Annotated in this window: 79 protein-coding genes (1 of these 79 only partly in view); 46 read left to right on the top strand and 33 right to left on the bottom strand. The window is 59.2% G+C overall.

All coding sequences use genetic code 11. The annotated features are described in order from the left end of the window. The 3 genes from M0814_RS25810 to M0814_RS25800 all read right to left on the bottom strand — a co-directional run. Nucleotides 1-2, bottom strand: partial view of a hypothetical protein gene (locus tag M0814_RS25810; RefSeq protein WP_177434778.1) — a 2-nt sliver only. 157 nt of this gene lie to the left of the window's left edge; only 2 of the gene's 159 nt are visible here; only part of the start codon is in view: it crosses the left edge, with 2 bases visible at nt 1-2; its stop codon lies off the left edge, out of view. A 394-nt stretch (nt 3-396) separates the two neighbouring features. Further along, entirely contained in the window at nt 397-1446 is a 1050-nt protein-coding gene (locus M0814_RS25805; protein ID WP_103486547.1) for a tyrosine-type recombinase/integrase, read from the bottom strand. Nucleotide 1447: 1 nt separating this feature from the next. Continuing rightward, nucleotides 1448-1690, bottom strand: a complete 243-nt coding sequence (locus tag M0814_RS25800; RefSeq protein WP_095135434.1) for a DUF4224 domain-containing protein — start codon at nt 1688-1690, stop codon at nt 1448-1450. 49 nt (nt 1691-1739) lie between these two features. On the opposite strand from M0814_RS25800, the gene M0814_RS25795 reads away from it, so the two are divergent. Next, nucleotides 1740-2159, top strand: a complete 420-nt coding sequence (locus M0814_RS25795) for a hypothetical protein (RefSeq protein ID WP_146774723.1) — start codon at nt 1740-1742, stop codon at nt 2157-2159. Between the two features lie 76 nt (nt 2160-2235). Here the strand turns inward: M0814_RS25795 and M0814_RS25790 are convergent, their stop codons facing one another. Both M0814_RS25790 and M0814_RS25785 read right to left on the bottom strand, forming a co-directional pair. Continuing rightward, nucleotides 2236-2856, bottom strand: coding sequence for a hypothetical protein (locus tag M0814_RS25790; RefSeq protein WP_112997860.1), 621 nt, complete (start codon nt 2854-2856; stop codon nt 2236-2238). Then, nucleotides 2853-3122, bottom strand: a complete 270-nt coding sequence (locus M0814_RS25785) for a hypothetical protein (protein ID WP_103486632.1) — start codon at nt 3120-3122, stop codon at nt 2853-2855. The genes M0814_RS25790 and M0814_RS25785 overlap by 4 nt, the downstream gene beginning before the upstream one ends. A gap of 437 nt (nt 3123-3559) precedes the next feature. Here M0814_RS25785 and M0814_RS25780 point away from each other — a divergent pair, with 437 nt between their 5' ends. Next, nucleotides 3560-3835, top strand: a complete 276-nt coding sequence (locus M0814_RS25780; RefSeq protein ID WP_103486630.1) for a hypothetical protein — start codon at nt 3560-3562, stop codon at nt 3833-3835. Nucleotides 3836-3889: 54 nt separating this feature from the next. Here the strand turns inward: M0814_RS25780 and M0814_RS25775 are convergent, their stop codons facing one another. The 10 genes from M0814_RS25775 to M0814_RS25730 form a co-directional block, all read right to left on the bottom strand. Beyond that, a complete protein-coding gene (locus tag M0814_RS25775; RefSeq protein WP_103486629.1) occupies nt 3890-4327 on the bottom strand; it encodes a hypothetical protein in 438 nt (145 codons plus the stop codon). Further along, a complete protein-coding gene (locus M0814_RS25770; RefSeq protein WP_247868533.1) occupies nt 4324-4824 on the bottom strand; it encodes a DUF4406 domain-containing protein in 501 nt (166 codons plus the stop codon). Before M0814_RS25770 ends, M0814_RS25775 begins: the two co-directional genes overlap by 4 nt. A 47-nt stretch (nt 4825-4871) precedes the next feature. Further along, nucleotides 4872-6080: a site-specific DNA-methyltransferase gene (locus M0814_RS25765; RefSeq protein WP_103486628.1), complete on the bottom strand. Its 1209-nt coding sequence runs from the start codon at nt 6078-6080 to the stop codon at nt 4872-4874. A gap of 64 nt (nt 6081-6144) precedes the next feature. Next, entirely contained in the window at nt 6145-6990 is an 846-nt protein-coding gene (locus M0814_RS25760; RefSeq protein WP_103486627.1) for a hypothetical protein, read from the bottom strand. Nucleotides 6991-7036: 46 nt separating this feature from the next. Next, nucleotides 7037-7687, bottom strand: coding sequence for a hypothetical protein (locus M0814_RS25755; protein WP_103486626.1), 651 nt, complete (start codon nt 7685-7687; stop codon nt 7037-7039). Next, the gene (locus M0814_RS25750) at nt 7684-7926 is read right to left on the bottom strand and encodes a hypothetical protein (protein WP_103486625.1); all 243 of its coding nucleotides are present in this window, start codon (nt 7924-7926) and stop codon (nt 7684-7686) included. Before M0814_RS25750 ends, M0814_RS25755 begins: the two co-directional genes overlap by 4 nt. Next, nucleotides 7919-8200, bottom strand: coding sequence for a hypothetical protein (locus M0814_RS25745; protein WP_103486624.1), 282 nt, complete (start codon nt 8198-8200; stop codon nt 7919-7921). The genes M0814_RS25750 and M0814_RS25745 overlap by 8 nt, the downstream gene beginning before the upstream one ends. Further along, nucleotides 8197-8511: a DUF4406 domain-containing protein gene (locus tag M0814_RS25740; RefSeq protein ID WP_103486623.1), complete on the bottom strand. Its 315-nt coding sequence runs from the start codon at nt 8509-8511 to the stop codon at nt 8197-8199. The genes M0814_RS25745 and M0814_RS25740 overlap by 4 nt, the downstream gene beginning before the upstream one ends. Continuing rightward, on the bottom strand, nt 8508-9107 hold the full coding sequence (locus tag M0814_RS25735) for a hypothetical protein (RefSeq protein WP_103486622.1): 600 nt from the start codon (nt 9105-9107) through the stop codon (nt 8508-8510). Before M0814_RS25735 ends, M0814_RS25740 begins: the two co-directional genes overlap by 4 nt. 213 nt (nt 9108-9320) lie before the next feature. Then, entirely contained in the window at nt 9321-10244 is a 924-nt protein-coding gene (locus M0814_RS25730; protein ID WP_112997861.1) for a DNA cytosine methyltransferase, read from the bottom strand. A gap of 91 nt (nt 10245-10335) precedes the next feature. Between M0814_RS25730 and M0814_RS25725 the strand changes: the two genes are divergently transcribed. Next, nucleotides 10336-11004, top strand: a complete 669-nt coding sequence (locus tag M0814_RS25725; protein ID WP_103486106.1) for a hypothetical protein — start codon at nt 10336-10338, stop codon at nt 11002-11004. Between the two features lie 10 nt (nt 11005-11014). Here the strand turns inward: M0814_RS25725 and M0814_RS25720 are convergent, their stop codons facing one another. The 17 genes from M0814_RS25720 to M0814_RS25645 form a co-directional block, all read right to left on the bottom strand. Further along, entirely contained in the window at nt 11015-11323 is a 309-nt protein-coding gene (locus M0814_RS25720) for a hypothetical protein (RefSeq protein WP_103486105.1), read from the bottom strand. 81 nt (nt 11324-11404) lie between these two features. Further along, on the bottom strand, nt 11405-11869 hold the full coding sequence (locus tag M0814_RS25715; RefSeq protein ID WP_112997862.1) for a hypothetical protein: 465 nt from the start codon (nt 11867-11869) through the stop codon (nt 11405-11407). Continuing rightward, complete coding sequence (locus M0814_RS25710) at nt 11866-12108, bottom strand: hypothetical protein (RefSeq protein ID WP_103486730.1); 243 nt, start codon at nt 12106-12108, stop codon at nt 11866-11868. Before M0814_RS25710 ends, M0814_RS25715 begins: the two co-directional genes overlap by 4 nt. A gap of 7 nt (nt 12109-12115) precedes the next feature. Further along, a complete protein-coding gene (locus M0814_RS25705; RefSeq protein ID WP_103486727.1) occupies nt 12116-12679 on the bottom strand; it encodes a siphovirus Gp157 family protein in 564 nt (187 codons plus the stop codon). Then, nucleotides 12676-13413 (bottom strand): hypothetical protein, encoded by a 738-nt coding sequence (locus tag M0814_RS25700; protein WP_103486726.1) that lies wholly within the window; start codon nt 13411-13413, stop codon nt 12676-12678. The genes M0814_RS25705 and M0814_RS25700 overlap by 4 nt, the downstream gene beginning before the upstream one ends. A 41-nt stretch (nt 13414-13454) precedes the next feature. Next, nucleotides 13455-13745: a hypothetical protein gene (locus tag M0814_RS25695; RefSeq protein WP_103486725.1), complete on the bottom strand. Its 291-nt coding sequence runs from the start codon at nt 13743-13745 to the stop codon at nt 13455-13457. 158 nt (nt 13746-13903) lie between these two features. Further along, nucleotides 13904-14029, bottom strand: a complete 126-nt coding sequence (locus M0814_RS29110; RefSeq protein WP_256617475.1) for a hypothetical protein — start codon at nt 14027-14029, stop codon at nt 13904-13906. Beyond that, on the bottom strand, nt 14026-14220 hold the full coding sequence (locus tag M0814_RS25690; protein ID WP_103486728.1) for a hypothetical protein: 195 nt from the start codon (nt 14218-14220) through the stop codon (nt 14026-14028). The genes M0814_RS29110 and M0814_RS25690 overlap by 4 nt, the downstream gene beginning before the upstream one ends. Continuing rightward, nucleotides 14217-14411 (bottom strand): hypothetical protein, encoded by a 195-nt coding sequence (locus tag M0814_RS25685; RefSeq protein ID WP_112997863.1) that lies wholly within the window; start codon nt 14409-14411, stop codon nt 14217-14219. Before M0814_RS25685 ends, M0814_RS25690 begins: the two co-directional genes overlap by 4 nt. Further along, a complete protein-coding gene (locus M0814_RS25680; protein ID WP_112997864.1) occupies nt 14408-14845 on the bottom strand; it encodes a hypothetical protein in 438 nt (145 codons plus the stop codon). The genes M0814_RS25685 and M0814_RS25680 overlap by 4 nt, the downstream gene beginning before the upstream one ends. Nucleotides 14846-14866: 21 nt before the next feature. After that, the gene (locus tag M0814_RS25675) at nt 14867-15088 is read right to left on the bottom strand and encodes a DUF551 domain-containing protein (RefSeq protein WP_103486608.1); all 222 of its coding nucleotides are present in this window, start codon (nt 15086-15088) and stop codon (nt 14867-14869) included. 21 nt (nt 15089-15109) lie between these two features. Continuing rightward, nucleotides 15110-15301 carry a hypothetical protein gene (locus M0814_RS25670; RefSeq protein WP_103486609.1) on the bottom strand — a complete coding sequence of 64 codons (192 nt, stop codon included), beginning with the start codon at nt 15299-15301 and terminating at the stop codon, nt 15110-15112. A gap of 548 nt (nt 15302-15849) precedes the next feature. Further along, nucleotides 15850-16203 (bottom strand): hypothetical protein, encoded by a 354-nt coding sequence (locus M0814_RS25665; protein ID WP_103486737.1) that lies wholly within the window; start codon nt 16201-16203, stop codon nt 15850-15852. Between the two features lie 80 nt (nt 16204-16283). Further along, nucleotides 16284-16538: a hypothetical protein gene (locus M0814_RS25660; RefSeq protein WP_103486736.1), complete on the bottom strand. Its 255-nt coding sequence runs from the start codon at nt 16536-16538 to the stop codon at nt 16284-16286. 443 nt (nt 16539-16981) lie between these two features. Next, complete coding sequence (locus M0814_RS25655; protein WP_247868532.1) at nt 16982-17392, bottom strand: superinfection immunity protein; 411 nt, start codon at nt 17390-17392, stop codon at nt 16982-16984. A 132-nt stretch (nt 17393-17524) separates the two neighbouring features. After that, nucleotides 17525-18001: a hemerythrin domain-containing protein gene (locus M0814_RS25650; RefSeq protein WP_103486535.1), complete on the bottom strand. Its 477-nt coding sequence runs from the start codon at nt 17999-18001 to the stop codon at nt 17525-17527. Nucleotides 18002-18298: 297 nt separating this feature from the next. Next, on the bottom strand, nt 18299-19030 hold the full coding sequence (locus M0814_RS25645) for a helix-turn-helix transcriptional regulator (protein WP_103486536.1): 732 nt from the start codon (nt 19028-19030) through the stop codon (nt 18299-18301). 87 nt (nt 19031-19117) lie between these two features. Here M0814_RS25645 and M0814_RS25640 point away from each other — a divergent pair, with 87 nt between their 5' ends. The 37 genes from M0814_RS25640 to M0814_RS25460 all read left to right on the top strand — a co-directional run bounded on the left by M0814_RS25640 (nt 19118) and on the right by M0814_RS25460 (nt 43877). Then, on the top strand, nt 19118-19333 hold the full coding sequence (locus M0814_RS25640) for a YdaS family helix-turn-helix protein (RefSeq protein WP_103486537.1): 216 nt from the start codon (nt 19118-19120) through the stop codon (nt 19331-19333). A gap of 54 nt (nt 19334-19387) precedes the next feature. Next, nucleotides 19388-20002 (top strand): hypothetical protein, encoded by a 615-nt coding sequence (locus tag M0814_RS25635; protein WP_103486538.1) that lies wholly within the window; start codon nt 19388-19390, stop codon nt 20000-20002. Between the two features lie 65 nt (nt 20003-20067). Continuing rightward, the gene (locus tag M0814_RS25630) at nt 20068-20871 is read left to right on the top strand and encodes a Rha family transcriptional regulator (RefSeq protein WP_247868531.1); all 804 of its coding nucleotides are present in this window, start codon (nt 20068-20070) and stop codon (nt 20869-20871) included. After that, nucleotides 20871-21653, top strand: coding sequence for a DNA replication domain protein (locus M0814_RS25625; RefSeq protein ID WP_112997867.1), 783 nt, complete (start codon nt 20871-20873; stop codon nt 21651-21653). Before M0814_RS25630 ends, M0814_RS25625 begins: the two co-directional genes overlap by 1 nt. After that, nucleotides 21643-22449: an ATP-binding protein gene (locus M0814_RS25620; RefSeq protein ID WP_112997868.1), complete on the top strand. Its 807-nt coding sequence runs from the start codon at nt 21643-21645 to the stop codon at nt 22447-22449. Before M0814_RS25625 ends, M0814_RS25620 begins: the two co-directional genes overlap by 11 nt. 1 nt (nt 22450) lies before the next feature. Next, nucleotides 22451-23464 (top strand): hypothetical protein, encoded by a 1014-nt coding sequence (locus M0814_RS25615; RefSeq protein WP_146774724.1) that lies wholly within the window; start codon nt 22451-22453, stop codon nt 23462-23464. Continuing rightward, nucleotides 23461-23859, top strand: a complete 399-nt coding sequence (locus M0814_RS25610) for a recombination protein NinB (protein ID WP_103486694.1) — start codon at nt 23461-23463, stop codon at nt 23857-23859. The genes M0814_RS25615 and M0814_RS25610 overlap by 4 nt, the downstream gene beginning before the upstream one ends. After that, entirely contained in the window at nt 23859-24470 is a 612-nt protein-coding gene (locus M0814_RS25605) for a recombination protein NinG (protein WP_097090024.1), read from the top strand. Before M0814_RS25610 ends, M0814_RS25605 begins: the two co-directional genes overlap by 1 nt. Next, complete coding sequence (locus M0814_RS25600) at nt 24467-25162, top strand: hypothetical protein (RefSeq protein ID WP_112997869.1); 696 nt, start codon at nt 24467-24469, stop codon at nt 25160-25162. The genes M0814_RS25605 and M0814_RS25600 overlap by 4 nt, the downstream gene beginning before the upstream one ends. Before the next feature lie 173 nt (nt 25163-25335). Beyond that, nucleotides 25336-25575: a hypothetical protein gene (locus M0814_RS25595; protein WP_103486202.1), complete on the top strand. Its 240-nt coding sequence runs from the start codon at nt 25336-25338 to the stop codon at nt 25573-25575. A 400-nt stretch (nt 25576-25975) separates the two neighbouring features. Continuing rightward, nucleotides 25976-26302 carry an MFS transporter gene (locus M0814_RS25590; RefSeq protein ID WP_112997870.1) on the top strand — a complete coding sequence of 109 codons (327 nt, stop codon included), beginning with the start codon at nt 25976-25978 and terminating at the stop codon, nt 26300-26302. Continuing rightward, the gene (locus M0814_RS25585; protein ID WP_112997871.1) at nt 26299-26646 is read left to right on the top strand and encodes a hypothetical protein; all 348 of its coding nucleotides are present in this window, start codon (nt 26299-26301) and stop codon (nt 26644-26646) included. Before M0814_RS25590 ends, M0814_RS25585 begins: the two co-directional genes overlap by 4 nt. 57 nt (nt 26647-26703) lie before the next feature. Beyond that, entirely contained in the window at nt 26704-27000 is a 297-nt protein-coding gene (locus M0814_RS25580; RefSeq protein ID WP_103485011.1) for a hypothetical protein, read from the top strand. Continuing rightward, nucleotides 27000-27191, top strand: a complete 192-nt coding sequence (locus M0814_RS25575) for a hypothetical protein (RefSeq protein ID WP_103485010.1) — start codon at nt 27000-27002, stop codon at nt 27189-27191. Before M0814_RS25580 ends, M0814_RS25575 begins: the two co-directional genes overlap by 1 nt. Continuing rightward, the gene (locus tag M0814_RS25570; RefSeq protein WP_103485009.1) at nt 27188-27376 is read left to right on the top strand and encodes a hypothetical protein; all 189 of its coding nucleotides are present in this window, start codon (nt 27188-27190) and stop codon (nt 27374-27376) included. Before M0814_RS25575 ends, M0814_RS25570 begins: the two co-directional genes overlap by 4 nt. After that, nucleotides 27373-27846 (top strand): proteasome subunit beta, encoded by a 474-nt coding sequence (locus tag M0814_RS25565; protein ID WP_103485008.1) that lies wholly within the window; start codon nt 27373-27375, stop codon nt 27844-27846. The genes M0814_RS25570 and M0814_RS25565 overlap by 4 nt, the downstream gene beginning before the upstream one ends. Then, on the top strand, nt 27812-28435 hold the full coding sequence (locus M0814_RS25560; protein WP_103485007.1) for a putative metallopeptidase: 624 nt from the start codon (nt 27812-27814) through the stop codon (nt 28433-28435). The genes M0814_RS25565 and M0814_RS25560 overlap by 35 nt, the downstream gene beginning before the upstream one ends. 31 nt (nt 28436-28466) lie before the next feature. After that, on the top strand, nt 28467-28982 hold the full coding sequence (locus M0814_RS25555) for a DUF2280 domain-containing protein (RefSeq protein ID WP_247868530.1): 516 nt from the start codon (nt 28467-28469) through the stop codon (nt 28980-28982). Continuing rightward, a complete protein-coding gene (locus M0814_RS25550) occupies nt 28979-30316 on the top strand; it encodes a terminase family protein (protein ID WP_103485006.1) in 1338 nt (445 codons plus the stop codon). Before M0814_RS25555 ends, M0814_RS25550 begins: the two co-directional genes overlap by 4 nt. Beyond that, a complete protein-coding gene (locus M0814_RS25545; RefSeq protein ID WP_103485005.1) occupies nt 30316-31776 on the top strand; it encodes a DUF4055 domain-containing protein in 1461 nt (486 codons plus the stop codon). The genes M0814_RS25550 and M0814_RS25545 overlap by 1 nt, the downstream gene beginning before the upstream one ends. After that, the gene (locus M0814_RS25540; protein ID WP_177434779.1) at nt 31694-32806 is read left to right on the top strand and encodes a minor capsid protein; all 1113 of its coding nucleotides are present in this window, start codon (nt 31694-31696) and stop codon (nt 32804-32806) included. The genes M0814_RS25545 and M0814_RS25540 overlap by 83 nt, the downstream gene beginning before the upstream one ends. An 8-nt stretch (nt 32807-32814) precedes the next feature. Further along, entirely contained in the window at nt 32815-33300 is a 486-nt protein-coding gene (locus M0814_RS25535; RefSeq protein WP_103485003.1) for a DnaT-like ssDNA-binding protein, read from the top strand. Nucleotides 33301-33382: 82 nt separating this feature from the next. Further along, nucleotides 33383-34156: a hypothetical protein gene (locus M0814_RS25530; protein ID WP_103485002.1), complete on the top strand. Its 774-nt coding sequence runs from the start codon at nt 33383-33385 to the stop codon at nt 34154-34156. 3 nt (nt 34157-34159) lie between these two features. Further along, nucleotides 34160-35137, top strand: a complete 978-nt coding sequence (locus tag M0814_RS25525; RefSeq protein WP_103485001.1) for a major capsid protein — start codon at nt 34160-34162, stop codon at nt 35135-35137. A gap of 55 nt (nt 35138-35192) precedes the next feature. Further along, nucleotides 35193-35498: a HeH/LEM domain-containing protein gene (locus M0814_RS25520; protein WP_103485000.1), complete on the top strand. Its 306-nt coding sequence runs from the start codon at nt 35193-35195 to the stop codon at nt 35496-35498. A gap of 10 nt (nt 35499-35508) precedes the next feature. After that, a complete protein-coding gene (locus tag M0814_RS25515; protein ID WP_103484999.1) occupies nt 35509-35886 on the top strand; it encodes a hypothetical protein in 378 nt (125 codons plus the stop codon). Between the two features lie 2 nt (nt 35887-35888). Beyond that, nucleotides 35889-36281 (top strand): hypothetical protein, encoded by a 393-nt coding sequence (locus tag M0814_RS25510; RefSeq protein WP_103484998.1) that lies wholly within the window; start codon nt 35889-35891, stop codon nt 36279-36281. Between the two features lies 1 nt (nt 36282). After that, on the top strand, nt 36283-36867 hold the full coding sequence (locus tag M0814_RS25505) for a hypothetical protein (protein WP_103484997.1): 585 nt from the start codon (nt 36283-36285) through the stop codon (nt 36865-36867). Further along, nucleotides 36864-37292, top strand: coding sequence for a phage tail terminator-like protein (locus M0814_RS25500; RefSeq protein ID WP_103484996.1), 429 nt, complete (start codon nt 36864-36866; stop codon nt 37290-37292). The genes M0814_RS25505 and M0814_RS25500 overlap by 4 nt, the downstream gene beginning before the upstream one ends. Nucleotides 37293-37331: 39 nt before the next feature. Continuing rightward, on the top strand, nt 37332-37991 hold the full coding sequence (locus tag M0814_RS25495) for a phage tail protein (RefSeq protein ID WP_103484995.1): 660 nt from the start codon (nt 37332-37334) through the stop codon (nt 37989-37991). 9 nt (nt 37992-38000) lie between these two features. After that, nucleotides 38001-38381: a phage tail assembly chaperone gene (locus tag M0814_RS25490; protein ID WP_103484994.1), complete on the top strand. Its 381-nt coding sequence runs from the start codon at nt 38001-38003 to the stop codon at nt 38379-38381. 53 nt (nt 38382-38434) lie between these two features. After that, complete coding sequence (locus tag M0814_RS25485; RefSeq protein ID WP_256617477.1) at nt 38435-38704, top strand: DUF1799 domain-containing protein; 270 nt, start codon at nt 38435-38437, stop codon at nt 38702-38704. Between the two features lie 27 nt (nt 38705-38731). Next, nucleotides 38732-41782: a phage tail tape measure protein gene (locus tag M0814_RS25480; RefSeq protein WP_103484992.1), complete on the top strand. Its 3051-nt coding sequence runs from the start codon at nt 38732-38734 to the stop codon at nt 41780-41782. Beyond that, nucleotides 41782-42120, top strand: coding sequence for a phage tail protein (locus M0814_RS25475; protein WP_103484991.1), 339 nt, complete (start codon nt 41782-41784; stop codon nt 42118-42120). Before M0814_RS25480 ends, M0814_RS25475 begins: the two co-directional genes overlap by 1 nt. Before the next feature lie 9 nt (nt 42121-42129). Then, nucleotides 42130-42879: a phage minor tail protein L gene (locus tag M0814_RS25470; RefSeq protein WP_103484990.1), complete on the top strand. Its 750-nt coding sequence runs from the start codon at nt 42130-42132 to the stop codon at nt 42877-42879. 1 nt (nt 42880) lies between these two features. Further along, nucleotides 42881-43645, top strand: a complete 765-nt coding sequence (locus M0814_RS25465) for a C40 family peptidase (protein ID WP_103484989.1) — start codon at nt 42881-42883, stop codon at nt 43643-43645. Between the two features lie 25 nt (nt 43646-43670). Beyond that, nucleotides 43671-43877, top strand: coding sequence for a hypothetical protein (locus M0814_RS25460; protein ID WP_103484988.1), 207 nt, complete (start codon nt 43671-43673; stop codon nt 43875-43877). A gap of 294 nt (nt 43878-44171) precedes the next feature. Here the strand turns inward: M0814_RS25460 and M0814_RS25455 are convergent, their stop codons facing one another. Next, the gene (locus M0814_RS25455; RefSeq protein WP_103484987.1) at nt 44172-44432 is read right to left on the bottom strand and encodes a protein L; all 261 of its coding nucleotides are present in this window, start codon (nt 44430-44432) and stop codon (nt 44172-44174) included. A 204-nt stretch (nt 44433-44636) separates the two neighbouring features. Between M0814_RS25455 and M0814_RS25450 the strand changes: the two genes are divergently transcribed. The 6 genes from M0814_RS25450 to M0814_RS25425 all read left to right on the top strand — a co-directional run bounded on the left by M0814_RS25450 (nt 44637) and on the right by M0814_RS25425 (nt 50380). Then, nucleotides 44637-44825 (top strand): hypothetical protein, encoded by a 189-nt coding sequence (locus tag M0814_RS25450; protein WP_177434780.1) that lies wholly within the window; start codon nt 44637-44639, stop codon nt 44823-44825. A 96-nt stretch (nt 44826-44921) separates the two neighbouring features. Next, on the top strand, nt 44922-45263 hold the full coding sequence (locus M0814_RS25445) for a hypothetical protein (RefSeq protein WP_103484986.1): 342 nt from the start codon (nt 44922-44924) through the stop codon (nt 45261-45263). Between the two features lie 57 nt (nt 45264-45320). Then, nucleotides 45321-45743, top strand: coding sequence for a hypothetical protein (locus tag M0814_RS25440; RefSeq protein WP_103484985.1), 423 nt, complete (start codon nt 45321-45323; stop codon nt 45741-45743). Nucleotides 45744-45796: 53 nt separating this feature from the next. After that, nucleotides 45797-46399, top strand: a complete 603-nt coding sequence (locus tag M0814_RS25435; protein WP_103484984.1) for a tail assembly protein — start codon at nt 45797-45799, stop codon at nt 46397-46399. A gap of 57 nt (nt 46400-46456) precedes the next feature. Further along, complete coding sequence (locus M0814_RS25430) at nt 46457-50020, top strand: phage tail protein (RefSeq protein ID WP_103484983.1); 3564 nt, start codon at nt 46457-46459, stop codon at nt 50018-50020. A gap of 3 nt (nt 50021-50023) precedes the next feature. Next, nucleotides 50024-50380, top strand: a complete 357-nt coding sequence (locus M0814_RS25425) for a hypothetical protein (RefSeq protein ID WP_103484982.1) — start codon at nt 50024-50026, stop codon at nt 50378-50380. The last annotated feature ends 155 nt before the right edge of the window (nt 50381-50535 follow it).

The following is a 50535-nucleotide window of genomic DNA, read 5'->3' as shown; positions in this document are numbered from 1 at the left end:
ATTTTGGTTTCCTTGGCGGCCAAGGAATGAGCGCAGCACCGTGTTACATGAAGAGTGTTTTAACGATTGGCACGGCGCCGGAGAGGGGAAAAATCGCTCGAGTTATGGAACGCGTCCACAAAAGATATGGAACACATACCGAAAGGCAGAAGTTTTCATAAACGCCAGAAACGACAAAGCCCTGAATAATCAGGGCTTTGTCGTATCAAATATGGCGGAGGCGATGGGATTCGAACTCATGGACCTGTTACAGTCGACGGTTTTCAAGACCGATATTCAAAGCCTCTAAATACGCGGATTCCAGAGAATTTTCGTTCCAATACTTTTATTTTTCGGCACCCCTGTAGACCGCATTCTACAAGGGGCGCGTTTTGAGTTTTGTAACGAGTTTTCGAGCTATTTCGAGGGCTTGGCAATAGCACCAATGCGGCGGTAGACACGCTCTGTAATGTCACCTTTGGTGTGACCCAGTAGCAGGCTCGCATCGGCCACGTCGATGATTTCCGATGCCGCTTTTGGCCGAATGTCGCGAAACTGGAAGCTCCCTATTTTCTCAGCCAGTAGCGTGTCACCCAATTCCTCAGCCTGCCTCTTGGCCTTCTCTCGGGCCTTGTCCCAGCGGTCGCGCAGCATCTTCGCGGTCATGCGCTTACCGCGCTCACTCACGATCAGATAACTGCAAATGTGCTGGGCATTGCGCTCAGCCATTGCTGTAATCAGCAGCCCCAAACTGTTCAACTCACCGCCGTCAGTCATCTGGATGCGCAGCTTCTTGTGCGTCTTGTTCTGCTGGACGGTGAGGTATCCGCCCTGGATATCATCGTCTCTCATGACCAGCACATCTGCCGGCCGCTGACCGGTCAGATAGGCCAAGTCCATCGCGTCTTTCAGCTCTTGAGCTGCCTTCCTGTAAACCGCCTCCCAAACCACGTCATTCGCGTAGTAATCCCTCGGTGTCTCTTTGTTTTTGCGTACGCCCTGACAAGGATTTTCCTTTGTCGTCAGGCCCCACTCCCGAGCAATGTTGAAAATATGGGAGAGGGTGGCTATTTCCCGGTTCGCCCGTACCTTTGCTGATCGGGCGTCGCGGTAACCAGCGATCGTCGCCGGCGTGATCGAGTCAATCGGTGCGCTATCGAACATCGTCCGTAGCTGCTTGATTTCCGCCAGGTTGTCCTTTTGCGTGCGCGGAGCTTTCTTCGGCACGATGTCGCGGATGTACCTATCGAAAATCCCCTTCATCGTGCGCAGGTCGAGTGGTTTTTCCTTGGCTTCCAGCTCTGCCCATTTGATTCTGGCCTGGTCCAGGTCTTTGCCCAGCGGTATCGCTTTTCCGGTGAGGTCCAGATAAAAATAGGAGATCCAGACCTTTCCGCTTTTCCGTGTTCGCGTCCACTGGTACATCCGGGGCGGCAAGTTGCGTGTGTCGGCCTTGCGAGGTCGCATATCAGTTCACTCGCGAATAATCAGGTGTCCATACCGGTGCAGCCGGCGGCGGGTTCGGATCGGCAATTGTCGGGCTGATCATGCCCAGCTTCATGCGGGCATACATCCGACCCACCAGTGGGCGCTTGCCGCGGCTTTCGACGAACACCCACTGGCGATCTATCAGCCAGCGGCGCTGGTAGGCCCGGGCCTTGTAGCCGGTGAGCTCGGCCAGCTCCTCGTCGGAGAGAATTTCAGTTTCCATTGTGATGCTCCATGCCGCGCGTGGCGGCAGAAGGTGTTAGGTGGTATTAATGGCAATCAGCTATCGGTCAATGCTGTTCACAAAAAATGAGTGTTCCCAAATGCAGGAGCGAAAAATGATCAGAATTAGCGGTGTGACTGGCCATAATATTGGTGGTGATGTGCTCAGAGTTGAGGCGCACAGTTCAACACCGCTAGACATTTCCAATATTCACGGCGAAAAAGTCGGGGGAAATGTCATAAACGTGATCTCTTCAAAAAAGCAAAAAATTGATACGTTAATCCGTGATCTGAAGCCTTTCTTGCTCACCCTATCGGAGGAACACAGGGTCTCTATGGAGTTGAGGCTTGACCGATTGGCTAGTGCTAAAGGTCCCAAGAGGCAAACGCGTCTTGATGAGCTTCAAGCGTTTGTCCTGTCTACGGGGAGCGCTGTTCTGGCAAACGTAATTTCGCCTTACTTTTCTTAATACGAAGCCCTTACAGCCGTGGCTCATCGCCACGGCCCCCTGTAGATCAGGTAGGCCATGTAGAGCGGGGCGAAGATCATGGCTGAACCCTCTTGAACTCGACGACCCAGACCCACGGGTTGGCGTCCCAGTCGCCGCCGGTGGAGTTCCACAACTTCTTCCACGCCGCCGGGTACCAGTCTCGGTAATTCGGTGAAACGTCATCGCTTGCCAGCTCCGGCGGACATTGCAGGCCTTCCGCCCGGATATCGGAGCGACTGATGTCCTGCAACCGCTCGACGCGGACGTCGGTGATCTCCAGCAGGATGCGGCTGGCTGCTCGCGGCATATGAATCGAAGGCTTCCATGATTCGGCATCGGTGAACTTCCCGCCGCCGATGCTGTTCGGGAACTCCCCGTCAGCGCGGTAGTAATAAACGCCTTCCGCGCCACCCGGGTTGGTGCGATTGAAAGTTTCACGGACGTACAGCCGGTCGCCTGGCTTGCCGTATGGGCACTTCGTGGAAAGGCTGTGACCCGAAATCACTGGGACGCTAGTCACTCCAGCACTCCAGCCTGCGCCGTAGACTTGCCACAGTTTTCCAGTCAGAACGGGCTGCACTTTCATTGCCCGCCGCGTGACCGTCTTCCGGCCTTCCAGAATGGCGCGCACCATCGGGGCCGAGAACAGGATCGGCCGTTCCTTGATTGCGGTCATGGTGTCACCTCACGGCATGCCCACCAGCAGACCGGTCCATCGTCGGTATCGTGGATTGCGAGGCAGAACCAGCCTTCGCCGTCGGGGCGGTCAGGCTCCCAGTAGCTGCAATTCGGATCGTGCGATTCGAAGTAGCGGTCGGCAATTGCTGGTTCAGCGGACTCCAGACTTACCATGGCCACGGTTAGGCCCTGCTCAGCGATCCAAGCTTTGCACTTGTCGCCGTCACCCTCGTCGAAGTTGGGCATATCGGGGTGCTGGAACATCCCGTTTTCATCCCGCTTTACCGGCCAGTGTTTGATCAGGCCTACGCGATCGACGCGCTCAATCTCTGCCAGCAGCAGTGCCGCCGCCTTCACAAGGTCGCGGCGCCGATCTGCACTCGGCTTGAACTCCCCAATCACACGGGGCCAGGCCGTACTCATGCTGCGCAGCTGCCCGGCGAGACTTGCATAGACGGATGCTGCTTCGGCAAGTTCGCCATTCACGTACTGGTCGTCGCGATACAGCGAGAAGCCCTCGTCAGATACTTGGCGCTGTCGCTCGGCGATGACATCGCGCGCCGCGCTGTTTAGGCGAATTTCATTTTCTTCAGGCATGACTTCGTCCTTGCCGCTATAGCGGCTGACTTTTAAGGGGAGGGAGTAGAGGTTTTGGCAGCTGCGGCTACTATCGATATGAATCGGTTATAGCGGTGGTCCAGATGCTCAACCAGACAGATAAGGTTGGACAGACGTTCAAGCGTGCGTTCTTCCGCGTCGACGGCGTGGCGATGTACTTCTTTTGGGCAGTTTGGATGGGGTTAGCAGTCTGGCAGCTATTTGATCCAAGTAAGCCAAAAGGCGTGTCTCTCATTTTTGTTGTGGGTGGCATGATGAACCCTTTTATTTTTCTCCTGTTCGGCGTGATGCGCACACCCGCTCCCTGGACTGCGTTACTTATCGTCGGGCTGAATGTTCGCTTCCTGATATTTGGCTGACTTTGAAGGGGGGGGGGAGTAATTTTTTGCGGGCGGAGTACAGATGTACTCTTGTCAGGCGGTGGCGGACTTTTCCGCTTTCTTCTGCTGACGAGCCCGGTGCCGCTCGTATGGCCCATCCGGCAGATCGGCGATTGCGTTGGCCGCCTTGATGAGCAGGTTGCCCAACTTCTCTTGCGCTTTCGGCACGAAGTGTTTGAAGCGTGAGCCGGCCGGGTAATAGGTGTCGTACGCCATGCGGCTGCACAGGGTCGAGGCCTCATCGAGGCCATTGCTGCGACCGTATGCGATCAGGCTCTCGCGCTCATTGGTCAGTTCATCAATTTGCTGATCCGCTGCGCTCAGGCGCTCCTGCAGGGCATCACGCTCGGCGGTGACCCGGTCGAAATCCGAGGCCATCACGTATACCGTCATCGACGGGTAAAGCTGCAAAATCTGGGGCGTGGCTTCCACCAGGTAACTGATGTGCCCGTAGCGCGTAACTTCGCTCATCCTGCAATCTCCATCGATACCAGATCATGAGCGTTCACGACCTTCATGCCGAGCTCGCGGGCAATGTGTACCTCAAGCCGGGCGCCTTTCGAGTTTTCCCAGCCAGGCAGCACCGCGACCTGACCGCACAGGCCGAGGCGAGTCAGGTCGTAGGCCATGTAGTCGGCCCAGTCCGCACCGTCGATGACGCCGTGCTCGGCGGGGTTCTCGACGACGTAGCCTCGGGCGCGCAGATCGGCGGCCATCTTGTTGAAAGCGGGGAAGTTGAAGTCTTCGAAGCCAGTCATCGGCCCGGCCAGGTAAAGGCGGTTGACGCGGGATGGTGCCAGAGTCACGCCCGGTGCAATCACTGCCCTGATCCGATCGACCGCACGATCAATTGGGGCCTGAATAAAGTCCGGGGGCGGCTCGTTCGCAGGGGGAACCAGCCGAGTGACGGATGCAATCATCCCGATCAGCGATTCGGTCACGATGGTGCGGAGGGTTTCTGTGAGCATGGGGCGTCCTATGCCGGGGCATGCCCGGGCGGTGGAGGGTGGTGAGGTCAGGCGGTGCCGAACAGCTCGAGCTGATCGGATTCTGCTTGCTGGTCTTGCTGGCGGTTCACTTCGTGGTCGATGCGTGCCCGGGCGATCGCCGCGTACTGCTCGTCGATCTCGCATCCGATGAACCGGAAGCCTTCGCGCATCGCGGCTTTGCCGGTGCTGCCGGAGCCCATGAACGGATCGAGCGCCAGGCCGCCAGCAGGGGTGACCAGGCGAAGGAGGTAGGCCATCAGGTCGGTGGGCTTGACCGTGGGGTGGTTGTTTCCCGTGGTCTCCGTGGTTTCCACCTTGCGCAGCGTGGTGCCTTGCTGGAACTGGGGGCCTGGGTTCAGCAGCCCTTCGTGGCGGTCCGTACGACTGGTCTTCGCACAGTAGAAGAAGCGGGCGGCGCTACCGCTGTCCAGCCGGCGTGCCCCAGGCTTCATCTGGAACCCAACGACACCCGAGTTCGCGCTGTCTGCGCTCGCCTCTGTGCCACGCCCGCGCTTCATGTTTCCGTAGCAGTTCTGACCGGCCCGCTGCGTATCGCTGGTACTGGCGGCTGCGAGTTGCCCAGGCGCATCTGGGAATGCGGCGATGACATCCGGGCTCCCGTCGTGAATCAGGTTTGCCGGCCACCGGCCGAGATCCGAAGCCTCGGCGGTCATCGGTAGTTTCCCCGACTTGCCCCCGACATAATTCCCGCCGCGCATATCAACCGTGGTCAGTCTGCTCCAGTTCTTTGCCAGGGCCTCTGCGTCGATGGCGCGCACGCGGCACCCGTCAATATTCAAAGCGCCAGTGCCGTGGGCCTGGACGTTTGCAGCAACCGTCCCGGGAAATGGTTTGCGCGCAACGGTGATTGGCTCCAGTGCAGGTTTCAGCGCTGTGCCCCAGCCTTCGTGCTCCCCCTCGAGATTGTGCGACTTCGGGAATCCGGAGCCGTACACCCAGGCGATCATGTCTCGGATTTCGAACCCGGCATCCTCGATGCGGACCGCCATGCGGTGCTGAGTGCGAGTGCCAGCGAAAGCCAGCAGGTGGCCGCCCGGCTTGAGTACTCGCAGGCATTCGGCCCAGACTTCAGTCGCCGGCACGTCGTAATCCCATTTCTTGCCCATAAAGGAAAGTCCGTACGGCGGGTCGGTGACCACGCTGTCGACGCTGCAGTCGGGCATCCGCCGCAGCAGCTCCAAGCAGTCGCCGATCAGGATCTGATAACTGTTCATCGCCACGGCCCCCTGTAGATCAGGTAGGCCATGTAGAGCGGGGCGGCTATCGGGATGAGAATGATCATGGCTGAACCCTCTTGAACTCGACGACCCAGACCCACGGGTTGGCATCCCAGTCGCCGCCTGTTGAGTTCCAAAGTTCTTTAAATGCGCTGGCTGCGGTAGTGCAGCCATTGCCGAAGAAACCCGCGGGATGACGCTCGATACCCTCGGCAATACACTGATCAGCGCTGATGTCCTTCAACCGCTCGACGCGGACTTCGGTGATCTCCAGCAGGATGCGGCATGCCCAGCGCGGCATGTGGATGGAAGGGCGTCCCCGGCCCTGTGTGGTCATGGAGCAGCCGGTTTGCCGAACTGAACCGTCTGCCGGGTAGAAGATCGGCTCGCCTTGGCTCAGGTCGCGCGGTGAAATCTCATCAACCTGAGCGTCTGCTGCCCAGGCCTCGCGCACCCATAGGCGATCGCCCTGCCGCCCATATGGGCAGCCGCCGTAAATGGCTAGCTCCGCTGCGCATTCCTCCTCAGTCGCGCCAAAGGCTGCGAAGCCCCAGTGCGGATGGTCTTGAACAACGGCCATCCATTGATGCTCGGGGAAATCGGACTTGCTCCGGCTGGGGATTTGATTCCCTTTGATCGGCCGGCGTGTGACCGTTTTTTGGTCGGACAAGATCGCGCGAACCATCGCGCCGCTGAAAAGGATGGGTCGCTCTTTGTGGAATGGTTCTGGTGCTGGTCGTGGCTTGTCCATTTTCGCCAGACACCGCTTGCAGCTGACAAAGTCTCGCTGGTGGGTGCCGTCCCACTCGACTTCGGATTCTTCATTCAGGCCGCAAGCCGAGAGCGCCCAGCGCTCGTTGTCCTGAGTGCACCCTGAGTCGATGATCTGGTGGTTTTTTCTGGGCATGAGTCGTCCTTGCCGCTATAGCGGCTGACTTTGAAGGGGGAGGGAGTTACTTGGTATTGAGGGCGGTTATTTCGTACATCAGGGCGCCAGCAGCTAACTCGGCGGCGGTGTGGTAATTCGCGCCGGCAATCAGATCCGTCTGTCGAGCTGCCTTCATTACGATCAAACTCAGAATCTTTTGGTCTGGCAGGGCCACCGCGACCGGCGCTGGCGGGGCGGTGAACAGCGCCTTGATTTCATGCTTGCCGCCGGAGTGATGCGCGGGCAATTCGCAGTCCATGTCGTGCGCAAGATCCTTGGCATCATCTTCAGTTGTTTGCAGATCGCTGAGGATTCCAAATTCAGGGCTTACAACGACCCACGCGAACGGCTCATCTCTTCCGCTCTCCAATTCTTCAACCCGCGCCTGTAGCTGGGCGATGGTGGATTGCAGGGCGGCGACTTCTGGCGGTGCGACGTAGAGCTTCGTACCCAAAGGGATCTCGAGCAAATCCGAGTTGTACCAATCGATAGTTTTTCCTGCTGGTTTGTCTTCATCAATCTCAATCCATGCCACCGGCTGGCGCTCGACGACAGGGGCATCCAGCAGGGCGCGCAGTTCTTGCGCTTCAGCATACCAATTGCCCTGTTTGAATCCTTCGAAAAGACGCTCAAGCAATTCCCGCGACACGCCGTCAATTGTTGGGTTATTGGTCATGGTCTTACCTCCGCAACAGCTTTCCCTAATTCGGTGATTACCCACTTTTCTTTTCGGTAGACACTTCCAGGAACCACCGACCATTCGATGTCCGCAAGCCCGCGATTCTTCAGCGCGTTCATTGTTTGGTTGGTGCAAGAGCCGAAGTAACCTAGCGGGCTTTTAATCAGGGTCTTCAGTTCAGATAGCTGTCGGTACGTCAGTTTCGATTGCGCCTTTAACAGATCGTCTTTATGCATGACTTTCCGCCCCGGGGTTGGGGTTGAGGGCGGCCGCCATGCGAGCGCGGTAGGCATCTGTAAATTTGAACGGGTTGTCAACCAAAGCCTGCATAAGGCTTGAGAGATCATCTACTCGTTGATCATTTGCGTTCAGGCGCTGCTGCAGGGCGTCACGCTCGGCGGTGACCCGGTCGAAGTCCATAGCCACAACCCATTCGCCGTCCGGTGCTTCGTACATCGACGACGTTTCGGCATGCGTCAGGGCTGCCGAGTACCGTTTTACTTCGCTCATCCTGCAATCTCCATCAATACCAGATCATGGGCATTCACAACCTTCATGCCGAGCTCCTTGCCGATGTGCACTTCCAGGCTGGCGCCGCGGGAATCCTGCCAGCCGGGCAGGGTGGCAACTGTGTCGCATTCCATCAGCGCGGTGATGTCACGGCGCATGCATTCGCTCCAGGTGCCTGGGTCAGGGTTGAGTTCGGCGGGGTTGATGACGCTGTGCCCAGCGGCGCGCAGGGTGGCGGCCGTGGAATGGAACAGCGGGAAATTCAGGTCCAGCATGTTGGTCATGGGACCGCTGAGGTAGATGCGCTTCATGCCGCGCGCTCCTGTTGGTAGAAGTCCCAAGCTGCCTTGTCGCCCTGGGCCACGTACCAGCTCAGGGTGCCGTCGCCTTCGTGATCACTTACCGATCCGCCATACTTGGAGCCAGGGAACTGAAATGTGGCCGACATTGAAATACGCGGCCACCCGATGCTCCACTCGGTAAATGTCAGATCAGGTCGCTCTGCCAGTACCTTTGCCTTGAAGGCCTCGCCCTTGGCGTTCGCGTCGGAGATCTTCTTGTCCCGCGCATCTTTGCAGCTCTGATCGCAGTAAGCGTGCCTGCCGTCGTAGACGATCGCGAGCGGATTGCCTTCGTCGTCTTCCTCGTCCTCGTAGAGCTGGTTTTCGCAGTTGTTGCAGTAAAACCACCAGCCCTGCTCGTGGTAGGCCTTGGCCGGGATGAACGGTTGGCCAGCGAACTGATCAGCCCACGGCGCGCGCCGACAGAACTCAACCTCTTCGAATGTCAGGTTCAACTCATTGCCACCTTCGCGCCGTGCCGTTGCGCTGTTGGTGGCGAAGGTGATCACGTGTTCACCTTCGGAGCCTTCACCGACGTGATAGGCCTTCATCTTTTCTGTGGGCATGGGGCGTCCTATGCCGGGGCATGCCCGGGCGGTGGAGGGGCGGGAGGTATACAAGCGATTTTGTCGTGACGGCAGGATGGGTCATCCAACGAGCCGGAGCACGACCGAATGAAACGACTGATCGCTGAAGTGATGTACCAGGTACTTATCGAGCTGCTGAGCCAGATCCTGATGCGCTTGGCGGACTGGCTAACGGCGTGGCCTTTGCTGTGACTACGCCGCGGCTTTCAGTGCCTCGATGATGCGCTGCCCGGCGAGTGGCGGTACCGCGTTGCCGGTCATGTGCATGGTCAACTTGTGGTTGTCCGGCCGGAGCGTGTCTTTCGGGAACGACTGCGCGGCCATGGCTTCGTCAGCGCTGATCATCCGCATCATGTCGCCGTCAACGACTGCCCAGCGATCCAGCGTGGTTATTGTGCCGATCGGGCGGTCAAGGCTGCGACCAGTGAGGCCCGAGCCTGAGCCGTAGTAGGGCATCACGAACCGATCACCGAAGCGCTCACGGCCATTCTTCACGCGAGTCAGCGTTGATGCTGCGCGGCCTGGCTTGTTGATCGGCGACCACTTGCCGGCATCGAAGTCGATAATGTCGCGGGCGGGCACGTGCTGATAGCGGGGGAGCTGCAGGTGCAAGGGTGCCTTGCTGCGCGAGCAGACCATGAACAGGCGAACGCGATGCTGCGGGACGCCGAGATCGGCGCAGTCCACGATGTGCGGGGCCAGTGCGTAGCCCAGTCTCTGCATTGCGTCAGCCCACGCCGGGTACAAAATCCAGTCCATGAATTCTGGTACGTTCTCGATCACCGCAAAGTCCGGCCGGTTTACCTCGGCGTTCTGTACCGGTGCCCAGGCCGTTGACCGCGAGTTGTCGTGCTGAGGGTTGCCGGCAGCCTTGCCGCGAGCCTTGGTGTGCCCTTGACAGCAGGGAGAGGCGAGCATCACGTCGTGCTTCGGCACGTCCGCCCAATTCGCCTGATGCAGATCCTGACAGGCGTGGATGGTATCCGGGTTGTTCCGCGTGTGCCATTCGACTGCCTCGGGCCAGTGGTTTGCTGCCCAGAGAACATTCAGACCGGCGTTGCGGCCGCCCCGGGTCCATCCGCCGAAGCCGGCGAACAAGTCGATTGCTGATTGCATAGGGGATCCTCGCCGGCTGGCGTGACTCGTAAAAGTGGGGTATTTGTGTTCGGCCCGGCGTGGGGCCGGCATTGAGGCTCGGGAGCTGCCTGTGAACAAATATCTCTATGGTAAAAAGCAGTATCTGAAGGATTGGATCGAAGGAAAGCAGGGCCTGCGACTGAGTGACATCGCTTACTACTCGATAATGGAAAACGATCAGATGCGAGACAATGAGCTCGCCAAGGAGTTTGTCTACGACAAGGAGCAAGTAACTTTCAGTGTTAACGGTCGCAAGCTAAATCCCCAAGATATGACCGCAAACCCGGTCATGACCCTAAGCCCGTCTCGCTGTTTTTGTGTTTGCCTTAGTGGCAAAAGAAATGACCCAGAGCTGTTTGAGCGATTCAAGGCTGATACCTGCATTGAGGTAGATGTGTTGCACCTTGTAGAAATACTGAAGGCTGCTTTTTCTATCCTTGAAGGAGTTGAAGTTATTCATCGAGACGTAAGCTACTACCCATCCATCATGGAAAGCCCTGTTCCAGATCTGATGTCTGTGCTGTTCTACAAGCGTGACATCTATAGCGTCGAAAATGAGTATCGAATTGCAGTAACAATTCCTGCTCACCGAAAGTATTTTCAAGACCAACACGGCGCGCGGATCGCAATATTCTCAGACGACCCGGGTGATATGAGGCATGTTTTTGTAAATGGCGTGACTGCGGACGTGAATACCAGCTACATCGTTTCAGTCGGGTCAAAAGGAGGGGCACACTAGGCAACTCAGTTCAAGCCTCAACGCCAGTCGCGGCGAACGCCTCAAGCTGCCGCGACCACTTTTCCTTAAGTACGATTTCTGGTCGCGACATGCTTGCGAAGCGCTCCGACTCTTCAGCCGGCGCCGCGGCCAAATTGATGATCAGCGTAGAAACCGTCTCCTGCCATTCCTCGAAGTCATGGCGCTCGCCAAGGATCAACAGAGCGTCATCGAGCGCTTTCGAAACAATCAGCGATCGCTTCTCGGCGCCGATCCGCTCGAGCAGCGCCTTCTCCTTGGCGCGCTTATCCTTCTGCAATTGCGCGTTGCTCTTGGCCATGGCCTACCTCTTCAATTCCGCTGACCGGCAAGTCCAGCCAGGTCTGTCGGCGGCGCGTGGCCGCCCGGTTGATGGTTCGTCTCACGCTGCAACCTTCACCTGATGCCAGGCGCCGGCGGCGTAGAACAGCTTCGCGGCTTGGGCTTCATCCATTGACACTTCGTCGGGGATGGCGATCCAGCCTGACGCTACCAAGTGGTTTGGGTTCGCGCTGTTGCGCAGCTCCAGGTAGTAATGCTCGATGGCATCAGTGAGGCTCTCTACCTTGTAGATACCCTCGGGCGAGATCTCGACCGACTTGATGTACTCGGCGCCGCGCTCATCGCGGCACATGGCGCCGATATAGATCGTCCAGCGGTAGGAGAAGTCGAAGATTGCGTTTGCGATCGCCAGACTGCGGATCTGCTTGCAGCTCTTCCAGTTCGCCATGATCTGGCTGCCGCTGGGGTCGATGTTCACCACCGCGACGTGGTTGGTGCGCAGCAGCGCCCGGCAACTGCGTTCTGCCCGGGCGAAACCGTTGTTGGGTTTGCGTTTCGACTTCATATCGAGTCCGCCATTTTGCGAAGAGCCCTGCGGTCGGCGGCCGGTATCGGCTTCGGGCGCCGTTTGAGGACCGTTTCAGGGTCTATTTTGTTCGAGCGGGGCGGTGGCAGCGGATTGCGCGGCGGGCTTTTCAGTTTGTCGATCCGCCCGCCGGCTGCCAGGAACTGGGCGATCTGGTCATTGATGGCTTCCGCGTTCTGCCGCTGTTGCTCGATCAGGTTGAGGTGGTTGCTGATCATGCTGGCCTCACTTGATCCGGATCGAGCTTTCGCCGCGCTCCAAATGCGCGTAGGCAGGTTCTTCGATCAGTTCGTGTTCTGCGTCTTCGCCGGCGGCCATGCGCTTTCGCACGGCTTCGTTGTGCTCGCGAATTTCCTTGAGCTTGGCGGCGATCGCGTTCTTGTCCGGGGCAATGCTAGTTTTCACGGATGTCAGTTCGTCGGGCACCGCGTCCTCGTTGTCGACGATGACCTTCTCCTTGCCCATGGCCAAGGTGATGGTGAACAGCGGGCGCTTGATCGACTTGAGGTTTGCCGCTTCCATGTTCCGGCGCAGGTAATCGCTGATCTGCGCAACGCTGTTGGACTTGATGCGCTTGAGCTCGGTCAGTCGCTCAATCTCAGATTCGATGGCGGTCACGTCGCTTTCAATGTTGCGACGCAGCATGACGATGTTGTCGGCCTTCACCTCAAACTCGCCTTGGATCTCGTCCATTGCGTGCTGCAGGGCTTCTTTCAGGCCCTCGTCGTCGGTGTCTGCCATTCCCTGAAGTTCGGCGAGTTTGCCGGTCAGTGCGTATAGCTGGGTCATGCTGCATTCTCCTTGCCAGGCTCGAGGGCCGCTTTGCGCTCTTCAAAAGCGCGAGTGATTCGGGCGATGAATGTCGGCTCGTTGCGGCGGGTCGCCTCGCGGATGTATTTCACGTTCAGCATCTTCAGTTCGTGGGCGGTGACGGCCTTGCCCATCGTTTCCACCGCAGAATTCAGCCAGTCCAGTCGCTCCTGCTTCTGACGAAGGATCTCGGCATCCTTGTCCACTGCCTGCTCGATCGCCTGTTCTTCCTTAAGCTGCTCGACGTAGGTCTCATCATCGAACAATCCAAGGAACACATCCGCGCTGAACCCAAGCATGGAAAGTGCTTTCTTGATTGCGTCAGTCAGCGACTTCTTCGGCGCCTCGCCATCGGTGGTCATGCCATAGCTGGTCTTGTACTGGTACCGAGTGCAGCCGTATTGCTCGATCTCGCCGCGCTGGCCGTCCTGCATGAACCAGAGAGCAATTTTCAGCGTGTGCCCGATCTCGCGACCGATGCAGGTACGCTTATCGCCTTCGCCGGTAAAGATTTCATGGCCGTCATCAAACCGTTCTTCGATGATTTTCCAACCCCAGCCGATGCCAACCGGGCCGAACAGCTCGGTGGCCTTCATAACCATCGCGGTGCCGCTCAGGCTGGTGATGTCCTGGCCGTTCACCTTGGCTTTTTTGGTGAACCGGGTGTCTGTCTTCTCGACCTGGGACCAAATCTGCATGTTTTTATCGGACATGACTGTTCTCCGCGCCACCGGAGAGGGGCGCTGTGGAAGGGTTATTCGGTGGCTTGGGCGATAATTGCCCGGGTGTCTCGAAGCAATTCAGCCTTTTCGCTTTCGTAACGATCTGGATGCCACTGCGCATCGAGTGCCGCCCAGCGCTTTGCAATGCTCAGAAGGTCGGGCGCGGCAGCTATCAGCTTGGCGTCAGCCTCTTCATAGACCCAGTCGACTACCTGCTCCTGGTCGTCGTTGAAGTCGATTGCGAAAGCGCGCTGCCCTGGAACGTTCGAATGCGAGATCTCTCGGACGGTCCATGGTGCTGGCGTATGTTCTTTTGCGGACACGGGGTATTCCTTGGCCGCGACGTGCGCAGCGCTTGAAGTTGAAAGTCAGGAGGTGATGCGATCGGCGAGGGCGCTGAGCAGCATCAGGAAGGTGAAAACGCCGAGGGAGGAGAACGCGCCGCGCCAGATGATCAGACGGCGCGCCCATTGGCGGCTGGTCACTGGAACACCTTGTAGGTGGTCGATTTTGGGACTTGGCAGGTGCCGGGCTCGCTATTGACGACCTTGAGGGTGCCTGCGCCGACCACCAGAACCACGACGAGAATCCAGTAGACGAGATTCATGGCCTAGCCCTCACAGCGATGCGTCCGCCTTTCATGGTCACCGACAGTCGCTGCGGGAGGTTGTCGACTAGATCCTCGCGCTTGCGGCCGATGACCTCATTGAAGGGGAGGCCGAAACCCAGGACGGCGATCTTGCGCTCGATGTCTGCCAGTTGCTCATCAACCAGCGTTGTCACGATAGGCGTGGTCATGCTGCCAGCTCCTTGCGCTGCCGACTGATCTTCAGCAGGCGGGCGCTGTAGTGTTTGAATTCTTCTGCGGTGATGGCGTTGGCCGTGAAGTGCTGGATGATCAGCCCCTCGGCCAGGGCTTCGTCGATCTGGCGGGCGCCGGCGTGTTCAGCAGCCTCCAGAGCCTTATCGATGGCGATGTGAGCGCTCATATGTCGCTGTCCACATCGTCCTCGGCCGCTTCGCGCTCAGCAGCAACAGCATCGGCGGCGTGAGGGCGGAGGAAGTTGGCGGCGATCGCCTCCAGTTGGGTGACCGGGCTGTTACTGCCCAACAGGTGCTTGGCGTGTGTCAGCGCCTCGGCTTGGCTGCCAACCACGACAGCCAGCACCAGGTTGGCGAACGAATCACGATCATCCAGCCCGTCGATCTGCCGCTGATTCAGGTGGTGCTGCAGGTGTTCGGCGTACTCCGCTGAGGTCACCTTCCGCACCGGGCCAAACCGGCGCTTCCATTCCACATCCGAGCCGCACACCAGTTGTTCAGCGGCGCTTTCCAGCCATTCCCGATCCTCGTCCGACTCGCTCACCGCCGGAGGCAACTGAGCGTCGAAGTTGGCCTGGCAGAGTTTCAGTGCTGCGTTCATGGGTGCCTCCAGATCGGCGGGTCAGTCGGTGGGCGAAGTGATGAAGGGCTGCCAGTGCGTGACGCGATGCTCGAACCGAGACCCGTCCGGGTAGCGCCAGTCGATGCCGTTCCAGTAGAGGAAGCGCGATCCGTTCGCAAATCGCTGCGCCTGCTTGGCTGGCGTGTAGGCGATGACGTGGTGCTTGCCGCCACCTTTTGGCAGGTCCGGCAATCGATTACTGCATTTGATCCAGCCGCTCATGGCGACCTCCAGTGTTTGGGGTTAGGCGGTGGCGGGGACGGCTTCACGAAAGCGCGAAGGACTCCAGTCGCAAGACTCGTCGGCCGGGATATGGCCGAACATCAGCGTGCAGCGACGGCAGTGCACGCAGTCGCCGCAGGTCTTGCCCTCGGGCAGGTTCATCTGATCGGCGTTGTCCGCCGACCGTGGATACGGCGCTCGTTGCTCGACCATGATTTGCTCCATGTGGTTTATCCAACAAAACCCGGATGCACTCGTTCGCTCCGCTGGTTGCCGTTGGGCGCGGAGGAGAGTGCATTCGGGTGGTGTCGGGGGAGGGTGGCCCGGTCTCGCTACTGGCGACAGACCGGGTTTGCATCATCAAATTGTCGACGTGCGTAAGGGTGGCCTACCTCATTCGGCCGATGCGCGGTGACATCGATGGCCTACTGTCCGCTGCCTGTATGAGTGATGGGCGCCGGCCTTCAGGCTTGCCGCGCCGCGCGAGGTGGATCAGGTCATCTATTTCATGATGGTCATCCTCCAATGCGCGCCGTTGGCATCTTGGCGGGCGCTCGCCGTTCTCAGTTGGTGCTGCATGCAGGTGGGCGGTTATAGGCCGCAGTTTCGTCCGCATCGGGGTGTGATCTGGCGGTTCCGTCTCATCTTCGGCAGTAGCAAGCCGCCGATTTGCAACCACGTCGCCGCGCTTAGATGCTTCGTCACAGATCACACCCCGATGCGCTCTCATAGAGAGGATCGGGCAGTTGTAAACTCAGGGTTTACAACTCAGCCGGCGCCCACTGTTTGGCGAGGACTTCATCCAGAAGAATCTCGATCTGGCTGATAGCGCTGTTGTAGGCGCGCTCCCATTCCTTTGGCGCGGTACGTCGCGCCTCCTTGATGCGCTTTATTCCTTCACGCAGAGCCTTTTCCGAGATCTCCCGGCGCTCCTTGCGGCGGCGCGCTTTCGTGTAGCGCTGCTGCACTGGCGCATCCTTGCCGAGTATCTGACTGATCCGAGAAGGCGCTTTGGCTGCCGCTGCGCTTTCCTTGAGGGCCTCTTCGAGACTTGGCCCTTTTCCGACTCTTGCCAGAATCCTGTCAGCTGCGCTCAATTCGCTGTTGCTTTCCATCTACTCACCTCGAACAGTCAAGTCTGACTTGTCGGTTGATTTCCCGTCTGGCCCTGTCGCCAAGGCCAGCCAGTGAAATCTCATGCTGCGAAAAGTTCTTGCTGTGCTGGTTGTGGTGCGCAGCGCTGGAGGCCTGCTCTTACCGCCGATTCCAGCAACTCGGCGTCTTGCTCCAGCTCTGGGCAACCCTCTGGAACAAGACCAGCCGCGCGGCGAATCTCAGCGGCGCGACTCTGCAGCGCCGGGATCACGATGGAGCGCATGTTGCCGACCGTGCGGCGATCAAGGCTGCATTCCCGGCAAAGCCAGATGTAGTCGAGGATGAATTTCGGCATGTCGTCTCTCCGGTTGTTTTCCCAATGCACCCGTCACCAGGTGCATCAGTGAAAAATTCCGCTGATCCTTCGGCGCTACTGGCGCGGTACAGATCTATTCAAATTGTTCCTCCAGCCGCGGGCCTTTCGGCTTGTTCTCCCGCTGGATAACTGCTTTCGACGTTTTACGCTGCACGCCCGGGTCAGTTGCCAACCCTCTGAACCGTTGAGGCCGGTTCATCGCTGCCTTTGAATCTGGGCCGGTGGTGATCCGGCAAGGGGTGTCGCTAAAGAGCGGCGGGTCTCTTGAGGCCCTTCGCAGTGACTGTGTGTCGCTGCGGTGGAAGAAATATAGGCAAGCCCATATTTTGTGTCAATGGGTATTCCCATAAAATTTGAGTCTCCCGTATTTCTGGTCGCAAAAAAGCCCGCGCTTGGCGGGCTTCCGATGACGCTCGCGCTATCTACACCGCATGTTGTTCCAAGTCAGAGCCGCAGTATCGGCACTTCTTGGCGGCGGCCTTGATGGTTTCCGCGCAGAACGGGCACTCCTTGTTCGCGGCAGCGGCAGCAAGATCCTCGGCGTAAGTTGTAGTCTCGACCGGACGGGCAGTGTAGATGGCGGGCTTGTTGAGTGCCCAGATGAAAGCCACAACCCAGCCGATAAAAGTCCAGCCGGCGAGGAGGTTTAGCGCGAAGATCGGCGTGGCCTTGGGGTGCTCGCCAACAGCGCAAATTGTCGGGTAGAAGTACAGCGCGATCGCGCTGGGAAAGAAAACGATACTTGCGACCATTGCAAAGCCGTTGGTGCCGCTCCCGATCAGGTAGCTGACCAGGCAAACAATCCCGAGCAGAATCAGGCCTACGATCTTCATTGGATCCCTCCATCAATTGAGCTCAGATTTTACCATTCGTGGCTGTGCGCCACCATTGGCGTGAGCGGGAGAGGGCATGAAAAAGCCCGGCGCTAGGCCGGGCTCGTTTGGCAAATAGAGCTAGTGACATCTTCAAGCCGCCAAGTCCCCTTTGCTCAAGCTTTTCTTCATTGAAGCCTTCATCACTTCCATCTGCTCTCCCAGCTCATCGAGCTTCGCTTTACCCAAAAGCTTTTTGGCTTGAGGAAACATTTCAGTCTCTTCTTCTTCGATGTGATGCTCCAGAAGCTCTTTTACGACTTTTACGCGACCGGCGAACTCCGGGGTAGACGGATCAGTGCCTTTCAGGTCTGGCAGCACCAGAGAATCCACCGTGCGATGCTCTTCCTTCGCCTCGTAGTACATCTCGTCCTGCTCCTTACCACCGGCCTCTTTGAATGCGGTGTAGAGGATCTGCTCTTCCAGCTGGGTGTGGATGGTGATCTCCATCTCCAGCTTATCGAGCAGCTCGACGCGTTTTTTCAGAGCGCGGTCAGTGGATTCGCTCAGTTGGCTCAGGATGCCCTTTACTTTTTCGTGGTCGGCTTTGAGAAGGTCAATAGCGTTCATTTTTGTATGCCTCATCTATCACAGGTTAGCGTCAGCAGCTCTCCGGCTGCGGTTCACGTTCTCCCAGTAGTAAGCGCATCTTCTGTGCCAACCGCCCGAAAGTAAAAGACTCAACGATTTCAAGCATTTCGCAGAGCTGATGGCGAGGTGAGGGCATGCACTCTGCACGGATACCGGTTTATCCGCCTTGCAGAAGACGGTTATCGCGCGCAAAAAAAAGCCCGCCAAAGGGGAGGCGGGCTATTAAATAATGAGGAGTTATGAGCATAGTCGGTGCTAGGTTTTTTTCCCGGTCCATCAGCGAGAGTACATAGCCCACCAGAATACATGCCCAAGTATCGAGATCTGCTGCTCTTGGATCTGCTGGAACGTGTAGTCCTCGTCCGGGTGCTCGTCACGGTTGAAGCTACGCAGGCGGATTCCGATCGGGATCCGGTAGACCTGCTTCACGCGGAGCTGGCCGTTGTGGTTTATGGCGTACATCTCGCCGTCGACGATATCGCTCAGGGAGTTTTTCCCCACGTTCACGCCTACAGTGGCGCCGTCGCGCAGCACGGGCATCATGCTGTTCCCGCCAACCTTCACGCATTTCGCATTGCTGAACTGAACGCCGTTGTGGCGCAGGTCTTTCTTGAAGAAGCGCAGCCGCGAGCTGTCGCATTCCTCGATCGCAAACTTTCCGGATCCGGCTGCCAGCTCCACCTCATGGAGGAAAGGGACGTAGACCTCGTCATCATCGAGTGGGGTTTCGTCATCCCAGGTTTCGATGGTGCCAAGTTTCACGCTGGGCTGGATGCGTTCAGCCTGATGATCAGGCACACCCTTGAGCATGTCACCGACACCTTCAGCCAGCCACATCGGGGACACGCCACATACAGAGGCGATCTGAGCTGCGAAGGCGGTAGCCTTCGATTTCCCCCTCTCCAAATCGGAGATCGAGGTTTGCGTGAGTCCGGCGCGCTCAGCAAGCTCAGTCTGATTGAGCTTGGCGTGGCGGCGGGCGGTTTTGAGTCGGTCTTTGAATTCCATCCGTGAAGTATTACGGGCGCTCCCATACTCTTGCAAATCGGTATTCCCATAACCTACTATATGGGTATTCCCGTATGGAGGGGCATCATGAACGCAATTTACAAGGGCCTCGTTGACTACTTCGGCACCCAGGAGGCCACCGCTGAAAAGCTCAAGGTTGATCAGAGTACCGTTTCCGGTTGGGTTCGGGGGAAGCACGGCATGTCTCCGGTTATTGCCAAACGAGCGGAGGCGCTGACCGAAGGTGCTTTCAAAAAAGAAAACCTGTGCCCGTCGTTTCCTTGGGCCGAGATGGTCGCCTAAGCGACATCCCTGTCCGCCAATCCGTTGAAGCAAGATTAGAAGAGAGCAGTCCCCATGGAAACGTCCAGTCCAAGACATAGCGCCCAAACCCGTGACCAAGTGCTGGTGGCGCATGCGGCAAACCAGATCGCCCGAACCAGCTTGAGTCAGGACGATTTCGCGCAATCGCTGAGCCGTGAGCTGCACCTGTCGATTCCTGAGCGCGCCAAGAAGAAGGAAGTTCCGGACTTCAATTCGCCAGAGCTGACCGGAGACGTGAGCGAGTTTGTGAAGGCGACCGGTCGCTGGCTGAAGCGTGTACAGCGCTGGCTCTCCGGGGATCAGGAGATGCCGTCTTGGCTGGAGGAGTCTTGGGTAAACGCTCTGGAGCCTGAGTTTCGCGACAACTGCATCAATGAGCTGGCCGGCCGCCACGGACTGACCGGCGCTCGCCAGATGCAGAGCGACCAATGTGCCAACAAAAGCTTTGGTGCGCTGATCCGCGCACTGGGCGATGTGATCGATACCGGCAGCGAAGTCTTTGATGACCAGGTGATGTGCGAAGAGGACCTGCCGCATCTTCCGGCGTTCGCCGAGCAGTGCCGTCAGGTCGAAGCGCGGGCAGGGGAGCTTGGCCGGAAGGCTGAAGCACTGATCGCAAAACACCGACCGAATTTGAAGCTTGCCTGAATCCCGGGCACAAAAAAGCCGGGATTGCGCCCCGGCTAATTCATTAACACTTGATGAGGCCGATTATGCATAGCCAACCCATCTCAAGCAATACCCCCGACAGTGTCGCGACACGTTTTTCGAATTCTGAAAACGTGTCGCGTACCACGATGTCCTCCCGCGAGATTGCCGATCTGGTCGACTCGCGCCATGACAAGGTCAAACAATCCATCGAGCGCCTAGTAGAGCGCGGTGTAGTTGTCCAACCCCCAATGGGGGATGAACAATTCCGCGACTCGCTGGGCCGCCCACGGACCGAATCCGTCTACCACGTCGGCAAGCGCGACAGCTTCGTTGTTGTTGCCCAGCTCAGTCCCGAGTTCACCGCCGCGCTGGTGGATCGCTGGCAGGAGTTGGAAGGGCAGATTGCCCAACCCCGTGAACTGTCCCGCATGGACCTCATCCAGCTCGCCTTCGAGGCTGAGCAGCAGCGACTGCAACTGACCATCCAGGTCGAAGCGCAGGCCTCAAAAATCCACTCCATGGAGAACCTGTTCAAGGAGGGGATGACCCATACCCAATTCTGCAAGGGCCTCAATGGGGTCAACGTCATGCAGGTTGGCAAATTCCTCGAAGGCCGGAACTGGCTCTACAACGAGAGCAAATCCGGCCTGCGCTTTCGTGTGGCGTCCTACGCCCGCGACAAGTACATGACCGAGCATCAGCACGAAGTCACTCCCCACGGCCGCGAGCCGTTCGTTTCCTTCACCCCTGTTCTGCTCAAGAAGGGCGCCGTGCGCCTCTACGACCTGTACCTGGCCGGCGAGCTGCCAATGAAGAAGACCTGGGACGGGCTTTTCACCCACGACAAAGCACTGAGGGCCGCGTAATGGCCGGGGACTGGATCAAAATGCGAATCGACCTTCAGACACATCCGAAAGTTTTCCGCATGGTGTCCGCATTGAAAGCGGACAGACTGCGGATCATCGGCGGACTGCACATTGCATGGAGCATCTTCGACACCCATTCCGATGATGGCGTGCTGCACGGTTACAGCGTCGATGCGATGGACGCTGTGGTGGGCTGGCCAGGCTTTACCCAAGCCATGATCGAGGTGGAATGGGCGTCCGTGCAGGACGACGGAAGCCTTGTAATGCCTCGCTTTGACGAGCACAACGGTGCCAGTGCAAAGCGCCGAGCCAACGACAGCGAGCGCAAGCGCAACGACCGCAAAAACAACTCTGTCCGCAATGTGTCCGTAAGCGATGCGGACAAAACGCGGACCAGAGAAGAGAAGAGAAGAGAAGAGAAGAAAGAGCAAGATCAAAAGCATGGTGCTGGCGCACCGGCGAAGTCTGCCAAGTTCGATCCGCTCACTGCCAAGCCCGAGAACGTCTCGGAAAAGGCTTGGGCCGACTGGTGCCAGCACCGCAAGGAAATCCGCAAGCCGCTGACCGCCAAGAGCTGCGAGCAGCAGGCCAAGGCTTTGCTGGGGCACGCCGCGCCGGATCAGGTGCTTGCCACCTCGATCTCCAACGGCTGGACAGGCATCTTCCCGGACAAGGTCGCCAGCAATGTGCACCCGTTTCCGAAATCCCGGCACACCGGCTTCGCTGAACGCGATTACACGTCCGGCCTGAAACAGCGAGAGGACGGCAGCTATGCGCTCTGAGCCAGTCCAAGCAACTCCAGAACTGCCGCCGGGCACTCGAATCCAGCCAGCCGAGTGCGAAACCCACGGTGCCTACGACCAGAAGGTCTACGCGGTACTGGGCCGAGAGCTGAAAAGCAACTGCCCAGAATGCAGCCGTATCGCCCGCGAGAAGTCCGAAGCCGCCGAGCAGGCGAACAAGGCGATGGAGCTGCGCATGTCCCTCGCTCGCAAGCTGGGCGACGCACTGATCCCGAAACGTTTCACCACTCGCACCCTGGGCAACTACCAGGCCGAGAATGACGGCCAGCGCAAAGCACTCCGGTTCTGCCAGCACTACGTTCAGATCTTTGACGAGATCCTGAAGACCGGTCGCTGCATGGTGCTGATCGGCAAACCGGGTACCGGAAAGACACACCTCGGCGCCGGCATGGCCAACGAACTGCTGCACAACACGTCGCGCACGGCCGTGTACCGCACTGTCGGCGCAATCCTTCAGGCAATCCGCTCCACGTACGACAAGCACAGCGAACGCACCGAGGCAGAGATCCTGTCGAGCCTGATCGACCCCGATCTGCTGGTGCTGGACGAAGTCGGTGTGAGCAAGGAGCAGCCGAGCGACTTCGAACTGACGACCCTGTTCGCAATCATCAACGGCCGGTACGAGCAGGAGCGCCCAACGGTGGTGATCTCCAACCTCGATGCGCACCAGCTTCCGGGCGCGATGGGCGAGCGTTGTGTCGACCGTCTGCGCGAGGGCGGAATGATCGTGGTCCCGTTCGAATGGGAATCTCAGCGCGGCAAGGAGGGGTTTTGATATGACCAAACATAATTGCGTCGAGCCTGATTTCGCAGCAGAGAGCGTGAAATTCCAGAAGCACGCCGCCGAGCAGGGTATGTGCTTGGAAAGGCTACCAGGTGGTTTTTACGTGGAGCAGAAAACCCAGAGCGCGTGGGCTTCATGGATCCGGCAGGCGGCTATGGATGGCTACACCGAGCTGAAACGTGCCGCCGAGGCCTGCAAAGATTCGCTCTCTCTCCGGTACATGGAGAGCGACGGATCGCTCTACATTCGCAATGACCACGGCATCGTGTTTGATGTGCACCAGAACCGGTCCTTTCTGGAAATCATGGAAACCAACAAGGCTTACGCCGACCTGGTCCTGGCCGCTCGACCTTCAGCGGTGCTGTCCTTGATCGCCGAGATCGAGGCCCTGAAGGGTCCGCATGACTGGCTGGCGGAAGACCTGATCAAAGAGTTGGTCGACAAAGCCCAGTCATTTCAGGAAAACGCCTGCGAAGAAGGGGAAGACCCCTTCGTGGTTGTTCTTCTCGCTGCCGCGTCCCGCATCCGTAGGCAAGAAGTGAACATCGACCGGATCAAGGCCAGCTTCAAAAACTTCCACCGCAGCCTCTGCGAGCGCTTCGGTTACTTCCACGACGAGGCCGACTGGCAGCGTGATCAGGTGTCGCTGGAAGAACACATCGCCACCCAGTTCAGCCACGTCAGCTCAGAGAATACGGCGCTGCGCAGCCAGGTAGAGACGTTGCAGCGTGGTGCGGGCCAGTTGCAGGAAGAGACCGAGTCGCTTCGCAAGGATCTGGAATCACACAAGCGCATGCTTCTGGCGGCTGCTTGTGACATGGGCGCGATCGGTGAAGCGCTCAAGGCAAATATGGACGATGACGGCGATGCATTGCTCGGCACGGTCATCGACCTGAAAGCGCAGAACACCCGAATGCTGGAATGGCTCAAGGACATCAGCCGGACATCTGGCGACAAAGGTGCCGTCATTGGCGCGCGCCAATTGCTCAAGGAGTTCGGGCAATGACCGAGTTCGCAATCCGTAGCCAGCGCGACATCAGCCGCCTCATGGGTGTCCTGCACGCCACCGACTTCACCAAACCCAAGATCGTCGTCATCAAGGACGAGAAGCGCCCTGACGTCTGCAATCGCAAGATGTGGGCAATGCTCAAGGACGTGTCCGAGCAGGTCATCTGGCACGGCAAAAAACTGACCAGTGAGGACTGGAAGTGCCTTTTCAGCGCCTCGCTGGAGAAACAGCGCGCTGAGCCCGGCCTCGACGGTGGTTTCGTCGTGATGGCCGTATCGACCCGCAAGCAGTCGCAGAAGTGGTTCAGTGATCTGTTCGAGCTGATGCATGCCTTCGGCGCCGAGCATGACGTGCGCTGGACCGAGCAGGACAAGTGGGGAGGGCGGTACTGATGCGCGTAGCCATCAAGGAAAAGAAGGCGCCCAAGCCGAAGAAATGCCGTGTTGCCTCCTGCGGGGCCTCATTCGTCCCTCAGCGTTTGGGTCAGGCAGTGTGCAGCCCAGCCTGCGCGCTGAAGGACGCGCCCCGGAATGAGCAGAAAGCGAAGAAGGCAATTGCTCAGCGTGATCGCCGCGAGATCAAAGTCCGCAAAGAAAAACTGAAGACCAGGGCTGACCACCTGCGCGAAGCCCAGGCGGCGGTGAACGAATACGTCCGCCTGCGTGATGCGCACCTGCCGTGCATCAGCTGCGACTCGATGCCGAACGACAACGACCTCATGACCGGCAGTCGATGGGACGCCGGCCACTACCGATCCGTCGGCGCCTGCCCAGAGCTGCGCTTCGAGCCGCTGAACATCCACCGCCAGTGCGTGAAGTGCAACCGCAACCTGTCCGGCAACGCGGTCGAGTACCGCATCCGGTTGGTGCAGCGCATCGGCGCCGACAAGGTGGCTTGGATCGAAGGGCCTCATCAGCCCCAGAAGCTTACCGTCGAAGAAATCAAAACCATCAAGGCCGAATACCGAGCCAAGACCCGCGAACTGAAGAGGGCTGTAGCATGATCTATCCAAGCGTTCTGAACGCAGTTGTCTCCGCCCTCGCGGCTGAGGCCATCGACAACACCAGCAAACAGGCATGGCAGAAGCTGTACAACTCTGCCGACGAAGAGGAGGGCGGCGATCTGGCGACACTGGTCCGTTCCCGTGGCGCCGACACCATCGACCGCACGCAGGTGGACTGCTGGGTGTCTGCCAGGCTGCACAGTGCGCTCGATCCGAAGCACTGGGATGCGCTTGTGGCGAAGTACAGCACCCACAAGGGACGCAAGGTGCAAGCGATCTCAGCGTTGCAGACCCTCATCAACACTCCGGCCCCGAAGCTGTTCCTGTTCAAGGCGACCACTGCCTGGGCTATCCCGCAGCTGAAGGGGGCGCGGCCGAAGGTGGCCACGTCCGTATCCGTCGAGATCCCGCTCGATGCACCGAAGTGGCGTCGCGAAGCAGTGGTGAAGGCGGCTCTGGCGGCAGGCCAGGCCAAGGCGAGGGGAGACGAGTCCCGATCAGCCGACATGATCGTGCTGAAGGACAGCTTCTACGACATGAACACCTGGGATAACGACGGCACCCCGGAGTCGACTCGACGCCGGTGGCGACAGGATATCGGCAAGGCTGCTGACGTCTTGGTCGACGAGGCTCTGGCGCACGCTGCCGACATTCTGGAGGTGGAAGGTTTGCTGATTGAACAAGCTGCATGATTGCCTGTTGACATCAGTGAGCGGATGAGCGAAATTAATCCCATCCTGTCATTCCTGCGCGTATCGAGGAGTGACAAACGAAACCCGGCCACCGCGCCGGGTTTTTTATTGCCCAAATGCAGGCGAAAGACCGGAAAGACCCTCCTGCTCAATCGACGTTCGAGGATCTACCGATGACCCACATCACCCGCTGCAAAATGACTCTTCGCTCCAAAGGGCCTGTTCAGGGCTCGACGGAATCACTGACCCGCCTGCACTTCGGTGCTGTGTGGTCGGCCAATCCGGCGGAGGAAGATGCGATCTACGGCAAGTACACGCCATACGGTGAATACACCGTGAACGTGGCCGCCGACCGCGCCGAGCATTTCGAAGAAGGGAAGGACTACTACTTCGATATCTCACCAGCTTTCTGATTCACCTGTAGCCAGGGCAGCCCTCGGGAAGGCCTGGACGTCGATAGCCGGATAGTGCGACGTACGGAATCAACACCGGCAGCCCGCGCACCCTGACCTCACAATGCTGCAGGGTGGCGCGAGACTGGATCAGCGAGATCGATGCATAGGGGCGTCGACGCTGTGATAGCCTTCGGCGGACAGGAGGGGAAAGACCCTCGAATCATGCGGGTGAATGCGCAGGCTGATGCGTTCAGCCCTCGAAGGTAGTTGGCCAAACCGACTGAGCGAAGGCTCTCGGGCCTGCTGAAATGCAGGCAGCCAACCCAAGCAGGAGTTCAGCACCTGCCACCCGCACCTATTCAGGGCCTCTGCACTTGCAGGGGCCTTTTCGTTTCTTCATGCCCACGGAGTCGAGCGCATGGATTTTTTGCACCGCCTGCTCGACAGATTGGATCTGCTGATCGCCGGCCTGTTCGGCGTCATCGTCGCCAGTTGGTGGCACAAGGACGATCTGACCGATTGGCGCGCCTGGCTGATCTTCCTCACCACTGGAGTGGCCTGCGCCCTGTACCTGACCGGTATGGTCAGTGCGTACCTTGGCGTAACCGAGCCGAACATCGTCGCCGGTGTCGGCTTCCTGCTGGGCACATTCGGCGGATCGCTGCTCGCAGCCATCAACCGGGCCATCAAAGCCGCTGACCTCTGGGCGCTCATTCGCCAGCGGTTCGGGGGAGGCAATCCATGAATCTTGAACTGATCAACTCTATCGCCTGCGGCTTGATTGCCTTGTGGGCGACCTGGTGTGTTCTGAGCGGTCGAGTGCGGGACGGCGTCATCGGCAAGATGATCTATTCGGCGATCGCAATCAGCGGGTTTGTGGTGATGAGCCGCAACCAGAACATTTTCATCATCGGCCCAACCACTGCCGGGATCACGCTGCACGTCTCACTGGCCTTGGCCGGTATGCGCCACATCTTCATGGTCATCTGGTGGCAGCGGGTGAAAGCCTGGCTTTGCCGGACGCTGAGTTGTGAACACTGTCTGCGTTGTGACAAGGCGCCGGGCGGGATCGAACGTCGATCCAAGTAAGTCGCGACACGTATCGCGAATCAGCAAATTGTGTCGCGACACCAAAAGGAGAGAGCCATGAAATTCCGCAAGAAGCCTGTTGTGATTGACGCCATTCGGTATGACGGGACCCAAGACAGCAACCGAGAGATCATTGAGTGGGCCAAGGGCAGCTCAACGCCGGCCCTGATGGATACTGTGGTGGGGAGTTGTTCACCTCGGCACCCGGAAGGCTTTGATTATCCGGCGCTGAAGATCAACACGCTCGAAGGTCTGATGATTGTGAATTCTGGGGATTGGGTTATCCGCGGCGTTGCGGGCGAGTTCTACCCATGCAAGCCAGAGATCTTCGAGGCGACTTACGAGGCAGCCTAATGGCCAACGTCACCCGCCTGCGCCACGCGCTCCCTCTGAGCCAGGATATCAACAAGACCCTGACCGAACTGGATAGCGCGATCGCCAAGGCCATCGACGCGGCCAAGGCTGCCGGTCTACCTCAAGGACTGATCGTCGCCGAGCTGCACGGGCACGCCCACGCGCAGACCCACAACATGGTGAAGGCATGACCGCAGAAATCCATGACATCGCCGATCGGCGACCGCACCTGACGGTAGCGGCTGATGACGGTGTACATGTGCTGCCTTGTGATCTGGTGCGATCAGTGATCGCCGGCGACAAGCCATCCGCCATCCTGACCGAGCCAGTAGTGCGCCGGATCATTGAAGAGTGGTTCCAGAAGGTGACGGCATGACGACCATTGCCTACAAAGACGGCGTGATCGCCTATGACTCTCGCGTCACTCGCGGTTCTCTCATCGACCACGATGACTACGAAAAGCTCATCCATAGGAATGGCCATCAGTTCCTGATCACGGGTTGCGGGGCGGACTTTGCCGCCCTGATGGATGAGTTTTTCGGCGTGAAGACCAGCGATAAGCCGCTCGACGCGAACGGGCTGGTCGTCACCAATGGCAGGCTTTGCCAGATCGGTCGTGACGCCGAGAGTGGATTCTGGTTGGACGAGGTATGGATGGAGCGTCCGTTTGCTATCGGTAGCGGACGCGACTTCGCACTCGCTGCGATGGATATGGGCGCAACAGCCAAGGAGGCTGTCGAGGCGGCGGCGAAGCGTGATGTTTACACCGGCGGCACGATCCGCACACTGATCATTGACGAGGGAAGGGCTGATGCAAAGACCGCTCCCCCCGGCGTCACTGCTTGAGCTGTCCGACCTTTCCGACTTCGGCATTCGCCTGACTCCTGCTCCAGAAGTGTGGGAATGGCTCCAAGCCGAGATCCTTGCCGACACCGGCAGCATCCATAACGAAGACCACGCCCATCTGATCGATGCGGACATTCGTGTGATGTGGGCATCTGCAGCCTTCACGAAGAAGGGGCGAACGGTTGTAGGGCAGGCTGAGCAGGTGGCGTTCCGCGCTGGCGGCTGGCAGAAGGCGCGGATGGAACAGCAGATGCTGGATTGGTTCGGCGACGTGCCGGCCTACATCATCACCCTGGCTGCCGACTACTGCGCTCAGTGCAGCGACGCTGACTTCTGCGCACTGGTGGAGCATGAGCTGTATCACATTGCTCAGGCGACCGATCAGTACGGCGCACCCAAGTTCACCCAGGAGGGATTGCCCAAGCTTGAGATGCGCGGACACGACGTTGAAGAGTTCGTCGGTGTGGTGCGTCGGTATGGGGCGAGCCCTCAAGTGCAAGAGCTGGTGGACGCTGCAAACAAGCCTGCTGAGGTAGGGAAAATGAACATATCGAGGGCCTGCGGAACCTGTCTGCTCAAGTCGGCCTGATTCTGGACAGGCTCTGGACGGATGAAAATCTATGGCAGCCCTTCAAAACGACGTGAAGGCCTTTATCGTTCAGGCCTTGGCGTGCTTCGACACGCCGTCACAGGTTGTTGAAGCCGTCCAAAAGGAATACGGGATAACGGTGACTCGCCAACAGGTAGAGACTCACGATCCCACAAAGACATCAGGAAAAGGCCTGGCCAAGCGCTGGGTGACGATGTTTGAAGATGCCCGCAAGCGCTTCCGCGAAGAAACCGCCGAGATCCCGATCGCGAACCGTGCCTACCGCCTGCGCGCCATGAACCGGTTCGTGGAGAAGGCGGAGACGATGAAGAACATCGGCCTGGCCATGCAGATCCTCGAACAGGCCGCGAAGGAAACCGGTGACGTGTATGTCAATCGGCGCATAGAGCCTGACAAGACGCTTGATGAAGAGATCAAGGTCCTTGAGATCGAGAAGCGCAAAGCCGAACTCAAGCTAATAGAGAAGGGTGGCGGCAACTCCAACGCCCAGCTTCTGGCTGATCTGATTGCGAGGCTGCCTTCATGATTGCCAATACCGGCAACCTATTGCTTGATCGCCAGTTGGCGCGCTGGTATCCGCTCAAGGATCACCCGGTGCAGCTCGCACTGGTTGCTGCTGTCGCGGAAGGCATTCGTTTCCCGTTGGTTCCTGCAGGTCGCCGGAGCGGTAAGACCGAGCGGTTCAAGCGCTTCCTGGTGAAGCAGGCATCCGCCTACACCGGCATGTACTTCGCCGCTGCGCCGACGCACGCGCAAGCCAAGAAGATTTTCTGGGATGACCTCAAGGCTTTCACGCTGAGCTGCATGCACAGTCGCCGGCCTTCTGAGTCTGACCTGATCATCTACTTGGACAACGGTAGCGAGATCCACGTCATCGGGTTGGACAAGCCGCAACGTATCGAGGGCATCCCTTGGACTGGCGGCGGTATCGACGAATTCGCCGACATCAAACCGGATGCCTGGGAGGCCAACATTCTCCCAGCGTTGAACACCGTCAACCCAACCATGCCGGATTACCGAGCCTGGTGCTGGCTGCTCGGCGTTCCGGACGGTCTGAACCACTATTACGACCTGTGCATGCAGGCTGAGTCGGGCAGTGATCCGAACTTCCGGGTGTTCCATTGGAAGTCGGCCGAGATCCTGCCGCCCGATGTGATGGACGCGATGAAGCGGGCCATGTCGGCCAAGCAGTTCAAGCAAGAATTTGAAGCCTCGTTCGAAACAGCGTCTGGCCGGATCTACGAGGACTACAGCAAGGCGAACATCACGAATGCTGCCATTGAGCCGCATGAGCAACTGATGTGGATGCACGACCAGAACTTCACACCTCTGTCATCCGCGATCGGTGTCAGGCGCAACGACGGCAAAGACCTTTATCTGCTGGACGAGATCGTGCTGATCAGCGCGGTATCGAAGCAGTCGGCTGCTGAGTTCGTGGACAAATTCAAGGACCACAAGAACAAGCACGTCCTGATCTATGGTGACCCCGCGGGCAAGGCCGGCGAAAAGCACGGCCACGCATCCGACTACACCGACATCGAGGGCGTGCTGAAGGCCAATGGCTGGACGTACACGCGCAAGGTCAAGCCGGCGCACCCATCCATCAAGGATCGGCAGAACGCCGTACGGGCGAAGATCCTGACCGCGTCAGGCGAAACAAGCCTGTTCATCAACCCGGTTACCGCGCCCTGGTGCCACAAGGGCTTGAGTACGGTTCAGCTTCAAATGGGTTCGACCTTCCAGGAAGACCAGAAAAACGACTATCAGCACATCACCACGGCGATTGGCTATTGCATCGACGTTGAGTGGCCGTGCATCAAACGCACAGGCGGAACACGCCGAATTGGAGGCTTGGCCTGATGCCAGTGCAATCGACAAACCCCGACTACGACGCGCACATCGCCGAGTGGGAGATGATGGATGACGCGCTCGAGGGTGAGTGCGCCGTCAAGCGCAATGAGCGCAACCTGCCCAAGCCGAGCGGCATGGTCGAAGCTGAAAAGCTCGACGCTGCCGGTAACAAATACCTTTACGCGAACTACACGGCCCGCGCTCAGTACGAACACTGGGTGCGCGACTCACTGCGCTCGATGATGGGGTTGGTGTCTCGGTTGATCCCGGAGATCGAGCTGCCCGCCGGTTTGAAAGGGCTGGAGGACAACGCCACAGCGGACGGCTTCGGCCTGAAGCAGCTGTTCTTCCGCATGGTGCGCCAGGCTATCTCGCACGGGCGGGTGCCGCTGGTGGTGAACATCGACGCGGGCGGCGAGCCGTATTTCTCGACGTATGCCACGCGCAATGCCATCAACTGGGACACCGCTGATCAGGGCGGCCGGCAGGATCTGGTCCTTTCGGTGTTCCGCGAGTTCCGCAAGAAGGGCGGCGATCGCTACAGCCACGACTGCGACACTGTTTTCCGTGAGTTCTTCATGAAAGACAGTGTTTGCCACACTGCGGTGCGTAATGAGGGCGGCGAGCTCGTCGAGGGCGAGAAACCCTTGGGCACCACCGGCACGGACAACCGGCTGGTCAAAGGTTTGCCGTACCTTCCGGTGATCTACTGCGGCTCGACCGACAACTCGCCGGACGTCGACGAGGTGCCGCTACTGACCATGGCGCGGGCCGCGTTGAAGTCGTATCAGCTGAGTGCCGACTACTTCACCGCGCTGCACCAAACCAGCCATCCGCAGCCGTGGGTATCCGGCCTCGATGACTCCGTAGAGCTCAGCGTGACGGGGCCATCAGCGGCATGGGATCTTGGCCCCAACGGAAAGTGCGGCTATCTGGAATTCCAAGGCGCCGGCGTCGAGGCTGTTCGCAAGGCCATGGATAACCAGAAAAACGCCGCGCTTGAGGCAGGCGCCAAGGTCATGGATGTCGGCGGCACTGAGTCGGGCGAGGCGCGCAAGACACGCCAGAACGATCAGCACGCCACGCTGCACAGCATTGTCATCACGGTGGCAGAGGCGGTGGAGCAAGGCCTGCGATATGCCGCTGAGTGGAAGGGCTACGACCCCAAGCAGGTGAAGTTCAAGGTAAGTCCTGAGTTCGTGACCTCGGTGGTCGACGCTCAGGTGCTCGCCGAGCTGCTGAAAGGTGTGATGGCCGGGACGATCAGCGCCGATACCTACTGGCAGTACCTCACCACCGGCAAGCTACCGGACCGCCCATACGAAGACGAAGCCGACCTGATCAGCGATGAGCGCGAGTCGGCCGGCATCAACCTGGACAAAGAAGATGCCATCGACAAACCAGGCGCAGGCGGACAGCCAACTGCTGGAGCAGACGACCCGTCACTCGGTAATGCTGGAGCGGCTTAAGGCTGGCGAGGTCAAAAAGTTCGAGAGGTACCTGCGCCAGGTCGACAAGCTGGTGCGCGAGCAATTGACCCGCAAGGAGCTGACCACCTACAGCCGGGATCGCCTTGAGCAGTTTCTGGCCCGGGTGGACGGCAAGCTGTTGAGCATCTACAAGGCCTATGGCGATCTGGTGCAGGCCGATCTGGTCGATATCGCGCTGTACGAGTCGACCTTCGAGGCCAAAAGCCTGAGCAACGCGCTGTCAATTGACGCGGTCGTGCCGACTAACGCCGTGATCCGCGCGGCGGTGTTCTCCTATCCGCTGCAGGTGAAGGGAATCGATGGCGGCAAGCTGCTGAAGAGCTTCGTCAGTGGCTGGACGCGGACTGAGACGATGCGGGTCACGAACACTATCCGGCTTGGCTTCGGCCAAGGCCAGACCAACGCTCAGATCATCCAGGCTATCCGCGGCACCGCGGCGCAGAACTTCACGGACGGCATCTTGGCGGTGAGTAACCGCAACGCCGCCTCTGTGGTGCAGACTGCGATCCAGCATGTGGCCACCACGGCGCGGATGGAAACGCTGAAGGCCAACAGTGACGTGGTGCTGGGCTACCGCTGGGTGTCGACACTCGACCGCAAGACCTCACAGCAGTGCAAGGGCCTGGACGGCATGCGCTTCGATTTGGGCAAGGGGCCGCTGCCGCCGGCGCACATCAACTGCCGGTCAACCACAGTACCGACAACCCGGCTTTCGGAGTTGTTCGCCAAGGACGCCACGCGCGCTTCGGTGGGCGAAAACGGCGGGGCGCAGGTCGATGCTAACCTGAACTATTACGAGTGGCTGGCAACGCAACCCGCCAGCTTTCAAGACCATGCGCTTGGCCCGGTGCGGGCCAAGTTGTTCCGCGATGGCGGTCTGACTCCCGAGAAGTTCGCCAAACTGCAGCTCGACAAGTCGTTCAAGCCGCTGACCTTGGCGCAACTGAAAGATGTGGAGCCTGACATGTTCACCCGAGCAGGCGTTACACTCGGCGCTCAACCAAGTTGAGATGGCACATGCAGATCATCGTTGAGGACGGGAAGGGCAGGCCGGACGCTAATAGCTTCGTGCCTCTGGAGAAGCTGACCTTCTACCGCGACTACTACGGGTTCAGGATCCCTGCAGCTGAGGCCGATCAGGTCGAACTGCTGCTGCGCGCCGCAGCCGATATCAACGCTCGTCAATGGAAGGGCAGCAAGGCCAATCCCGATCAGGCTATGGCTTGGCCCCGGCGTGACTGCAAGATCGAATACCATACGCTCTCCGAGTCATTCGTGCCCTTTGAGCTTGAGTGGGGCCAGGTAAGGCTGGCGGTCGAGCTGTACGCCGCCGAGCAGGGCTTCCAGCTCGAAGAGCCAACTCACTGCACTGAACCAAACGGCCGGCGCACACGGTTGAACCGCGATACGCCCGGATTGCGCATGCGCCCGCCGCCATATGCCCCGAGCAGGACGCAGTTCGCTGATTACCTGGTCATGCGCGGGCTTTCGATAGTCCGGTAAGCCACAGAATTCACACCAAGCCGCCCAATGGGCGGTTTTTTTATGCCCGTCAGGCGGGCCAACCAATCCCCAGGGGATACCCATGCCATTTGAATTTGACCCGGCCGCCGCTGGCCTCACCCTCGACGCAACTCAAGCCGCAGCCCTCCAGGAGGCGCTTGGCGGAAAGGTTCAGGAGTATCTGGACAAGGAAGTAAACGGGCTCAAGTCCAAGAATCAGGAATTGCTGGGTTCTAACCGAACCATCAAGACCGAACTGGACAAGCTGAAAGGTCAATTCGAAGGCCTGGACCTCGACGCGGTGAAGGGCTTGCTCGCAAAGGTCGGTCAGGACGAAGAAACGAAGCTGATCGCCGAGGGCAAGATCGACGAGGTGATCAATCGCCGCACCGAACGCCTGCGCACCGACTCCGAGAAGCAAATCAAAGCCGCCAATGAGCGCGCCGACAAGGCCGAAGCCTTTGCTGCCAAGTACAGCGACAAGGTGCTGGCCGATTCCATCCGCGCTGCTGCCATCAAGGCCGGCGCGCTCCCTGAGGCTGCCGAGGACATCATCTTGCGCGCCCGGGGCACTTTCAAACTCAGTGAAGACGGCGAGGCAATTGCCACCGACCGTGACGGCGAGGTCGTTTACGGGAAGGACGGGAAAACCCCACTGTCGCCGCTCGAATGGGCGGAATCGCTGCGTGAAACAGCAACACACCTGTGGCCAAGGGCTCAGGGTGCCGGTCCGACCGGCGATCAAGGTGGCAAGGCCACGAAGAAATGGGGCGAGTACACCGAGCAGGAGCGCGCCGCGCTGGCCCGGGACAACCCCGACGCATTCAAAAAACTCCAGGCCACCAAAGGAACCTAATCCATGGCAACTACCCAACTGACCGATATCTTCGTCGGCGATTACTACGCCTCCCTGGCGCCGGTTAACAGCCCGGAAAAGACCGCTGTTTACGAGTCGGGCATCGTGACTCGTTCGCCTGTGCTGGACGCGATCGCCTCCGGCAGCCAAGGCACCGCCGAGATCAGCTACTGGCAGGATCTCAACGCCGATGAAGCCCCGAACATCAGCAACGATGACCCGAACGACCAGGGTGAAGTAGGCAAGGTCGAGCAGGACAGCATGCGTGCTCGCGTTCTGTACCTGAACAAAGGCTACGGCGTAACGGATTTGACTGCGGAGCTGGCCAACACCGAGCCACAGCAGCAGATCCGCAACCGCTTCGGCACCTACTGGACCCGGCAGTGGCAGCGTTACACTCTGGGTGCCGCTCGCGGCATCATCGCCTCGAACATCGCCAATAACGGCGGTGACATGGTCATCGACGCGGGCGCGACCATCAACGCCAATGCCTTTCAGGATGCCGCGTTTACCGCCGGCGATGCTGCTGATCAGTTCGGCGCGATCGGTGTGCACTCGGTTGTGATGAACCAGATGGTCAAGCAAGACCTGATCGAGTACCTGCGCGACTCCGACGGCAAGATCATCCTGGCCACCTACCTGGGAAAACCCGTGTTCATGGACGACGGCCTGGTCTACGGCGCTGGCAAATACCTGTCCGTGTTCTTCGGCCAAGGCGCTTTCGGCTACGGCGAAGGTGCTCCGAAGGTGCCGGTCGAGCTGGAGCGTAAGCCAGGTGGCGGCAACGGCGGCGGTGCGGAAGTGCTGTGGGAGCGGAAGACCTACATCCTCCAGCCTGCTGGTTTCAGCTGGAAGGGTTCTGAAGCCCAGAACGCCAGCCCGACCGCGACCCAGTACGCCGCCGCGGCCAACTGGCAGCGCGTGTTCAGCCGCAAGCAGGTCCCATTCGCCGCCGTGATCAGCGGTACCACCACGCCGTAACTCGGCCCACATAACCTGGCGCCCGTGTGGCGCCGGGATGCTTTTGAGGTGACTTATGAAAGTGATCTACACGGACAAGCCGGGCAATGAGCGCGGCGTCTGCTACCGCCGGTTGAGCGAATTCTTCGGTGTCATCGGCTCCGCTACCGAGGTAGTCGTCGATGGCGATGCCCCGGATATCGTCGATGCCTACCAAGCGGCCGGCATCAAGGTATCCGACGGCAATGAGCAGGAAGCTCCGGAAACCGACCCTCTCAAAATGAAGGTTCCCCAGCTGAAAGAATGGCTGACTGAGAAGGGCGTCACCTTCGATCCGACCGCCAAGAAAGAAGACCTGCAGGCCTTGGTGCCGGCGGAATAAGGACAAGCACATGACCGACTTCATCACCGTCGCCGATGTTGACGCTCAGCTCGGTCCTGGCTGGGCCGGCACCGGTGATCCGGTCTTTGCCGTGACCATGGCCAATGCCTGGCTCACGACCAAGATTAAGCGGGCCGTTCAAGATCCGATTCCGAACGAGATCAAAGCGGCCGGCGCTCAGGTTGCCAAAGAGGCAGCGGCGGGCAAGCTGTACACGTCCACGCAGAAAGAAGTGCAGAGCAAGACCGTATCGGCTCAGTCCGGCACGTCGGTGAGCAAGACCTACGTGGCGGGCTCTACCGATCAGTCAGCGGGTGTGAATTACGCTCTGGCGCTGCTCCACCCGTGGATCAAGCGCTCCGGTGTAATGATGCTCAAGAGGACCTGACCATGGGCATGCGTGAAGAGATTCAGGCCGAAATGGCGGAAGCGTTCGATGATCCTAATGGCCTTGCCGACGCGGTGAAGCCAGTGACAGGTGTGCGCAAGGTTGCAGGCGAGTATGACCCTGACCTGGGCGGCGAGACGCCGGAGACCACCATCACGTATACGGGGCGCGGTGTCTTCGGAAGCTATTTGTCCAAGGAAATCGACGGCTCCCTGATCCAAACCACCGACAAGAAATTGCTGGTGCTGCAAAACGAGCTATTCGTTTCGGAAGCGGGTGTGCCGACGGCGGCGCCGGCTGCACCAGCCATCGGCGATATCGTCAATGGCCTGCGGTTAATGAACGTGTCTGCGGATCCTGTGGGGGCAACATGGACGGCACAACTGAGGAAATGACATGGCAGCTCAATCCGGCAGCTTCGCGCTGAGTCTCGCCGAGTTTGCGGCCCAGACCAGCGAAGCCATCGACGCGAGTGTGCGCGAGATCATCATCGAGGTCGGCAGTAGCCTGATCCGCATGTCTCCCGTGGGCAACCCGGAGATATGGGCGCAGAACGCTGTCGCGGCCCAGTACAACAAGGCCGTCGACGATCACAACAGCGCGCTTCGCAGCGACCCGGCCAACCTCACGAAGGGCGGCAGGCTGAAGAAGGGCCGCAAGCTCAACGACGGCATGGACATCAAGGCGCCTGAAGGCTACGTCGGCGGTCGGTTCCGCGCGAACTGGCATATATCTCTCGGCGTGGTCGAGAGCGTCACCTTCGACGAGGTGGACCCGAGCGGTACCGAAACTGTGGCCGCGCTGGTTGCTGCGATGAGCGATTTCACCGCCGGCCAAATCGCTTACATCATCAACAACTTGCCCTATGCGATCCCGCTGGAGTTCGGCCATTCCACCCAAGCCCCCGGCGGCATGGTTCGGGTAACCGTGGCTCGCTTTCAGCAGATCGTGCAGGAGGCCATCAGGAACAATCAGGTATGAGTCATGCACGCGCCCGTCAGGCCATCGAAACGAAGCTGGCCGCATGGTCGGCTGCGCGTCCAATACGAGTGTCCTACTCGAATCAGCCATTTACACCAGGTCCATCTGAAACCTACCTCCGGGCTTTCCAGCTACCAGCTAGCACCACCTGCCGTTACCTCGGTGGGGACGCCTACGAGTACACCGGCGTCTATCAGATCAGCATCGTCTGTCCATCTGCCCAGGCCATGGCCATCGCAGAGACGCTTGTTGAAGAGCTGACACGGCTCTTTCGCGTAGACACGCCACTGGCCCGCAACGGGTTCGATGGCCTCATCACTGAGCCCGTAGATCAGGGGCCAACTATCACTGAGTCCGCGACCTATACGGTCCCGGCCAGCTTCACCTACGCAGGTGTCGCAGACCAACCGCCCGCTGGGGCATAACCTACCGCCGTCAGGCGGGCATTCAAGAGGAAACACACCATGGCCGCACGCTTCCCGCTGCCGAACGGCGCTGTGCTGGAGATCGCCAGCGTTATGGGATCCGCCGTCGCTTTCACCGCCCTGACCAATGCGAAACCACCGGTCGCTGCTTCTGTAGGGCACAGCATCGAAAATGGCGACGTTTTGCTGATCAACTCCGGCTGGGCGCTGATCAATGACCGCGCGGTGAAGGCGTCCGGCGTTACCGCCGATGCTTTCGCACTGGCTGGTCTCAATACCACCAACACCGACAAATTCACGGTAGGTGCAGGTTCTGGCTCCGTGATCCCGGTGTCCGGGTGGACGCAAATCTCGAAAGTCACGTCTTTTACCTCGTCCGGCGGTGAGCAACAGTATCAAACCGTCGGCTACCTGGAAGATGACGATGACAAGCAGTTTCCAACCAACCGCAACCCGACCACGATCACCATCGTGGTTGAGGATCAGCCGACCGCGCAATACGTCGAGACCGTCGAAGGCTTCGACGACACCAAGGAACTTGCCGTCGTGCGCATGAAGTTGCGTAACGGTGATCAGATCCTCTATCCGGGTTATGTGAGCATCACTCCTGATCCGACGATGGAGCGAAACAACGTCATGACGCGAACCATCAGCATCGGGCTTTCTGCTCGCTCGCTCCGTTACTTGGCCGGCGCATAAGGATTTCCCATGGCAAAGATCAGGATCACCCAGAACCCTACGTTCAAGGCTCTCGTTCACATCCCCGTCGTGGGGTGTGAGCCCGAGGCAATAGAGTTCACCTTCAAGTATCGCGATCGTCCGGCTCTCGCCGCACTGTTCGACGAGTGGAACCTCAAGGCGAAGGAAATGCGCGAGGGGCTCGGGGAAGGCACCACATTGTCGGATGTCGTTGCTGCCGAAACCGAGTACCAAGTGCAACAGGTCAAGGACCTGGTCGCTGGCTGGGGCTTCGATGACAAGTTCGACGACAAGAGTATCCTTGCCCTTGTGAAGTCGTGTCAGGGGACCGCCGAAGCGGTAGTGAATGCCTATCAGAGCGCGTTCAATCAAGCCCGCTTGGGAAACTGAGGGAAGCAGCCGCGGCGTTGTACGAAAGCGGGCCATCTGCTGAGCAGTTGGCCATCCTCGGGCTGACGGCTGCCGATATGTCGGGTGACGATGTAGAGGTCTGGCCATGCAACTGGCCGGCCTTCCTCCTGTTCAACCGAATGTCCACGCAGTGGCGGGTCGGCACCGGTGGCGCCATCGGCCTCGATTACAACTGCATTCGAGACGTCGCCGGCTTCCTCGGCATCAAGAAAAAGAAACTCGCTGAAATCTTTCCTGACCTGCAGGTGCTGGAAGGCGAAGCCCTGCGCGTCATGGCGGAGGAAAGGGAAAACAGCCCGTAATCACGGGCACTTATTCAAGGTGAGCCGATGAACATTGCAGAACTCGGCGTCAAGATCGACTCGGCCGATGCGATCGAGGCCAAAACGAGCCTTGATGAAATGGCGAAGGCCGGCGGCCGGGCCGAGCAGTCCGCCGTTTCGCTGATGAACGAAATGCAGGCTCTGGAGAAGTCGCTTTCTACCAGCGCAAAGACCACACAGGATCTTGCCAAACAGCGCGATGCGTTGGCGAAGCTGACCAAGACCGGCGCCTATGGCGAGGCTGAGGCCGCGAAGATCTCGGCACAGCTCGACAAGCAGCAGGTAGCGCTGGCCAAGTCGGCCATGGATGAACAGAAGGCGCTGAACAGCCTGCTGGGCGCCATTGACCCGGCCCGCGCCGCACTGGCGAAGCTGGACACCCAGGTCGAGCAATTGGGCAAGCATCTGGATGCCGGCCGGATCAGCCAGGACGAGTACAACACTGCTCTGGGCAAGATCGACAAGGACTACGACAAGCTCAGCAAAACCACCACCGGCTTCGACAAGCTGCGCCTCGGCACCCGCCAGGCACAGGAAAACGTCGTGCAACTGGGGAATGCGCTGTCCTCGGGAGACTGGGGAAGTGGCGTACGTGCGGTTGCGCAATTGGGCGCCGGTGCAGGCGCGGGAGCGGCGGGACTTCTCGCCATTCTCGGCCCGCTCGCGCTTGCCACCGCCGCGGTAGGTGGTCTGGCGTACGCTTTCTACAAGGGGAGCGAGGAACAGCACAGCTACAACAAAGCGCTGATCCTGACCGGCAACTACGCCGGTGTGAGCGCCGGGCAATTGGGCGACATGGCCCGCCAGGTCAGCGCAACCGTTGGCACCACTGGCCAAGCCGCAGCCGTGCTCGCTCTGCTGGCCGACAACGGCAAGATCGCCGGCGAAAGCTTCACCGGAATCACCCAGGCTGCCGTGTCGATGCAGGAGGCGACTGGCAAGGCCGTAAGCGAGACCGTAGCCGAGTTCGCCAAGCTCGCCGACGACCCGGTCAAGGCATCCGCCGCGCTGAATGAGCAATACCACTACCTGACCGCGTCGGTTTACTCGCAGATCGCCGCGCTGGAGAAGCAGGGCGACCACGCCGGCGCCGTGAAACTGGCGACCGAGCAGTATGCCGACGCGATCAACGAGCGAACCCCGCGAATTCTGGAGAACCTGAGTTTCTGGGAGAAAGGTTACAACGCCGTTGCGCGTGCGGCGGACAACTTGAAGAACCTTGGCCGACCGGATATCAACGCTGATATCGAGCAGGCTCGGCGCAATCTGGAATCGGCCCAGTCTGGCAATGTTGGTCTGTTCCAGAACAAGCAGGAGATGATTGATCTCTACCAGAATCGTCTCAACATGCTTGAGGACCAGAAGGCTGCGGAAGCCGATATCGCCAAGTGGCAGGGAGAGCAGGCAAAGGCCCAAGGTGATGCCGTTTCGTCGATGGCGAAAATCGACGCCCTGACCAAATCGGCATGGACGAACGAGCAAAAACGAACCGAGGCGATCAAGGAGTACAAGCGGCAGCTCGAAGATATCCGCAAGGTCGCGCCCAACGACCCTCGCCTGAGTCAGGCAGCGATCGACAAGAACCTGGCGAACATCAACGACCAGTTCAAGGATCCGAAGGCTGCCGGAACTCAGGTCGATTTGACCAGCTTCAACAATGCCAAGAACAACCTGACAGCCATCAGCGAAGAGTACAAAAACGCCCAGAAGGAGCTGGACGCGGCGCAGAAGGCTGGGCTCGTTTCGCAGGCCGACTATGCCCTGAAACGCGAAGCGCTGATCGGCAACGAGCGCGACGAGGTGACTGCGGCCTACGAGGCTGAGATTGCAGCGCTGGAAGCCGCCAAGGCGAAGAAAACCACTTCTGCTGCACAGAGCATCCAACTCGACCAGAAGATCGCCGATGTGCGAGCGGGGATGGTCAAGGCGCAGAAAGAGGCGGACAGCCAGCTTGAGGTTCTGGCCACGAACGAAACCGGTCGCCTCTCTCGACAAGAGCGGTCGATCACGACCTACGTCCAAGCCTTGGCCCAGCAACAGAGGGCTCTGGAATTGGCAGGGCAGCGCGCCGTTCTCGGCGTCGGCCAGGGCGATCGTCAGAACGCTCTCAACAACGAGCTGAACAGCCAGCAAGACCGGTTCGCACAGCAAGCGCTGGAGCTCGCGAATCAGAAGTCCGATCCATCGCGAAATATGTCGGAGGAGGAGTTCGCCCGTAAGTCGCAGGCGCTAGCCGACGCGAACAAGGCGGCCACCGACCAAATCCGCCAGAACTACGCGGATGTGGAGGCAGCGCAGGGTGATTGGACCAAAGGCGCGACATCGGCCTGGGCCAACTACCTGGACTCGGCGAGCAACGTTGCCGGCCAGACGAAAACCCTGTTCGGCAACGCCTTCAGCTCGATGGAGGACGCGGTCGTCAACTTCGCCATGACTGGAAAGCTATCGTTCGCCGACTTCACCAAGTCCATTCTGGCGGACATGGCGCGGATCGCGACCCGTCAGGCCAGTTCTTCGTTGCTGAGCAGCCTTGTCGGTGCTGCCACCAGTTACTTCACTGGCGGAGGCAGCGGTAACGGGCTGGCGGCTGGATCTGCTGGTGCAACGTCTTCGAATCTCGGCGCGTCCTCGGCTGGTTATTCCAGCAACTACTTCCCGCAGGCGCTCGGTGGTGCCTGGTCGTCGGGCGTGCAAATGTTCGCCAACGGCGGCGCCTTCACCAACAGCATCGTCAGCACACCGACCGCCTTCGGGATGGCCGGCGGCAGGGCGGGGATCATGGGGGAGGCGGGGCCGGAGGCGATCATGCCGCTGACCCGGACTTCCAGCGGCAAGCTGGGTGTTCTCGCCGCCGGCGGTGGCTCCGGGACTGCAATCAGCATCAGCGCACCGGTCACGGTGGTGACAGAGGATCGCAGCTCAGAAGGCATGCAGATTGACCAGCAAGCCCTGTCGAAAAACCTTCAAACACAGATGCGAGCCTTGGCGGAAAGAGTCGTGGCCGACTCTTGGCAGCCTGGTGGAGCCAGCTTCCGACGCGCAAATGGGAGGGCCTGATGGTCATCGAGAAATTTAACTGGCCGACCGAGCGCGGGGAAACACCCGATATCAACTATCGGGTGCGCACCTCGAAATTCGGCAACGGCTACGCGCAGAACGTCGGCGACGGCCCGAACAACAAAGAGGACTCCTACCCGGTTACCTGCGTCGGCCAAAAGGCCACGGTGCTGGAGATCATGAAGTTCCTCGACCGGCATGCCGGGGCAAAGGCGTTTCTCTGGACAACACCGCTCGGCGAACTCGGGCTTTTCACCTGCAAAAATCCCGCTCCCACATCAATGGGCGGCGGGGTCTTCAAACTCACAGCCACTTTCGAGCGGGCATTCCAACCATAAGGGGCAATCATGCCGCTGATCAGTGACATCCAGGTGCTTGAGCCTGGCAGCGAAGTGCTGCTCTTTGAGCTGGACGGCACGGACTACGGTGCGGACGTACTGCGCTTCCACGGGCACGCGATCCCCCATACGGCGGCCGAGCTGATCGCTGCCGGCGACAACGCGGATCAGCTGCCGGCGAAGGCGATCTACTGGCAAGGCAACGAGTACAGCGCCTGGCCGATGCAGATCGACGGCATCGAGGCGAACGGTGACGGCACTGCCGTCCGGCCCACACTTTCGGTCGGCAACGTCAATGGGCGCATCACCGCACTCTGTCTGGCGTTCGAGGATCTGCTCGAGTTCAAGCTGACGATGCGTCATACGCTGGGCACTTACCTCGACGCGGCGAACTTCCCGGCCGGCAATCCGACGGCAGATCCGACCCAAGAGACGATCGAGGTCTGGTACATCGACCAGAAGACGAACGAGGACGGGGAAAACGTCAGTTGGGAGCTGGCCAGCCCGGGCGACGTCGGCAACGAGTTGATTGGGCGGCAGGCCACGACGCTTTGCCACTGGTGCCTCACTGGTGGCTACCGAGGGCCGAACTGCGGCTACACCGGACCATACGTGACCAAGGACGGAATCGTTACCGATAACCCCGAGCTGGACGAGTGCGACGCCACGTTGGGCAAGGGCTGCATCCCGCGCTTCGGCGAGGGCAACTCGCTGCCTTTCGGCGGCTTCCCGGCCGTTTCGCTGATCGCACGGAGCTGATATGCGTAAACACATTTTGGATGCGATCCAGGCGCACGCGGCTGCCGAGTACCCGAAAGAGTGCTGCGGGCTGCTGCTGGGCATCGGTCGCAAACAGCAGTATTACCCGTGCCGCAATGTTTCGACCGAGCCGAACGAGGAGTTTCGCATCGACCCGGAGGAGTACGCCCAAGCTGAAGATATCGGCGAAGTAATCGGCGTAGTTCATTCGCATCCGGACGCCACCAGCCGGCCTTCGCCGCGCGATCTCGCTATGTGCGAAGCGACTGCATTGCCCTGGCACATCCTGAGCTGGCCCGAGGGCGACCTGCGTACCGTCATGCCTACCGGCGAGGTGCCGCTGCTCAAGCGCCCATTTGTGCACGGCGCCTGGGACTGCTGGCAGGTCTGCGCCGACTGGTACAAACGCGAGTGGAGGCTGGAGTTCGAAGCCTTCAAGCGCGCTGATGGCTGGTGGGAAAGCAAGGACAACACCAGCCTGTACGAGGCGAACTATGAGGCCGCCGGCTTCTACCGGGTCGACCAGCCGCAGCGCGGCGACATGATCGTGATGGAAGTGGGGCGCACCGTGTACCCAAACCACGCCGGGATTTTTCTCGGCGCTGACCCGGCACTGCCAGGGGAGGACGCGGCGACGTTCGGCCCCGGGCCGTTCCTGCTACACCACCTGTACGGCCGGCCATCGGAGGTCATCGTTTTCGGTGGACCTTGGCTCGACCGGACACGCCTGATTCTCAGACACAGAAATGCACAACCAGCCATATAACGCGGCGCAGCCGCAGGAGGGATTTATGAGTCAGCCGTTTGCATTCGATGAAGAAGGGCGAACTTACATTAACGAAACGGAAGTCTTGAAAGGTCAGATGATTGTCTCTGCCGCCGGAATTTCTTTACCGGCTGATTTTGCGGGAAGGGCGCAAGAGAAAGCCGACCTGCTGGAGCGCCGGCTTGCTCGATTGGAAAAACAGCTTGGCCTTGACCCTATTTGTGCTGATTAAAGACTGCGGAAATTCGGTTTGTATCGGGACGAGATGGCCCAGTGCTCGGCATCGTTTTCGCAACTTCCAGCGCGAATACGCGTGCCGCTTCAATACCCTCTGGCCCCTGAGCTGCTCGAAGCTGGCTGATTAAACCGGCCAAAATGCAGCTGATCGTCGTTATATCGCCACCATGAGAATTGATTACGTCGATGAGTCTTTGTTCGTTTGTCACACTGACCTCCAGGTCATAAACGCGCCGAAATTGGCGCAATCCCAGTCCTTGGGCTTGCAGGCAAAGGACTGGGGAATCCTTTAGCGCTTCGTTTGAGTCTTGACGATCAGTTGCCATTGCACCGCGACCTTTGGGTCGGTGTGTTGGTGCCGATTTTGAGGGGGGAATTTGTCGCCCTTGTTGGAGGTGATCTCATCGCCGCAGCCTGTGCACCGATAAATGCCAGAAGCCGGTACAGCTGCGCCAATGCCGTAAACGTATTGCCACTTCTCTACCTCATCAAGAATCGTCGGCGCGATCTTCCTAACATAGTGAGCGGTGTTCGCAATTACCTCTGCCATCTTCAATCCCTCGTATGGCTTTATCGGAGGCATAACGCTACTACGGGCATGTTGGCGGTGGTTACTGGAGTTCCATCCAGACTGGATGCCTGGACAGGCTTGGCCAGCGCGAGTGATGGCAATTTGACTCGTACTTGAGTGTGACTGTAGATTTTGCAACGCGCGACCGGCTCGGATCGTGAATAAACTCAGCAGATGAAGGGAATGAAATTGGCCAAATTTATGTGGATCGTCACCATCGTTATGTCGTTGATCGGTGCACTTGTTGGGTTCGGCGGGATGTTGTTGGCAAAAAGCGCTCCTCAAGAAGCCGCAGCGGCAGCGATGGGATTGACCTGCGCGGTGATTCCATACTGCATCGCTCGAGCGTTCAGCGAGCTTCGTTCGCTATAAATTATCAAGTGGTACAGAAAGCCCAGTCTGCGCTGGGCTTTTTCATTTCCGTATGCCCCGGTGATATCGTGCACCGTTTACACAGGAGTGACCTGCATGAAATTGATCGTAGGGGCGTTGGCAGTAGCGCTGTTGGCGGGGTGCTCTGATAGCGGACCAATAAAGGTTGGGCCTGACACCTACACGATTTCGGCTCGGGTGCCTTTCGGCGGACCTGCCTCTGCGAAAGGCCAAGCCTTGAAGGAGGCGAACGTGTTTTGCGCCTCACAGGGGCGTGAAATACTCCTCGACCACATGCAGGCAAGTGAATGTGCGCTGCATGGTGGTTGCGGCGAAGCGGAGATCTATTTCTTCTGTTTGGCAGCCGGTGATCCTCAGTTGAAGCGGCAGAAGTACAGTCCTGATCCAACTCAGAAAATTGAGATCGACCAACGATAATCGCTGAGGCGCCTGTTAGGTCCGATCGGCCGACGATCAAATTCATAAGGAACAAGTATGCGGATTTTTATTGGAGCGTTGGCGGTAGCGCTGTTGGCGGGGTGTGCATCCTCTGCCATTCCGGTTAGCCAGGCTGATCCGGTGCCACGTGATGAGCTTTACGCATTTCAAATTAAGCCTGCCGGCGAAAGCGGCAAGGTAACGGTTGTGCGTGACTCGGGAATGGTTGGATCTGGTTGTGACATCGTCGTGTATGTCGATGGCCGAAAGGCCGCGAAAATCGGTACTGGTCAGCGCGCCTCCTTTTACCTGCCTCCGGGCAATCCAAGTATCGGAGCGGGTCTTGCTGGCTCTGGGCTGTGCGGCGGGGCAGCCATTCGTACAATTTCCGCCAATGTGCAAAGCGGCAAAGAAAGCCTCTACCGAATCAGCGGAGATATGAGCGGATTCTTTCTCGGACCGTATGTCGATTATCAGTAAACGAATTTGCAATCAGCCGCCTTCGGGCGGTTTTTTTATGCCTGGAGAAAGTCATGCAATCGAGCGCTGCTCACTATCAGCCGATGACAACTATCAAGCTGTCCGGGTCTCTTGCGGCCAAGTTTGGCAGAGTTCATCGTCGAGTTTTGGATTCTGGCCAAGCCTGGGAAGCGTTCCGAGCATTGAAGGCGACGCTTGAGGGGTTTAAGGAGGAGATTCAGCGCCTTGATCGGCTGGGCATGCGCTTCGCCGTTTTTCGCAATCGAAAGAACGTTGGCGAAGCGGAATTTGGCTTGGGTGGTGCAACTGACATTCGTATCGTGCCGGTCATCCACGGAAGCAAGAAGGCTGGGTTGATTCAAACCATTGTCGGTGCTGTTCTGATCGTTGCCGGTACGTTTCTTTCGACCACTCCCTTTGGTGCGCCACTGATTGGCGCCGGTATCGGCCTTGTCGCCGGCGGCGTGATCCAGATGCTCAGCCCACAAGCCTCAGGCCTGAAGCAAAGCGCATCCCCTGAAAACGCCCCGTCCTACGCCTTCGGCAGCGCCAAAAACACCACAGCGAGCGGCAACCCGGTACCGATCTGCATCGGCGAGCGCCGGTGGGGCGGGATGATCATCTCGGCCTCGATCCTGGCTGAAGACAAAGTGTAAGCAGGACAGCAACACACCAACCGCCCGCGAGGCGGTTTTTTATGCCTGGAGGAAAGCATGGGCGCAGCTCAACAGATCGAGATTTACGGCGAGAAGGGAGGCAGCAGCAAGCCGAAGTCGCCGGTAGAAGCCAGCGATAGCCTGCGCTCGACCAACCTTGCAAAATTGCTGATCGCCGTGGGCGAGGGCGAGTTCGACAGCATTCCGACCGACTACGACATCTACCTGGACAACACGCCAATTCGCGATGCCAGCGGTAATTACAACTTCCCGAACGTGAAGTGGGACTGGCGCCCGGGTTCAGTGGAGCAGACCTACATCCCGGGCATCCCGTCCGTGGAGAACGAGACCTCGCTGAACATTGAGCTGCGCAGCGATGCGCCCTGGGTTCGCTCGATCAGCAACACGCAGTTGTCGGCGGTGCGCATGCGCCTAGCTTGGCCTGCGCTGCAACGGTCGGACGATGAAGGCAATGTCGGCGGTTACCGGATCGAATATGCGATCGACGTCGCCACCGACGGCGGCGCGTATCAGCAGGTGCTGATGGACGCCGTCGACGGCAAGACCACCACACGCTACGAGCGCTCGCGCCGCATCGATCTGCCGGCTGCAACCACGGGCTGGCAGATCCGCGTGCGCCGCCTGACGCCGAACCAGAACAGTAACAAGGTTGCCGACACCATGCTGGTGGCCGGTTATACCGAAGTGATTGACGCAAAGCTGCGCTACCCGAATACCGCGCTGCTCTACATCGAGTTCGACGCCGAGCAGTTCACCAACATTCCGGCGGTGACCGTGAAGTGCAAGGCGCGGCGCTGGATGGTGCCGAGCAACTACGACCCGATCTTGCGCACCTACACCGGGACGTGGGATGGCTCGATGAAATCGGCCTGGACCAACAACCCGGCTTGGATCACCTACGGCATCTGCACCGAGGAGCGTTTCGGCCTGGGCAAGCGCATCAAGCCGTTCATGGTCGACAAGTGGGAGCTGTACCGGATTGCCCAGTATTGCGACCAGCTGGTGCCAAACGGCCTTGGCGGTCAGGAGCCGCGTTTCCTCTGCGACATGAACCTGCAGGGCAAGGCTGATGCTTGGTCGCTGTTGCGCGATATCTCGGCGATTTATCGGGGCATGACGTATTGGGCGCAGGGCCAGTTGGTGATGCAGGCCGACATGCCGCGCGCGCAGGACTTCGACTACGTCTTCACCCGGGCCAACGTGATCGACGGCAAATTTTCGTACGGTAGCGCCTCGGCGAAGACCCGGTACACCCGAGCGCTGGTCAGCTACGACAACCCGGCGAACAACTACGACACCGACGTCATTCCGTTCGCGGATCTGGATCTGCAGCGCCGTTACGGCGACCGGCCGACTGAGCTGAGTGCCATTGGCTGCACCCGCGCCTCCGAGGCCCAGCGCCGCGGCAAGTGGGCGATCTTGAGCAACAACCAAGACCGCACCGTGTCGTTCAAGACCGGCATGGAGGGCGTGATTCCGCTGCCGGGGCACATCATCCCGGTGGCTGATTCTTTGCTCGCGGGCCGCGAAGTCGGCGGCCGGATCTCGTCAGCCGCTGGCCGAGTGGTGACGCTCGATCGCGACACCCAGGCCAAGGCCGGTGATCGGTTGATCATCAACCTGCCGGGCGGCCGCGCCGAAGGGCGCACCGTGCAGAGCGTCAACGGCCGCGCCGTGACAGTGACTGTCGAATACAGCGAGCCACCGGTCGCGCAGCTACAATGGGCGCTCGACGCCGATGATTTGGCGATCCCGCTGTACCGCGTGCTGCGCACCAAGCGCACGACTGAAGGCGACTTCGAGATCAGTGCGCTGCAGTTCGAGCCGAGCAAGTTCGCGCACATCGACACCGGTGCACGTCTGGAAGATCGGCCGATCAGTGTAATTCCGATCACCGTTGTTCCAGCTCCGGCGAGCGTGTCCCTCGCATCCACGTCGTCTGTGGTGCAGGGTCTGGCCGTGGCCACCATGACCATTAGTTGGCCTGCTGTTGATGGCGCAGTCGGCTATGACGTGGAATGGCGCAAGGACAGCGGCAACTGGATCAAGCTGCAGCGCACTGGCATGACCAACGTCGACGTGGTCGGTATCTACGCCGGTGCCTACGTGGCGCGGGTCCGCGCGGTGAGTGCGTTCGATATCTCATCGCAATGGCGCAACTCGATCCTGACCAACCTGAAGGGTAAGCAGGGACTGCCGCCGGCACTGAGCTATCTGACGGCCACGCCGCTGCTGTTCGGCATCTATCTGAAATGGGGCTTCCCTGCTGGCGCTGAGGATAGCCAGCGGACTGAAATCTGGTATGGACCCACGACGCAGCTTGATGCGGCCACGAAGCTGACAGACCTGGCCTATCCGCAGAGTGACTTCTCCATGCTCGGCCTGCGCGCTGGCGTGACGTTCTACTTCTGGGGGCGGATCGTCGACAAGATCGGCAACATCGGCCCGTGGCACCCGATTGGAATGGGTGTGCAAGGGCAGTCGAGTTCAGACGCAGCGGCGATTCTGGAAATGATCGCCGGCGAGATCGGACGCACGGAGCTGGGCAAGGACATCCTCGACGAGATCGACAAAATCCCGGATCTGCAGGCGCAGATCGATGCGCTCGACGGTTTGAAGGGGTACGAACCGGAAGCCACCTATGAGGAATACGACCTTGTGGTGGTCGGCAAGCGGATCTACCAAGCTACGGGGCCAGTACCGAAAGAAACGCCGCCGCCGAATCCGCTCTACTGGCTCGATGTTGGTCAGACCGTTGAGACAGCGAACGGCCTCGCACAGCAGGTGGCGACCAACACCGCCGAGATCACCGAACTCGACGGCGTGGTCACAGCGCAGGCGACGGCGTTTCAGGCGCTGCGCGCCTCTTATCGAGACGATGACGGCTCGGGCGATCTTGCGGACGCGATCAAAAGTCACACCAGCACGGCCGCAATCGCTTCCGAATCGAAGGTTCGCGCCTCCGAGAGCGAGGCAACGGCAAGGCGCCTAACGACCTTTGACGCAAAAATCGGAGAGAACGCGGCGAACATCACCGAGCTGGAAGAGGTGGTGGCCACGAACGAATCGGCAACCGCGATGAAGATCGACCAGTTGAATGTTTCCGTTGGACAAAACTCGGCGGCTATTCAGCAGACGTCCACAGCCTACGCAGACACCGCTGGCAAGCTGAGCACAATGTGGTCGGTGAAGATGCAGGTCACGGCGAATGGGCAGTACGTCGCGGCCGGCATCGGCCTTGGGATCGAGAATACCGGTGCGGGCTTGCAAAGCCAGTTCTTGGTCAGCGCCGATCGCTTCGCAATCGTCAACACCATTGCCGGCGGTGCCATCGCAGTCCCGTTTGCGGTGCAGGGTGGTCAGGTGTTCATCAACTCGGCGTTCATCGCCGACGGAACAATCACTAACGCCAAGATCGGCAGTTACATCAGCTCAACCAACTACATCCCCGGTCAGCAAGGCTGGATTCTCAATAAAGACGGGACGCTGGAAATCAACGGAATCGTTCCTGGGCAGGGCCGCTTGGTGATCAACTCATTGAATGTTTCGGTCTACGACGCCAACAACTTCCTGCGTGTTCGTCTCGGCTATTTGGGGTAACCGATGTCTCTATATGGCCTTCGAGTCTTCAATGAAAGCGGTCAGCTGGCGATGGACACCAATAGCTTCACCTACCAGGTGCTATGGCAGGGGGTGATCGATTTTAGCGGGGTTGTTCAAAGCTACACGCTGAATATTCCCGACTTCAATCCAGTCAACTGTGTGTTCATGATCATCCCAACGAGGGCGCAAGATGTGCAGAATTCTGAAGCGGATCCGCTTGGGAACACACGCTCCTACCCTTACGTGACGACAGCCATAGGGCAGGTCGTGGTCAAGCCATTGAACCCGTCCTCGCCCGCGGGCACCGCCACGACAAGGATTGTTGCAAAAGGATATGCGGTGAGGTTTTCGACATGAACTTCGGGTTTCAGAGCATTAACGACAACTCGTTCGTACAGATCGATTCCGAGGCGCCTAGATTGTGCCTGCTGACAAAGGGGGCATATTCGGGCGTCAGTTCAGCCACGGGAGTTTTCGCGCGGGCGGTAACCAGTGTGGATCCGCCACTGGTA

Origin of the sequence: Pseudomonas sp. MWU12-2020 (assembly GCF_023100605.1) — a bacterium.
Classification (GTDB): domain Bacteria; phylum Pseudomonadota; class Gammaproteobacteria; order Pseudomonadales; family Pseudomonadaceae; genus Aquipseudomonas; species Aquipseudomonas fluorescens_H.
Note: the sequence above shows the minus strand (reverse complement) of the source record. Positions and strands in the feature narration are given on the sequence as shown.

Coding starts and splice junctions, on each gene's coding strand:
- M0814_RS25805 (WP_103486547.1), bottom strand. CDS start 1,446: ATGCGACCTCGCAAGGCCGACACACGCAACTTGCCGCCCCGGATGTAC.
- M0814_RS25800 (WP_095135434.1), bottom strand. CDS start 1,690: ATGGAAACTGAAATTCTCTCCGACGAGGAGCTGGCCGAGCTCACCGGC.
- M0814_RS25795 (WP_146774723.1), top strand. CDS start 1,740: ATGGCAATCAGCTATCGGTCAATGCTGTTCACAAAAAATGAGTGTTCC.
- M0814_RS25790 (WP_112997860.1), bottom strand. CDS start 2,856: ATGACCGCAATCAAGGAACGGCCGATCCTGTTCTCGGCCCCGATGGTG.
- M0814_RS25785 (WP_103486632.1), bottom strand. CDS start 3,122: ATGTTCCAGCACCCCGATATGCCCAACTTCGACGAGGGTGACGGCGAC.
- M0814_RS25780 (WP_103486630.1), top strand. CDS start 3,560: ATGCTCAACCAGACAGATAAGGTTGGACAGACGTTCAAGCGTGCGTTC.
- M0814_RS25775 (WP_103486629.1), bottom strand. CDS start 4,327: ATGAGCGAAGTTACGCGCTACGGGCACATCAGTTACCTGGTGGAAGCC.
- M0814_RS25770 (WP_247868533.1), bottom strand. CDS start 4,824: ATGCTCACAGAAACCCTCCGCACCATCGTGACCGAATCGCTGATCGGG.
- M0814_RS25765 (WP_103486628.1), bottom strand. CDS start 6,080: ATGAACAGTTATCAGATCCTGATCGGCGACTGCTTGGAGCTGCTGCGG.
- M0814_RS25760 (WP_103486627.1), bottom strand. CDS start 6,990: ATGCCCAGAAAAAACCACCAGATCATCGACTCAGGGTGCACTCAGGAC.
- M0814_RS25755 (WP_103486626.1), bottom strand. CDS start 7,687: ATGACCAATAACCCAACAATTGACGGCGTGTCGCGGGAATTGCTTGAG.
- M0814_RS25750 (WP_103486625.1), bottom strand. CDS start 7,926: ATGCATAAAGACGATCTGTTAAAGGCGCAATCGAAACTGACGTACCGA.
- M0814_RS25745 (WP_103486624.1), bottom strand. CDS start 8,200: ATGAGCGAAGTAAAACGGTACTCGGCAGCCCTGACGCATGCCGAAACG.
- M0814_RS25740 (WP_103486623.1), bottom strand. CDS start 8,511: ATGAAGCGCATCTACCTCAGCGGTCCCATGACCAACATGCTGGACCTG.
- M0814_RS25735 (WP_103486622.1), bottom strand. CDS start 9,107: ATGCCCACAGAAAAGATGAAGGCCTATCACGTCGGTGAAGGCTCCGAA.
- M0814_RS25730 (WP_112997861.1), bottom strand. CDS start 10,244: ATGCAATCAGCAATCGACTTGTTCGCCGGCTTCGGCGGATGGACCCGG.
- M0814_RS25720 (WP_103486105.1), bottom strand. CDS start 11,323: ATGGCCAAGAGCAACGCGCAATTGCAGAAGGATAAGCGCGCCAAGGAG.
- M0814_RS25715 (WP_112997862.1), bottom strand. CDS start 11,869: ATGAAGTCGAAACGCAAACCCAACAACGGTTTCGCCCGGGCAGAACGC.
- M0814_RS25710 (WP_103486730.1), bottom strand. CDS start 12,108: ATGATCAGCAACCACCTCAACCTGATCGAGCAACAGCGGCAGAACGCG.
- M0814_RS25705 (WP_103486727.1), bottom strand. CDS start 12,679: ATGACCCAGCTATACGCACTGACCGGCAAACTCGCCGAACTTCAGGGA.
- M0814_RS25700 (WP_103486726.1), bottom strand. CDS start 13,413: ATGTCCGATAAAAACATGCAGATTTGGTCCCAGGTCGAGAAGACAGAC.
- M0814_RS29110 (WP_256617475.1), bottom strand. CDS start 14,029: ATGAATCTCGTCTACTGGATTCTCGTCGTGGTTCTGGTGGTCGGCGCA.
- M0814_RS25690 (WP_103486728.1), bottom strand. CDS start 14,220: ATGACCACGCCTATCGTGACAACGCTGGTTGATGAGCAACTGGCAGAC.
- M0814_RS25685 (WP_112997863.1), bottom strand. CDS start 14,411: ATGAGCGCTCACATCGCCATCGATAAGGCTCTGGAGGCTGCTGAACAC.
- M0814_RS25680 (WP_112997864.1), bottom strand. CDS start 14,845: ATGAACGCAGCACTGAAACTCTGCCAGGCCAACTTCGACGCTCAGTTG.
- M0814_RS25675 (WP_103486608.1), bottom strand. CDS start 15,088: ATGAGCGGCTGGATCAAATGCAGTAATCGATTGCCGGACCTGCCAAAA.
- M0814_RS25670 (WP_103486609.1), bottom strand. CDS start 15,301: ATGGTCGAGCAACGAGCGCCGTATCCACGGTCGGCGGACAACGCCGAT.
- M0814_RS25665 (WP_103486737.1), bottom strand. CDS start 16,203: ATGGAAAGCAACAGCGAATTGAGCGCAGCTGACAGGATTCTGGCAAGA.
- M0814_RS25660 (WP_103486736.1), bottom strand. CDS start 16,538: ATGCCGAAATTCATCCTCGACTACATCTGGCTTTGCCGGGAATGCAGC.
- M0814_RS25655 (WP_247868532.1), bottom strand. CDS start 17,392: ATGAAGATCGTAGGCCTGATTCTGCTCGGGATTGTTTGCCTGGTCAGC.
- M0814_RS25650 (WP_103486535.1), bottom strand. CDS start 18,001: ATGAACGCTATTGACCTTCTCAAAGCCGACCACGAAAAAGTAAAGGGC.
- M0814_RS25645 (WP_103486536.1), bottom strand. CDS start 19,030: ATGGAATTCAAAGACCGACTCAAAACCGCCCGCCGCCACGCCAAGCTC.
- M0814_RS25640 (WP_103486537.1), top strand. CDS start 19,118: ATGAACGCAATTTACAAGGGCCTCGTTGACTACTTCGGCACCCAGGAG.
- M0814_RS25635 (WP_103486538.1), top strand. CDS start 19,388: ATGGAAACGTCCAGTCCAAGACATAGCGCCCAAACCCGTGACCAAGTG.
- M0814_RS25630 (WP_247868531.1), top strand. CDS start 20,068: ATGCATAGCCAACCCATCTCAAGCAATACCCCCGACAGTGTCGCGACA.
- M0814_RS25625 (WP_112997867.1), top strand. CDS start 20,871: ATGGCCGGGGACTGGATCAAAATGCGAATCGACCTTCAGACACATCCG.
- M0814_RS25620 (WP_112997868.1), top strand. CDS start 21,643: ATGCGCTCTGAGCCAGTCCAAGCAACTCCAGAACTGCCGCCGGGCACT.
- M0814_RS25615 (WP_146774724.1), top strand. CDS start 22,451: ATGACCAAACATAATTGCGTCGAGCCTGATTTCGCAGCAGAGAGCGTG.
- M0814_RS25610 (WP_103486694.1), top strand. CDS start 23,461: ATGACCGAGTTCGCAATCCGTAGCCAGCGCGACATCAGCCGCCTCATG.
- M0814_RS25605 (WP_097090024.1), top strand. CDS start 23,859: ATGCGCGTAGCCATCAAGGAAAAGAAGGCGCCCAAGCCGAAGAAATGC.
- M0814_RS25600 (WP_112997869.1), top strand. CDS start 24,467: ATGATCTATCCAAGCGTTCTGAACGCAGTTGTCTCCGCCCTCGCGGCT.
- M0814_RS25595 (WP_103486202.1), top strand. CDS start 25,336: ATGACCCACATCACCCGCTGCAAAATGACTCTTCGCTCCAAAGGGCCT.
- M0814_RS25590 (WP_112997870.1), top strand. CDS start 25,976: ATGGATTTTTTGCACCGCCTGCTCGACAGATTGGATCTGCTGATCGCC.
- M0814_RS25585 (WP_112997871.1), top strand. CDS start 26,299: ATGAATCTTGAACTGATCAACTCTATCGCCTGCGGCTTGATTGCCTTG.
- M0814_RS25580 (WP_103485011.1), top strand. CDS start 26,704: ATGAAATTCCGCAAGAAGCCTGTTGTGATTGACGCCATTCGGTATGAC.
- M0814_RS25575 (WP_103485010.1), top strand. CDS start 27,000: ATGGCCAACGTCACCCGCCTGCGCCACGCGCTCCCTCTGAGCCAGGAT.
- M0814_RS25570 (WP_103485009.1), top strand. CDS start 27,188: ATGACCGCAGAAATCCATGACATCGCCGATCGGCGACCGCACCTGACG.
- M0814_RS25565 (WP_103485008.1), top strand. CDS start 27,373: ATGACGACCATTGCCTACAAAGACGGCGTGATCGCCTATGACTCTCGC.
- M0814_RS25560 (WP_103485007.1), top strand. CDS start 27,812: ATGCAAAGACCGCTCCCCCCGGCGTCACTGCTTGAGCTGTCCGACCTT.
- M0814_RS25555 (WP_247868530.1), top strand. CDS start 28,467: ATGGCAGCCCTTCAAAACGACGTGAAGGCCTTTATCGTTCAGGCCTTG.
- M0814_RS25550 (WP_103485006.1), top strand. CDS start 28,979: ATGATTGCCAATACCGGCAACCTATTGCTTGATCGCCAGTTGGCGCGC.
- M0814_RS25545 (WP_103485005.1), top strand. CDS start 30,316: ATGCCAGTGCAATCGACAAACCCCGACTACGACGCGCACATCGCCGAG.
- M0814_RS25540 (WP_177434779.1), top strand. CDS start 31,694: ATGCCATCGACAAACCAGGCGCAGGCGGACAGCCAACTGCTGGAGCAG.
- M0814_RS25535 (WP_103485003.1), top strand. CDS start 32,815: ATGCAGATCATCGTTGAGGACGGGAAGGGCAGGCCGGACGCTAATAGC.
- M0814_RS25530 (WP_103485002.1), top strand. CDS start 33,383: ATGCCATTTGAATTTGACCCGGCCGCCGCTGGCCTCACCCTCGACGCA.
- M0814_RS25525 (WP_103485001.1), top strand. CDS start 34,160: ATGGCAACTACCCAACTGACCGATATCTTCGTCGGCGATTACTACGCC.
- M0814_RS25520 (WP_103485000.1), top strand. CDS start 35,193: ATGAAAGTGATCTACACGGACAAGCCGGGCAATGAGCGCGGCGTCTGC.
- M0814_RS25515 (WP_103484999.1), top strand. CDS start 35,509: ATGACCGACTTCATCACCGTCGCCGATGTTGACGCTCAGCTCGGTCCT.
- M0814_RS25510 (WP_103484998.1), top strand. CDS start 35,889: ATGGGCATGCGTGAAGAGATTCAGGCCGAAATGGCGGAAGCGTTCGAT.
- M0814_RS25505 (WP_103484997.1), top strand. CDS start 36,283: ATGGCAGCTCAATCCGGCAGCTTCGCGCTGAGTCTCGCCGAGTTTGCG.
- M0814_RS25500 (WP_103484996.1), top strand. CDS start 36,864: ATGAGTCATGCACGCGCCCGTCAGGCCATCGAAACGAAGCTGGCCGCA.
- M0814_RS25495 (WP_103484995.1), top strand. CDS start 37,332: ATGGCCGCACGCTTCCCGCTGCCGAACGGCGCTGTGCTGGAGATCGCC.
- M0814_RS25490 (WP_103484994.1), top strand. CDS start 38,001: ATGGCAAAGATCAGGATCACCCAGAACCCTACGTTCAAGGCTCTCGTT.
- M0814_RS25480 (WP_103484992.1), top strand. CDS start 38,732: ATGAACATTGCAGAACTCGGCGTCAAGATCGACTCGGCCGATGCGATC.
- M0814_RS25475 (WP_103484991.1), top strand. CDS start 41,782: ATGGTCATCGAGAAATTTAACTGGCCGACCGAGCGCGGGGAAACACCC.
- M0814_RS25470 (WP_103484990.1), top strand. CDS start 42,130: ATGCCGCTGATCAGTGACATCCAGGTGCTTGAGCCTGGCAGCGAAGTG.
- M0814_RS25465 (WP_103484989.1), top strand. CDS start 42,881: ATGCGTAAACACATTTTGGATGCGATCCAGGCGCACGCGGCTGCCGAG.
- M0814_RS25460 (WP_103484988.1), top strand. CDS start 43,671: ATGAGTCAGCCGTTTGCATTCGATGAAGAAGGGCGAACTTACATTAAC.
- M0814_RS25455 (WP_103484987.1), bottom strand. CDS start 44,432: ATGGCAGAGGTAATTGCGAACACCGCTCACTATGTTAGGAAGATCGCG.
- M0814_RS25450 (WP_177434780.1), top strand. CDS start 44,637: ATGAAATTGGCCAAATTTATGTGGATCGTCACCATCGTTATGTCGTTG.
- M0814_RS25445 (WP_103484986.1), top strand. CDS start 44,922: ATGAAATTGATCGTAGGGGCGTTGGCAGTAGCGCTGTTGGCGGGGTGC.
- M0814_RS25440 (WP_103484985.1), top strand. CDS start 45,321: ATGCGGATTTTTATTGGAGCGTTGGCGGTAGCGCTGTTGGCGGGGTGT.
- M0814_RS25435 (WP_103484984.1), top strand. CDS start 45,797: ATGCAATCGAGCGCTGCTCACTATCAGCCGATGACAACTATCAAGCTG.
- M0814_RS25430 (WP_103484983.1), top strand. CDS start 46,457: ATGGGCGCAGCTCAACAGATCGAGATTTACGGCGAGAAGGGAGGCAGC.
- M0814_RS25425 (WP_103484982.1), top strand. CDS start 50,024: ATGTCTCTATATGGCCTTCGAGTCTTCAATGAAAGCGGTCAGCTGGCG.